The sequence below is a fragment of the Enterococcus sp. DIV0691 genome (assembly GCF_051711145.1).
Classification (GTDB): domain Bacteria; phylum Bacillota; class Bacilli; order Lactobacillales; family Enterococcaceae; genus Enterococcus_B; species Enterococcus_B hirae.
Map to the genome: position 1 here is coordinate 1,418,872 of NZ_JBIOLY010000001.1, position 57,671 is coordinate 1,476,542.

Below are 57,671 nucleotides of genomic sequence, written 5' to 3' on the forward strand. Positions count from 1 at the left end.
TTTTTGAATAGAATGATTCAACGAATGATCGTTCAAAAATATGTGATTACGTCTTGTATGTAGGTGAATAGACTATCTTCAGATAACAAAATTAGAATCACTGACCTTTTTGTTTTATCATTTTGAAATAAAAGTTTTATTTTAGCTGAAGTGTAGATATAGAATGGAAAGCGGATAAAAGCTGTTTGTTTCAGTAATTACTTGAAAAACGCAAAGAAAACTAGTACGACTGTAAATAAACGAACTTTTATACAAGGCCATAAAAGGAGAGGGAATATGACGATGAGGAAAAGCGACAAATTATCACCAGAGGAACGATATTTATCTCTGGCATTTTCTGATGATCAAATCCAAGAACATAAACATTTAACACAGGAGAATGGGTTAAGGTTTCATCAGCAATTTGAGCAGAGAGACGAGAACGACTTTCATGAACAACTACACATGAAACTGCCCAAAAAATCGAAAAATACCGAGAAAAATCAGTTATTATATTATGATCATAAAGAGGAGAAGCTTTATAAGATCATTTCAAGCCAGGAAATTGTTAATAAAAAAAAGTCCTACTTAAATTGTCATGGAAAATTGATTACGAGTAACGTTAAATTTAGTGACGGTTCAACAAAACTAGTCATAGACAATAAACAACAGAATCAAGAAACAACCTTAATTAAATTTGGTCTGGACGAACTGTTTAATAGAAAAAAATCACGGTTTATATGGGTGACAACAGAAAAAGAAAATGAACTAATAAATATAGTTGGTTCTTTAAACGATAAAGACCAGGAACATCACCAAAATGATGGAGAGGTACAACATACTGATCACTCAAAACGTAAACTTCAGGAATGGCTAAGTAAAAATGAACCGGTAGTATATTATCCATTAGATGCTAAAAACAAGAGCGGTTATGACAAAGACGAGCCATTACTATATTTTGGGAACAATAACCTATATAAGGTTGACCATGAAAAGGGGCGGGCGACCTTAATTGCTGAAGGAGTGCAGGAAATTAATCGAAGTTTTGTATGGAACGATGTGGCACTTCTAAAAAATTTACCGAAAGAATGTGGGGAAAATCAAGCCGTAAGAGTCGATGAAAAATGTTTAGAATCGATTCGAAAAGTAGTTGATATAGTTAAAAGAAAACAAATTTTGGAAAACAAACCAGAAAACAATCTTACACAAGGCTCTTTAGCTGCTAAAGCTACTAAAGCTACTAAAGCAAGAAATGCACAAACATCTCCTAGTTTGACTTTGACATCACTAAATTATACTAATATAGACAGATAAAAAACTAATGTTCCTTGATTATAGTATCTCTTTAAAAATTAAGTTGAATTGTTGCACAATAATGATGCAAATGGATTCTTAAAATAGCATGAATGATTGCTATAAATCATAGTCTTATTTAACAGTCTATAACCCCATATAATCGTTCTTACACTTTAAAGGTATATTAATCAACTGATAAAACACTACTTTCTAGGATACATCTATCAATCATTGCTCTAACAAAATATGGATAGATAAATTCACATCAAAATCTATTTTTGGTGTGAATGATTTCTAGATAGCTTTAATTCTAAATGGTTTATGCATGCGTATATATATAACTGATTAGTTGAACAAGAAAAGAATCGTTTTTATACTATCTGGTAAAAAGAAATAGAATAAATAGCAAGAAGAGAGGGTTTGTGGCTTTTTAAAGGAAGGAAATAAAAATTTTATATTTTAGTTTACATAATATATATTATACAAAGTAGATTCAAAGTGAATTAAACCCCCATCAAATCGAAATCAAACTAAAAAGATAAAAAAATGACTCTTTCGAACCATTGCAAAATTTTAAAATTATTTTGTATTATAAAATATCAATTAAATCGTGTTTGACAAGATTTAAACACGATTTAATTTTTTATCTGTCTATAAAGTCCATATCCATAATTTACAAAATTAGAAACAAAAACTCCACAATATTCACATGTGACATTCTCTACAATAAAACAATCATAATCTGGACAACACTTTTTTGATCTTTCCACAAAGAGATACATTTTTCCATACTACAATCACAATCTTTACATTTCAATTTCATACAAGTCACTCCTTACTAAAGATCATATCAACAGCGTTCTTATAATTCTCGATCATTTGTTTGTGTTGTTTTGTCATACGTTTACGTCCGTTAGCAATCAAACCAGCGACATAACAACCTGAATCATTCCAACACTCGTCTAAGACCGCTAATGATACCGATACTTGTTTTTCTACCCACTTTTTAGTTCTATAAAGCGACATTAGGAATTTCAATGAGAGATTTCTTTGATTTTGAACTGTACAATGAAGAATTATTAAACAAAATCCATCTGACAACTTTAATTTAGAGAATAAATCTAATTTGACAGTTTTACCGAAGAAATAATAAAAAGAGTAAAAGAAAAAATAAAGAAAGAGCAACTAGACATACAGATTAGTCGCTCTTTCTTTATTTTTTATTGTTTATGTATGAATTCTATCTTTCTACGAAAGAACCTTCTGATTTTTCTTTGGAAGGGTTTTTATTGATTGCTTTATTTTGTTCGTTTTCGGAAAGTTTCTCGACTTTCCTCATAGCTCTGATTTCGTCAAATTTTTTTGATTGATTTTGTAATTTTTTAATGTTGTCGTCATGATCAGGTTGTATTGGAGCAGGTCCATTTATCCAAACACGTTGCGTTTCATTGAATAGAGAAAAAAATTTTACCCATGCTTTATTTTCTTTAGACAATTCTTCTTTTGGGCTTGAGTTATCTTGGACAGACAGTCCGGCTAGTGCTATTTTAAGAGCGTCATTATATCGAAATTTTTTTTGAGAGGATAATATTTCTGAAACATCTGATCCTGCTTCTTTAATAAAGTTTTCGTAAATTTCTTTTCGATCTCTAAGGTACAGGCCTTTAAAGTCATTTTTGTTTAAATTTTTGTTAACTTCGTTCATTTCTTCAAGCAACATTATTAAACGTTGACTGTGTGGGTCATCTCCAAGCGATTCTATCTTGTTTAAGAAATCTAAGTATGTTTTTTTACTTCTAGAAAAAATATTTCTTGATACTATTGGACGATTCCCACCATTTTGTTGCAAAACTTGATTTATACGATCTTCGATATCTTGTTCGTTAACAGGATTTGTAGTTTGTGATTCTTGTTCGCTAACAGGATTTGTAGGTTGTAATTCTTTCATTTTTTTCTTCCTTTATTTTTATTTGTAATTATAAATAAGAAAAACCAATAATGGTGTTTCTTGTTTTCCCCTGAATTAGAAAAATTAACATAAAATTAAATCCCTGCCGATCTAAATGAAACAAAAAATGTATCGTATTTCTGATATAGCATTTCTCTATTATACACTGTAGGGATCAGTGCACCACTATTATACAAGTAGCGAGTCACTAAAAATTGATTACATTGTATACATTATGCCAAGTAGATCCTTAACATAATAAAAATTCACTCTGTTGTTCGTCCACGTTCTGTCTTTTTTGAGAATCATTTTCATCTATAATTTTTTCATACTCGTGTTTTCCAGAAACATGCCTATCGCAGCTCTATGTAATATCCCCTCATATAAAATCAAATATACATGATCAACGTGATACAGATCCGGCCTACGCCCTTCTTCAAGTGCGTTTAGTTGATTCATACGGCGCTGATGACGTTTAAATTTAAATCATCTCCTTAAATTTTTACATTATTTTTTCAATTGTTTATCTCATCAACCGACCATGCAGGTTACCTATTGATATTATAAGAAGTCTGTGAAACGGGAGAAGCTATATTGGTGTCAGATCCAGTAGTTTTATCAATATTGTGTCTTGTCTCGGGCGTGACATTTGTAATAATGCCTGCTCGTCCATTCAAATGATACAAAGATTTATTTATCATAACGGACTGAGAATTCCCACTGCTCAAGATATTGTCAGTCTCTACCCCATTTGCTGAATTTTGTACACTCTTTCTTTCCGCTGATTTGCGGATAAGTTCATTTAAAAAAGACTTGTAATGGCTGTTAGTTTGCGGATTAGGTTGTGTTTTTTCAGAGTATCTCTCTGTGGTGCCCCATCCCGTATTTTCATCCATGTCTAACTTATTCTTTTTAAGGGACTCCCCTATATTATTTATCGGTTTCTGTTTAACTCTTCCTTCAGGCAAGCCTACTAGCTCTGCATCTATCATCTTCGATTGATCTTTGTCTAAAGTATTTTTCTGCCCATCAGATACGCTTCTTAACTCCTGAGTATTCTGCTTTTCCATATACTATCGCCTTTCATTTATTTAGTAATTTTACCAGTCATCTTTTATTCTTTTTAAGCTGATCACGCTCTAAATCAATCACCTCCTTCATTTTTTTTGTTGTTTCAAATGCATTTCCCGAAAACTTTACCTAATATGCTACCATTTTATTACAATTCACTTTCTACTAGAGAATTATTTTTTCTAAAACAAAAATAAAAAGGACAACGAGCAAAACACTCATTCTCCTTTTTTTCATTCAATTATCTCACGGTGTTTAATACGTTTCTTAAATCATTGACAGACTGTTTAAACATTTCTTCTTCTGGTGTAATTGATAATTCAATGACTTCTCTTCTATATATTATGCTAAGTAGTTTCTTTTTTTCTTATTTATGTATGAAGTCTATCTTTCAGCTCTAGGTGGCAAAACAGGTGGTCTATCCATATTAGGGGTAGAACGCGGCGATGGAACAGGTGGTTTTGAGCCTCCCATAGTGCTATCTTTTATTTGTTCAAATGCCCGAGATGGACTAGTGGGCTGTCTATCCATATTAGGGGTAGAACGCGGCGATGGAACAGGTGGTTTTGAGCCTCCCATAGTGCTATCTTTTATTTGTTCAAATGCCCGAGATGGACTAGTGGGCTGTCTATCCATATTAGGGGTAGAACGCGGCAATGGAGTAGGTGGTTTTGGGACTCCCATAGCGCTATCTTTTATTTGTTCAAACGCCCGAGGTGGTAAAGTTGGAGCTGGCTTCATATTTCGAAGTACACTACTTCGAAACGGCGAAGGTGGAACTGGTGAAGGTGGAGCTGGCTCCATATCCTGATGTAGTGAAGCAGGTGCTCCTTGTGTTGGAAGCAGATGTTCATAAGAATGTGACGATGTTGTTGATGGCTTTATAAGCTCACTCAAAAAAGCTTTAAACTGCTCTGGAGTTTTGTACACAGGCTGAACTCTTTTTCCTGGAGTTACTGAAATCTGGTTGACATCCGCTTTAGGCAAACCTACTAATTTTACATACATCATCTCTGATTGATCTTTTTGTTGTCTATCAGATACGGTTTGCTCTATATGTATAGAGTGAATATCTTGTTGAACTGCAGATTCTTCTAATCCGCTTCTTGACTCCTGAGTATTCTGCTTTTCCATATACTATCTCCTTTCGTTTATTTAGTAATTTTACCAGTCGTCTTTTATTCTTTTTAAGCTGATCACGCTTTTAATCAATTACCTCCTTCATTTTTTTCTTGTTGTTTTAAATGCATTTTCCGAAAACTTTACCTAATACTCTACCATTTTATTACAATTCACTTTCTACTAGAGAATTATTTTTTCTAAAACAAAAATAAAAAGGACAACGAGCAGCAAAACGCTCATTCTCCTTTTTATTTTTTATTTAATTATATCACAGTGTTTAATATGTTTCTTTTTTCTTATTTATGTATGAAGTCTATCTTCCAACTCTAGGTGGCAAAGATGGTGGTCTATCCATATTAGGGGTAGAATGAGGCAATGGAGCAGGTGATTTTGAGCCTCCCTTTATTTGTTCAAATGCCCGAGGTGGACGAGTAGGCGTTCTATTCATATTATGAGTAGAATCTTGTAATATAGTAATTTCTTCTTTAGATTTTCCTCTTATTTGTTCAAAATTCCGAAGAGTTCCTTGTTTAAGTTGTTTATCTAACTCTTGCAATTGTTGTATATAACCCTCCTTGTTTGACGATGCTTCTTTAGTATGTTTTTCTATAGTTTTTATAAATTTTTTTATATTTCGGTATTCTTTTCGTTTAGAAGGATTAAATCTATCCATACCTTTTAGTGGCTCAAGCCTCACTCTCATGGTACTATAAAAATCTTCTTTAGCACTTGCCCCAGCAATTTTTGAACGTAATTCAATTTCTTTTTTTATCAACTCAGCATTATCTTTAGGCATTATAGTACTTATCTCCTTTTTCTAGAATAAAATAATCATAAGTGAAGAAAGAATATTTATTGCATCTAATTTAAAAAAAAATAATCTTATTCTGCTCTAAATCAATCACCTCCTTCATTTTTTTCCTGTTGTTTCAAATGCATTTCCAAAAAAATTTACCTAATATGCTATCATTTTATTACAATTCACTTTCTCCTAGAGAATTATTTTTTCTAAAACAAAAATAAAAAGGACAACGAGCAAAACGCTCATTCTCCTTTTTATTTTCATTCAATTATCTCACGGTGTTTAATACGTTTCTTAATTCATTGACAGATTGTTTAAACATTTGTTCTTCTTCTGGTGTAATTGATAATTCAATAACTTCTCTTACACCCTTTTCATCAACGATGGATGGAACACCTGTAAAGATATCTTTCACTCCATATTGACCAGATAAATAAGCAGAAACTGGTAATACAGCTTGTTCATTGTTTAATACAGCCTTGACAATTCGTGCTGTACTCATACCAATTCCATAATAAGTTGCTTTTTTTCGATCGATGATTTCATAGGCAGCATTTTTAACTTTATCAGCAATGATATCTAAGTCTTTTTCGTCGATTCGATGATCTTTTTCGACAAATTCCATGATTGGTTTTCCGCCAACTGTTGTATGGGACCAAGCTGCTACTTCAGAATCGCCGTGTTCACCTAAAATATAGCCGTGAACGCTACGAGGATCGACAGAAAGTTTCAAGGCAATTTCTTTTCTAAAACGAGTTGTATCTAATGTTGTTCCTGTTCCGATTACTCGAGAAGAAGGTAACCCTGATTCTTTCCACGCAATGCAAGTCAAAATATCTACTGGATTAGAAGCAACAACTAATATTCCGTTGAATCCTGCTCCCATGATTTGTCGAACAATATCCTTCATAATTCCAGCATTTGTTTTCACTAAATCTAAACGAGTTTGTCCTGGTTTTTGGTTGATACCTGCTGTGATTACTACTAGATCGGCATCGCTGCATTCGCTATAATCACCTGACCAAACAGCAACATTCTCTTCACCCCATGCCATACCATCTAAAAGGTCTAAAGCTTCCCCTTCCGCTTTTTCTTGGTTGACATCGATCAAGACTAATTCATTCGCAATTCCTTGATTGATCATGGCATAAGCAATACTTGTTCCCACAAAGCCTGTTCCAACGATCACTACTTTTCTACTGGTTTTTCTCATGTTGATACACGCTCCTTTTCATCTCATATGTTATTTTCATGAAAATTATAGTTCGAATAGAAACATTTTTCAATATAATGATATTTATAGTTACTATAATATTTTTTTATAGTTATGGCAAAAAAACAGATTATTAGTAAACTAACAATCTGTTCAAAGTAAAATAAGATCTATTTCATTCGTTTATATTGGCTTTGCTTAGAAGCACCTTTTGAAGATCCGCTTTTATTTGCTGGCTTATCGGACATTTTTTTACTTAATAACAACATCAAAATAACAAATAGAACGGCTCCACCTAAGAACAAATACATATAATCTGATAAATAAGTCGTGAATAGACTTATGAAATCGGTTTGTCCAAGCACACTCGAATTGATTAACTGTAACCCAAAATTTTCCATATATTACCTCCTAATGTTTAGCTGAGAAAAATTTATTCTCATAAATAAAGCATAATACAAAGAAGGTAAGCGCAGACACCATTTTTTTCTAAAATCGGAAAAATAGTTTTTGGATAAAAAAAGACAGCGTAAAAGCTGTCTTTTTCATAGGATCACTAGCAACTGACAAATCTATTTTTTAGTATCTTTTTTAGATGTCAATTCTTCAAATTTTTCTTTTACTTCTTCCGCTAATTTTTCCACTTCTTTTTCAAAAGCATTCGGTTTCTTTGGTTCTTCCTCTTCAACCGAATTAGAACCAGATAAAGCGACATCCTTGGCTTCGCCAGAGTTTGTGCCAGATAACGATTCTTGTTTGTTTTCTGTTTCACCAGAATTTGTCCCTGCTAATGCTACTTCATCATCGGTTTTAGGCGCCATCGAACCTCTTAAACGTTTGCCTTTTTCGCCGTTATAATTTGTCATGAGAATTCCTCCTTGCAGTTATTTATTTTATAGTACATAAGAACAAAATAACTGTCAAAACATGAGGTGTCCTCCCCATCATATTTTAATGGTTTTGTTTTTTTGTTTCTCATCAATCTTTGCTTAATCCTTCAGAATGATCATAAACAGTGAATGGTTTATTTGTTTGCTTGCGCTTCTTTTTCCTGGATCTCTTTGATCCCTGTTTCTAAAATGTTCATTTGTAGAAGTGTTTCTTCGTCTTTCACTACTTTTTCGGCTCCGTTTATGAGCGTTTCATAGACGCCCTCATAGACCCGACTATAGTCCCCTACTTCAGAAATCACTTTTTCCTCATGATAGTATCCGTTTTGGTCCATATAGGTAAGTGTGCCGTAGTGTTCTGGTAAATCAATACCAAAATCTTGATGGTCTGGGAAATAAAATAGTTTAAGATGCTCTTCTTGTCGATCTTTTGTCTGTTTTACAAACATCCCTTTCTTCCCATAAACCACAAAGCTTGGGCGTTCCTTAATACGAAAATAGCTTGATTTGACAGAGATTTTCATTGTTCCATAATAAAAATCTAAATCGAAATAATCATTCATTCGTCCCGTTCCTAATAATTGGCGCACATCATAGTGGATGTCATCTGGTTCGCCAAAGTAAGAAATTACTTGATCTACTGTGTGACAAGCATGACCATAGAGATAACTATTGACTGTTGAAAATTCCGTTGCCGATTCAGGAACTTCAGGTCTGAAATAATCATAATGCATCTCAATTTCTAAAATATCGCCTAATTTTCCACTTTCTAACACTTTTTGTACGGTCAAGAAATCAGAATCAAAACGACGATTTTGATAACACTGGATAAATAAATCTTTTTGCTTCGCTAGCTCAAATAACTCTTTCGCTTCTGCAGAAGTTTCAGCAAACGGTTTTTCAACCAGGACATTTTTTCCATGCTCTAATGCTAATTTAGCATATTCATAATGAAATTGGCTCGGAGTCGTAATGACAACTAGTTGGATTTCTGGATCGTTCCATAGATCTTCCAATTGATTGGTGTAATGGATATCCTCAAATGTTTCCCAAGTGGGTTCTGAACGTGAAAAGATCGTTTTGATTTTGATCTTATCTTTTAGTTTTCGTGAAAAAGGTAAATGATAGCGGTTGGTACTTTTTCCATTTCCTAGATAGGCAATTGTTAACATACGTTTTCCTCCAATTTTTGTTTTTAACTACTATCAGTATAAATGACCGGTCCCTTTAAAAGTTAATTTGAGCGCAGTTAGAAAAAAATGTTCAAGAAAGTGATCTTTTTAAGTGAATAATCGACAGGTATGTTTAACCTACACAAAAAATAGTAGTCAAAAAGAGGGATATTCAGTAAGATGGATGAGGAAGGTGAGCATATGTTAATCGAAGACCAATTGATACGACAAGAAGCATTTACAACAACAGAAAAAAGAATTGCTGATTATCTCAAAGCAAACAGAGAAACAGCTGTTTATATGACAATCGAGGAATTGGCAAAAGCGACGTATACTTCGCATTCAGCCATTATTCGCTTATGTAAAAAATTGGGTTTTTCTGGTTTTAGAGAATTTCGTTTTGAATTTGGTCGTGAAGTACATCAGATGAAAGCCCAGTTCAATCAAATCATTGATCCAAACTTTCCTTTTACCGATAAAGATGATAGTCAATCGATCGCTAAAAAAATGGCCGATTTGTCGATCCAATCTATCAAAAAAGCACAGCTTCAATTGGAGAAACAGTCAATTGATGCGATTGCCACAGCATTGAATCAAGCGAATCGCATGTTTATTTTTGCCAAAGGGGATTCTCAAATCACAGCACGCAAATTTCAAAATAAACTAATCAAGATCAATAAATTTTTGATATTAGCTGAAGAGTATAGTGATTCTTCTTGGAATGCAGCTAATTTAACGGAAAAGGATTGTGCCATCTTTCTAACTTATAGTGGAAGGATTCACCATTATGAAAAAATTATGATGCATTTAAACCATGTGGGTGCTAAAACTGTATTGATCACTGGAAATGAACATTCAGAAATGGCAAAACAAGCAACGATGAAACTCATCGTTACGCAAGATGAATTAGATTTTGCTAAAGTGGCAACATTTTCCTCACAAATTGCCTTCGACTATGTTTTAAACACTCTTTATTCCGTGATGTATGCACAAAACTATCAAGAAAACATCCAGAATCTCAAACAAAAACAAGACTTGATCCAAAAAGGTTTGTTGAAGGAATATCGCCATTAGAAAACAGTTGTTTATTACCGTATGTCAAAGCCAATAGAGCGCGCTTCATTCTTTTTGTCATGATAAAACTTGAAACTAAAAATCTACAGACCGAGTACTGCAAAGATTGAGGTACTCGGTCTGTAGATTATTTTTGTTCTTTTTGCTGGATACATTGTGCAATCAAAGCACCTAGCAAGTGATAGCCTAACCTCGAAGGATGTAACCCATCGTCTTGCAAGTAAAGTGTTGGGTCCTCAAAAGATTTTTCATAATGATAAAAATCAATAAAACTTACTTTGTTCTCATCTGCTACTTCTTTTGCGATCTGAGTATACTCTACTAAGATCTCAGGAATTGTTTGGGTTTTGATCTTTTCATCAACGTAACTAGGCCCTATCAAAATCACTTGGCTATGTTTAAAAAAGTTGATCAATTGTTCCAAGTTTTTTCGATAGGTTTCTTGGTTATCTCTTTGATTGATTGCATCATTAACGCCAACATTAAGAACAACGTAGTCAGCTGTACGTTCATCTTGGGGAAGTTGAGACAATCGTTCAAGGCTGCTTGTCGTTGAATCTCCTCTTTTTCCTAAATTAATGATCTTAAAATCAGCTTGTCCTAAAGCATTTAAGGTCGTTGATAACGCATGGTCCAATGCATGGACGACCTCCCCTTGGTACAATCCAGCAGCAATGCTATCACCAAATAGTATAATTTTCTTCATCTGTGTCATCCCTTTTCTTTTCTTACAATAAAAATTCTATCACGGAGAATCAAAAAGGAAAAATCGTTGCTCTCAACTATAAGAACTTTCTATCGAAGGTTTTTATTTGGTTATCGATGATGACACAAAGAAGTATCGAAGTGTTTTTCTGAATACGGACACTACTTACCAGTTAAAAAGAAACGGCTAACAAATGAATCGAGTGGATTCAAGATTCACTTCGTTCGGTTTTCAAACCTCTTTGCAGCCATTTTACCTTGTAACGATAATCTTGCAACAACTCATCAGTAGTCCAGTCATTCGCAATGTAATCCGTCAATGAATTGATCACAAGATCCATGACGAAATATAAAAAGCTTATTGCTTCTTCTTCCGAAGTAATGTGAAAACCATTTGCCTTCAGTAACTTAAACCATTCCTTTAATCTTCCTGATTCAGCAGAAGGCTTGGTTCTTTGGTGATTGGTAAAATCATCACTTCTCGTTAAAAAGCGGATGGCCTGCCAATAACTACTTTTTTGTTCCAGTTCACTACACCACGCAAGGTAATTTTCAATTCCTTGAAAAAAGTCTTGCTTGTTTTGACTGATATATTTCAGAATATCTCGATGGATTTGAATCGAATAATACTGGATCGTGTAGGTATAGGCATCTTCCAAGTCTTCGAAGTACTTATAAAAGGCCCCTCTTGACATAGCCATATCTTCGACAATATCTGCAACTTTTACTTGGCTAATATGTCGAGCTGAAAAATTTTCAAGTAAAATTTCAATAAGCCGTTGTTTCTTCTCATTCGGCAGATTAAGAAATGTCGATTTAGGCATCCCATCCCTCCGTTTCTTCGATCAAATCACCATCTTTCATTCGGTAGACACGATCGCTCCATTTGATCATCCGAGCATCATGTGTAACCATGACTGTTGCTTTTTGTTTTTCATGTGCTTCTTTGACAAGTAACTTGACTACTTCAAAGGCATGATCTGTATCTAAGCTAGCGGTAGGCTCATCTGCTAAGATCAAACTAGGGTCATTGAACAACGCACGAGCAATCGCTACACGTTGTCTTTCTCCACCAGATAAATCTCGAGGATAGCTTTCTTTTAGATCATAAATATCTAATGATTTCAATAAGTCATCAATCACTGTTTCGTTTTGTTTCTGATGGCTGACTCGATCAACTAAATAAAATTGTTCTTTGACCTTTAAAAATGGAATCAAATTAGAACTTTGTAAAATAAACCCAATTTCTTTAAAACGTAAATCGGCTCTTTTTTTCTCAGATAAATCGGAAAAAGACTGACCATTAATGGCGATTTCTCCAGAAGTAGGTGTTTGTAGCCCACCGGAAATGGTTAAGAAAGTACTCTTTCCAGAACCAGAGGGACCGATGATGCTGACAAATTCTCCCTGTTTGACATTAAAATTAATTCCTTTTAGTGCAGTCACTTCGGTATGTCCACTACCAAAAGTCTTGACGATATTTTTCATCGTTAAAATATTCTTCATTTTTTACCCTCCTATGGCGGTGATTGGGTCCACTTTTGTGATCGTGCGTATTGAGAAGACGCCGCCTACAACTGCTACAACGAGTAAGACCCCACTATATAGCAACCATTGTGTCCAGAAAATAGCGAATGGCATCGCACTTGGTAAAAACAAGCTAGTTAGATAAGCAGCTAGAACTGCTAAGGCGACACCAATGACTCCAATAACAAATGACTGTGCAATCAACGATTTAGCAATAAATGAATTGCGAATCCCTTGAGCTTTCATTACGCCAAAGATCGCCGTTTTTTGTAAAGTGATGACATACATAAAAATGCCAACTACTGCTGCTACGACAAGAAACAAGAAGTAAACCATTGCATTTAGTGTCATATTTTGTGCAGAATAACCTGGAAGACTTTCAATAAAATCAGGAATCGTCAGTTTTTGTAAATCTTTTGATGCGCCATCTTTATCAATTGCAGCTGATTGTTTGGTCACGATCGCATTGATCGGCTTTTTGTCATCTGAAGCAAACGGTTGGGCTCCATATTTTAATTGTGTCCAAGTTTCTAGATCTGTATAGATGACTGGTGAGACCGTATAATAAGTGGCAGGAAAAATTCCAACGATCGTAAATGCTTGGTCATCGCTACCGATTTTGATTTGATCTCCCAACTTATATTGATCTTGTGCCAGATTTTGGGAGATAATTATTTCATTTTTCTTATCAAACATCCGACCATCTGTGATTTTAGGTAATAAAAAGGCATCGTTAGTCGTACCAAAGACTGTCACATTTTCTTTGTTTTTGCCCTTGATTGCTCCACTGAATAAGCCAATCGGTGCTTTTTCTTTCGCATTTACTTGATCAAGGTCACCTCTTGTCAATTGAGATGCTGCAAACACTTGATTAGCATCTTCGGACAAAACGATTTCTTGAGCACCCCAATCATCAATCGCTTTTTTAAATTCTTCTGCTAATCCACTTGCTAGACCTGATAGCATGAAAACGACATAAGCAATCAAGAACATGATACCGATAATGAGTCCGTATCGTAGTTTTGCGTATTTCATTTCTTTCATTGCTAAAAACATTACTTTCCCTCCTACATTTTCCTTTTTCGATAGTGACATTTTGTCACTGTAGAAAAGTATAGCGCAACAGTGACAAAATGTCACTAAACAAAACTCATAAAACAATTCGTTCATACTACAAGATCATTGTCTTTCTGTTTATTGGTTACAGTTTTTCTTATAGTTGGCGATGTTACTATATATATATGAATCATGAGCAAATAAACGTTGGTATAAATAGATATCAGTAAAAGGAAATAGAAGAAAAACGAAAAATAAGCTACAATAATAAAATAGAACACCAGTTTGAACAAAAAGGAGGTTCTTTTATGGATCAAAAAACACGAAAACACATTCAAGAAAAGTTAAAACAACGCATCGCACAGCTTCCTCCTATTTTCCAAGAATTTTTAAAAGAAAATCAAAAAAAGCTTTCATTAAGCAGTCGTTATGAATATGCAAAAGATTTTCATTTATTCACGGATTATCTTCACGAAGCTTTAGATCAAGAGATCACAGATGAAGTTATTCTTCGTCTTGAAAAACAAGACTATTTAAATTTTTTAGACAAAGTCTATCAGCATACTCGTTCGTTTCAGACCACAGCTGATCAACAAACAAACCAGTTATTTAAAAATAGCTATTATGGTCTTTCGCGAAAACAATATTCGTTAAATCATTTTCTACGCTTTTTGTATCAAAAAGGGTTATTGACTGAAGAAATATCTCTATTAGGAAAAACGCTTCCTGAAACTACTGCTGCAGCGCCTCGATTCATAGACGCTTCTTTGTTTCAAGACTTTGAGCATCTGTTTATTCCTATGAATGGCTTTAACTCTTCACGAGAAGCACGCTTTGAAATAAGGAACCGACCAAGAAATTTAGCGATCGCAGCTATTCTTTTATATTGCGGGTTAAAGATCCATGAAGTCGTTGAATTAAAAAGAAAAGATATTGACTTAAATAAACAAATCATTCATCTTAGCCGTAAAAAAAATCGTCTTAATCAGTCGCCAATTCCCAATGAAGCACTACCATTCATTAAAAACTATTTAGCAATAACTGATACTGGGACAGGACCTGATTCTTTTGCTTTTCGTTCATCTCATGACCAGCAAATCTCTCCACGGACGATTCGCCAAATACTAAGTAAAATCACTGTATATAAAAATATTTCGCCAGAATTATGTCGTAAAACTTACGGGTACTACGTTTCCCTTTATTTTGATGATCTGGATATCGTCAATTTCCTTTATGGTAATCGTTATATCAATGAACATTCATTTGAAGAAGTCCATCAAAAGATGTTAGAGTTCTCTTACAAGGAAATAACAAGTATCAAAAAATGAAATAACGAAATATAATTCATTTTTTCACAAAGAAAGCTGTTTTTTATTTAGGGTTTGTGCTAATATTATAGCTGAATTTGCAAAGTAAATGATTTAATTCACAAGTTTTTCTTACTTTGCTTACCAACTTGTTTATTAAATGAAATCGGAGTGTGACTTATGGAAACAATCGCTTATTCCCCACTAAATCTTTTTTCTAATTTTCAAGAAGCAGCGAATGCTACACCAGATGTACCAATCATCTTTGACCAACCCTTAGCAGCTTTTCCGGAACTTGGTTTTAAAAGCACTTACAAAGATACCTGTCAACTCGTTTTGACTCGTGCCTATCAATTAGCTCATTTGGGTGTCGGACTTGGTGATAAGGTCATGATCTACAAAAGTTCAGCTTTTGATACTTATTTATTAGCTGTAGCAACAGCTTATCTTGGGGCGGTACCAGCAATGATCTCTTATCACTTCCCTACCCCCACTTTAGAAGTCTTTGTCGACCGTTTAGAAGATCCATTTATCCTTTTTGATGATGAAACGGCTGAACGAGTGGCTGGCATTTCAAATGGATCAAAAGAAAAACAAATTGCTGTTTCTAAACTATTGACTCAATCAGCAGAACCAGTGGCACAAAATCAATTGGGGAACGATGAAATTTCTTATATGACCCATACTTCAGGAACAACAGGTATTCCTAAATTGATTTGTCATTCTGCTCATTCAATGGGCTGGCGCACCAAATGGCAAAAAACTGTCTTTACTAAGATCGCAGAGAAAAAACTTGTGGCTTTCCATATCTCTCCTGTTCATTCTCGCTTCAATATTGGTATTTCTTCATTGATGGCGATGGGCTTTCCAATGATGCCGTTAGCGGATGCTCAAGGGGAAAACGTTGTGGCCATGTTAAAAGAAAATCCACCGATTGCACTTGAAACACATCCAAACAACTTTGTTCAGTGGAGCTTTACAGCGAAAGAATATCCAGAAGCTTTTGCTGGTATTCGTTATTACCATTCCACTTTTGATGCGATCAACAACTCTACTATGGAAACATTCTTACGCACTTCTTCTAATCAAGAAGCTGTTTTCTTACAAGTTTATGGCCAAAGCGAATGCGGACCGATGATTTTAAAAGCTCATACATTAGAGAGTTTAAAAACGAGTAATGCGAGAGACATGGGTGTGGGACTTGGCGACTTAACCAAAGCGCGGATCGCAGATGAAAATGGGAACGTCTTACCTGCTAATACAGATGGACACATCCATTTATTATCAAAAGGTCGTGCATTAACTTATTATAAAGAAGATGCTCGTTTCCAAGAAAATGTTTATGGTGCTTGGTGGGACAGCGGTGATTACGGCAGCATGGATGAACAGGGGCATTTGTTCTTAAAGGATCGTCAAGTGGATTTGATCGATACAATCAATAGCAATTTAGCGATCGAAGATTTCTTGTTAGACTCATTAGAATTTCTATCGGAAGTGGTCATCGTTCGTGATAAAAACAATGCACCACAACCATTGATTGCTCTTGCTCCTAATCACGAAATGGATTGGGATCGTTGGTGGAAACAAGTGCATGAGTTACCTCGATTGAATACGCCGATTATCAGAGATTATGAAGATATCCCACGGACTGCGACAATGAAAGTCCGTCGACTACAAATCGAAAAAGAATTAAAAGCATAATAAACAGAACACTGACGTTATTCTCTTACCTAGCAGGTATAACGTCAGTGTTCTCTTTTGTTTAACCATTTTTCAGTTGTTAAAATTGTAGGAATGACAAAAAAAGATTCAATTTATTGATAATAATATCTAATGAAGTTGTTCATTTGAGTATGCATAGCTTATGTTTTCTTCTAGCTGTTAAGTTGCCAACAATACAGTGTACTTGTTTCATTCAGATGGTAGATAAATTTTGGTGATCTAAAGACTACGCAAAATTGGATGACATAAAAATATGCCAATTGGCTGTTTTCTTTTCTAACAACTTTCGTTATACTCTTTTCGTGGAGGGAAAACAATGAGAAAAATACTTACAATTGGTGGTTCTGACCCTTTTGCCGGTGGAGGAATTCAATCCGATTTGAAAACTTTTGAGAATTTTCAACTTTTTGGAATGAGCGCGCTCACCTGTGTAGGCATGTTAGACGAAAACAACGCATTCCTCTTAGAAAATCTACCTGCTAAGTGGTTGGAACAGCAACTTGCTTCGATCCAGAAGATGACAGACTTAGCGGGTATCAAAATTGGCTTATTGCATTCTCTTGAAGCAATCATGATCGTCCGAGATTTTTTAAAAAAGCACCCTCAAATCCCAATCGTTCTTGATCCGGTTTTAGCTTTTAAAGAAACTACTTCATTAGCGAATCAACAGTATATTGAGTGCTTAGTGAAAGAACTCTTCCCCCTTGTTGATCTTGTCACGCCCAATCTTAAAGAAGCGGCTCTCCTTTCTGGAAAGAAAAAAATTTCAAGCATCAATGAAGTGATAGAGACAACCAAATTTATTCATACTTTAGGAAGCAAAGCGGTCGTTGTTAAAGGTGGCTCTGGGATCCATGGCGATGAAGCAATCGATGTTTTGTATAGTCATGACGGGCTAACCACTTTTACAATAGAAAAATTAACACGATCAACGGTGAATGGCGCAGGATGTACCTTTTCTTCTGCTATTACAGCGAATCTCGTCCATGGCTATACGCTCCCACAAGCCATTCAACGAAGTAAAACTTACGTTTATCAATGTATTTTAAACGGTGTTGAAATGAATGATCAAACAGGCAGTGTCTGGTCTGGCGGTAACATCAAAGGAGGGATTTAATCGTTGAATACGAAACGAATAACAATATATGCCATGCTGATCGCTTTAACAGTAGCATTATCTTTAACAATTTTGGTTCCCATACCAGCAACTAACGGCTTTGTCACGCTCTGCGAAGCTGGCATCTACACCACTGCTTTATTATTTGGTCCATTTGGTGGGTTCGTTGTCGGTGCCTCAAGTGGTTTATTCATCGATTTACTGTCAGGTTATCCGCAATGGGCCCTTTTTTCCTTATTGATCCATGGTTTGCAAGGATTGGTCAGTGGCTATTTTGCCGAAAAAACAAGCAAAGGTCGATTTGTCGGTCTTTTTATCGGTAGTTGTCTGATGATTAGTGGCTATTTTTTAGCAGGTTGGTTTTTATATGATTGGCCTGCGGGGGTAGCTTCTATTCCTGGAAATATTTTTCAAAATATTGTAGGGGTTGGATTGGCTTTACCACTCACTCAAGCTCTAAAACGAACGAGAGTACAAAAAGAAAGTAAGTAATGAAAGGAAGAATAAAATGAGCATCACAGAAGAATCTTTAAAACAAGAATTAACCAAAATGGTCAACGAGGTATTAGCAGAAGCAAATTTAAAATCTGGCGATTTATTTGTATTAGGATGTAGTACCAGTGAAGTGGTCGGTGGACAAATTGGTAAAAACTCAAGTGCTCCAGTTGGACAGTGGATTATCCAAACGATTAGAGAAATATTGCAACCTTTAGGAGTCGCTTTAGCTGTTCAAGGATGTGAACACATTAATCGAGCCCTTGTCGTCGAACGCTCCGTAGCAGAGCAAAAACAATTTGAAATTGTTTCTGTTGTACCAGCCTTACACGCTGGTGGCGCTTGTTCAGTAGCAGCGTTTGACCAATTCGATGATCCAGTAGAAGTGGAACATGTGGTAGCGCAAGCTGGGATCGATATCGGTGATACTTCCATTGGTATGCATGTCAAACACGTTCAAGTACCTGTTCGACCAAGCAGTCAAACATTAGGAGCCGCACATGTTACAGCTCTGCGTTCACGTCCAAAATACATTGGTGGTCCGCGAGCTGAGTATGAAGTGATTTAAAAGAATCAATTAACTGATAACCTACCTAATATTTATGTAAATGTTATTCTTTATTATAAAATATTCACTTATTATCTAATTTCTATAAAGGTACAGTCACCCAACTTCATACAGTATGTCAAAAAAGTTTGCCTTGGACTTCATTAGAAAGCTCAAGACAAACTTTTTTTAGTTTCTTTTTTTACTGTTTACAAATAATTTCGCTTCATAAGGATCAAGCTTACTCACTCGTTCAAATACACGTTCTTCTTGATTCGTGAGAAGTAATTCCCAAGGAACATCAACTTCATTCGGTAATGAATATTCCGCTACTTCACTCGTAAGATTGACCATAATCAGATAGTTTTTATCGGTAAATGATCGTTCATAAACATAGAGTTGGTCGTGTTCAGCGAGATATTCTTTGAATGAACCATAGATCAATCCTTGATTTTCACGACGGATGCGGATCATTTGTTTGTAGAAAGATAAGATCGACGAAGGATCGTTTTCTTGTTCTTCTACGTTAAGTGTATGATAGTTGGGATTTACCAGCAGCCAAGGTTCGTTTGTTGAGAATCCGGCATATTTTTCTGATCCCCACTGCATAGGTGTTCGGCTATTGTCTCTTGTTGTATCAGCAACGATATCTATAGCTTCCTCAGGAGATTTTCCTTCTTCTAGCAATTGGTTATAAAGACGTCTTGAATCGACGGCATCGATTTGTTCGATGGCAGTAAACGGCATATTCGTCATACCGATTTCTTGTCCTTGATAAATAAATGGTGTGCCTTGCAGGAAAAAGTACATCATTGCGACTGCTTTTGCTGATTTTTGCCAATAATGTTCAGGATCACCAAAAACAGAAACTGAACGAGGTGTATCATGATTTTCCATATAAAGTGCATTCCAACCCTTACCGTCTAAAGCGGTTTGCCAGGCACTTAACGCTCTTTTTAAATTGATAACATCAAGTTTTCCTTCTTTTTCGTGCTTCCAAATCGAGATATGGTCAAATTCAAAGATCATGTCAAAATACCCATCAGCGCCGACCCATTCTGGACCTTCTTCAGCCGACACCCCGCTAGCTTCGCCAACAGTCATAATGTCATAGTCATCAAAAACATCTTTTAATTCATTTAAATGTTCGTCGATCCCGGAAACATTTTGAAAAGGAGAAAAGGGGTTTTCAGTTGCTTTAACAGAATATTCATCTTTTTTCACATGGGAAATCGCATCTAAACGAAACCCATCGATCCCTTTATCTAACCACCAGCGAATCATAGAAAAAAGTTCATTTTTTAACTTGTCGCTTTCCCAATTTAAATCAGGCTGCTCTTTAGCAAAGACATGCAGATAATATTGTTTCGTTTGTTCATCATATGCCCAAGCTGAGCCACCAAAAATCGATTGCCAGTCATTCGGAGCATTTTCAGGTGTTCCATCTACCCAAATATAGTAATCTCGGTAAGGATTATCCAGTGATTTCTTTGATTCAATAAACCATTCGTGTTGATCAGAGGTATGATTGATCACAAGATCCATAATGATTTTGATCCCTTGTTGATGTGCTTCTGCCAGTAATTGATCAAATTCGGCCATTGTTCCAAATTTTTCTAAAATATTTTGGTAGTCACTAATATCGTAACCGTTATCAATAAAAGGCGAAGAATAAACTGGATTGATCCAAATAAAATCAATCCCTAATTGTTTTAAATAAGGAAGCTTTTCACGAATCCCATTGAGATCCCCAATGCCGTCTCCATTACTATCCATAAAACTGGCAGGATAAATCTGGTATCCGACCGCTTCTTTCCACCAAGCTTTTGTTTGAGTCATTGTCTTCTTCCCTTCTCTTTTTCTCTATTATAAAACAATGCCACTATTTTTTGTTGATGTTACCGATAACATCGTTTTCTCTTTAACAGTTTCCTTTTTTGTTTCGTTATCTGGTTTGCAGAATGTGAGGATTTAACAGTCGAAACGATCAAAAAGAGTCTGATAGATAAACTAAATGGAGTTTAACCATTCGCTACAATGCGTTCATGCCCTCTTCCCGTTGTTCCAGCAGTCGCTCTAACAAAAAAACAAGCCGAAAATCCAAAAATAGGAACTATTTTCGAATTCTTCGGCTTGTTCTCAGAGCTAGGAACTTCTGTCACAATCTCTCTTAGTCGATGAATGGACTTATACGTGACTCCAGCTATTTTCAGCTATTTACAAATAGCGAGCAATCAATTGGATCAATTGCTGTGGTAACTCGTTGATGTCTGTCATATCAATGAAACGATTTTCCCCATATATCTCTTTGATTTCTTTTTGATCCTGTCCAATCGCAGCAGCCACAAAGATGACGCCTTGACGGTCATATTCAGACAGAACGCTTTGGATATCTTCCCTTGCCTTCTTCCCAGTATAGTCTGGCAAAGCTTTAGGCTGGCCATCACTAATCGAGATCAGCAATTTAGTCGTGGCAACTTCTTGGCTTAGTTTGTTAGCAATTAGTCTCAAACTGGCACCATCACGATTGTTTTGTCGTGGTTTCATCGTCACTAACTTCTCATCTAACCATTGGAAATCATCACTAAATTCTTTATAAGAAAAAATTGAGGTCTTTTCTCTCGTTGAGACATCTGCTGTATCTCCATAAATCATTAAAGGAATATTTACACGTTTAGCAAATTCTGCGATGGCGATCGCTGCTTTTTTTGCTGCTTCGATTCGTTCATCTCGAATCATTGAACCAGATTCATCAATCCTTAAAGCCACTGCCAATGAAGGTTGTTCGTGGGGTGGATTTTTCTTATCAAAATAACCTAGGTCATTATAGGCCACACGACTCGCATTGAACCGTTGTCCTTCATATTTTCCTTTTTGATAAGTCGTTGATTCATCATTTTCCAACAAATCTAAAATTTGACGGCTTAATGTTTCAACGATCGGTAAAACTTGTTGTCTGATTTGTTCTGCTTCTTGTGCTTTGAGTTCAAATTTTGGTCGATGAACGATCAGTCCTTCTTTTTCGTGCATCGTCCCCTTCATTATTTGTCGTGCTTCTTTCGTTAACTCACGTTTGATTTCTTTGGCGTAAGCCTCCATATCAGAGGCAGACATTTTTTCTGAATTATCTTCTGCTTGTTGCTCCTGTTGCCCCTGACCTGAAACTTCTTGACTTCGTTCTTGTTCAAATGAGAAAGACTCTGCCTTTTTTTCCTCTTCAATCTCAGCATTCTCCACTGGTGGAGTTTCTTCTTCGATCTCAGGCGACTCATTTTCCATTAAAGACAACGTTTCTTCTGCTAGTTGATCAATATTACGTTCATCAGCTTCTTCATCGTTAAGGATTCTGCCTCGATTTCTTGAAGCTTCTTCTGAAAGACGTCCCCACTTTATTTGCCGTAATAATTCACGAAGTTCTTCAAGAAGCCCACTTTGTTCTAATGCTTGGGTTAATATCTCCAATTCTTCTGGAACAGTGGTCAATTTATAGAGAACTTTAGGATAAATCGATTGGAAAAGATCTTGCCCTTGTTTCCAAGTATTTGCCCAATAAAAGTAAGAACGCATACCAGCCACTCCCTTGATGGCATTCGCTTTGGCAGTATCATCTAATAAACGAATGATCTCCGCTAATTTCAAGAGCAGTTCAGGTTGTTGAATCTTTGTCTTACCTAAGGCTCGCTCAGCCATCACTTCAAGTGAAGGTAAATCCATCTTCTCAGCATGTTGCATCCGATCTCTCAAAGATTCATTCAACGGACGATTACCTTGGTAGTTCCGATTGGTTGTGATGATGATGACGCAATCTGGATGACGGACGACGACACCTGTGGGTAAATTCAATAATCCATTTGGCTCAAGAGCGGAATTTAAAGCAACTAATACGGAAGCATCACGGATCACCGTTGGCTCCTGGATTTCTAACAAATACCCCTTTTCAATCGCACGAACAATTTCAGAGGGATAATATTTATAGCGAACGCTACTATTTTCATTTTGTTCCATCCGCTTGATGAAATCAGCCAGTTTGGATTTAGCCATTTCTGTACTAAGATTATAGTGATTTTTTATTAACCGTAAGACAGCCTCTAATGTCTCTGTTTGGTTGATTGCATCAATCAATTCTTGATCTTCATCTACGTCAGACTCAACAATAGGCAATAGCGCACCAAAGACATCTGATTTATCCATATCCGCAAAACAAGTTATTTTCGTATAAGGAAGTTGTAAATCAGCCGAAAGAGCTTTAGCCAGTTGCGTTTTTCCTGACCCAGCATCCCCTTCAAGCAAGATGTTACTGATCTTCATTTCAGGATCATTCCAGTTTTCAAAGATTTCAGCTGCGATTCTTTGTTCTTCTTGACTGGTTCGATGACTCGTTGGCTTTTGCCAAATCATTTGTTTTTCAACACTTGAAAATTGACGGTCTTTTGTCAGTGAGAAATCTTCCAATGTACCTCACTCCTTTTTTCCTTAATACCCTAAATCATCTAATAGACGTTTCAAAATTCGGAAACGTTCTCCGATCAATTCGCCATCTTTTTGTAACGTGTCATAATAGAGCATAATATCTTCATCGATCTTAGGATTTTTGGTATCCACTTCAACTGTCATTCGATTCCCTTGAAGTCCAATAATATCGACAACTGGATTTTCAGGATCATAAAATTTTTCATAGCGATACGCATCTTGAAAATACAAACTTCCTTGCGCAGCTAAAATTGCTAGATCTAAGATCCGAGTGATTGGTAGTTCTTCCGATTGGCGTGACCATTTTTCACCCGTATGGCGCCATACCTTGCCTGAAATATCAACTTTTCCACGATCATTCCATTGTGCTAACCCTAAAGATAGTCCTTTAGCATCCGTATGCAAAGCATTTCTTCCATCAACTTGATCATAGTCTTCAACGACAATAACAGGTTTGTGTTTTAAATTTGTTGGGATTTCCATCTAAATCCATCCTTTCTCTTTTAGTAAATTACTAACCTAGTGATTTACTCATTTACTAAACTTTTAAGGATTATACGCCTTATATAGAAAAAATGCAAAAAAAGCATCGTATCCCAATGAATGAGAGACGATGCTTGCATTGAATTGAATAATCCAAATTATTGCGCAGAAATGGCAAGCCCGATTGCTTTTTCTCCTAAGTGACTACCAATCACTGGACCAAAATGACCAATCTCAATGTCAGCATGCGGGTATTGCTTTTGTAATTTTTCTTTTTCTTGTATGGCAACTTCCAAATTATTTGCATGAATCACATAAAGCTTAACAGGTGGTGCAATTTCCTCATTTCGCATGCCGATGACTTTTTCGGCACGAGCGAAAGCTTTTTTACTTGAACGGATTTTTTCAAATAAAACGATTTTTCCTTCTGAAAAAGTCAAAATCGGTTTGATTTTAAGCAATCCACCTATCAATGCAGCCCCATTAGTCAAGCGTCCACCGCGTACTAAGTTGTTCAAGTCATCCACGATGAGATAAGCATACGTATTATCTCGGATACGATCGATATGTGCGATAATTTCTTCAAGAGATTGACCTTTTTGATTTAAATCTAGAGCAGCTTCTACCATGTGACCCATTGGCATACTCGTGATCTTAGAATCATAAGGAACGATTTTTACACCGTCAATGTCGTTTTTCATAGCATGTAATGTGTTGACAAAGCCGGAGATCCCAGAGGATAAATGGATACTTAAGATGGTATCGTATCCTTTTCTTTTCAGTTCTTCGTAAAGCGCCAGTACTTCTCCAACTGCAGGTTGTGAAGTGGTCGGGAAGTCTTTGCTTTTATTTAGAAGCCCATAGTATTCGTCAGCTTCTATGTCTATTCCTTCATTGTAGATTTTCCCATCCAAAATGACAGGGATCGGAATAACGAACAAATCAGGATGATTTTGGATTCGTTCAGGCAAATAAGCCGTACTGTCAGTAACTACTGCAAGTTTCATTTATTTAATTTCCTCATTTCAAAGAATTTTACCAGTCTATTTAACTATATCATAAGAAAGATGACATTTGAACCTCTCACTCAAAAAGTGAGAGAAACAATCACGTCCCTCTCACTTTCTGTAGCTTTAAAAAATTATCATGAACTGGATGTTGTTCCTAATTTTTGGTTGAGTGATGCCGATGCTGGAAGTTTTTAAGTAATTGAAGCCCATTTCTGCCAAATTGAGCAAAGAGAAATGTCAGCCCACCTATTCCACCAAGGCCAACACAATAAACAACAGCATGGGCTTTCGACGTCATCGTCAATTGGAGGTTCAATAGGATAAATACAATCGAACAAAGAACCAGCATCAACAAGGTTGAGCGGAATGTTTTAAGAAAGAAAAATCTGATTTTAGCTAGAGGTGCGATTCGATACTCTTTACACATATAGAAATAACCTCTGATAAACACGATCGCAAAAGCCATTGTGTTTGAAAAACTCATACCATAACCGCCAAATAGTGCTAATCCAATCACTTGAAAGACAATTTTCAAAATAATCGCTTCAACGGTCAGCCGAATCGCAATCATATGATGGCTAAGTGATTGTAACATCGTCGAAAGAATCGTGAACAATGAAAAGAATAATGAAGCGAGTAAGGCAAATTGGAAATAGCCGACACTATCAGGATCATATCCAAAAAATAAGGTATACAATGGACCCGCCAATAATGACATCCCCGCAAGAGAAGGAAGTAAAATCAAGACAGCAATTGAAAAACTATCTCCTACTGTCTTTTCAATTTGCAAACGATCTTTTTTTCTCAAAGTACTTAAAATCGGCAAACTGCTGATTGCGACTGTACCAACCATAGAAATCAAGATCAATGTCAACTTGTTGGGATTAACTGACGCTCGACTAAATAAAAATTCTAATTGTTGATTCGTGATTTCAGGTCTGAAAAAATGCAACAACGGCTTCATCGTCACTTGGTCAATCATTTGCACGATGGTAATAACAGATCCCACAAAGATGAAAGGTAAAGTTTCACGAATGATCGATACCGACTCTGCCCGATTTTCATGCTTGAAATAGCGACTAGAGATCAAGAAATCTTTTAATTTGAAATAATCATTTTTTATTCCAACGAAATACATATGGATAATTGCTGCTAACCCACCAAAGAAGGATGCCACTGTACTGATCAGAACAGCTTCTAAAATCGTTCCATCGGTCAAGACGCGTAAGTAAAACGTTCCTGCTAAAATGACCAGGACACGAACCGCTTGTTCAATGATTAGTGAGGTCCCATAAGGTCTCAGATTGTTTTTCCCTTGAAAATAACCTCTCATTGCACTAAGAACTGGAATGGCGATCAATGACGGACACAAACTACGAATTGCTAAGATCCCATTATTTACATTTGCAATTGGGCTGATTCCTGCAAGCATCGGGGCAAAAAGATACATCAGCACAGCAGAAATGATTCCAATGACAAACATGATATTGATGGTACTGCGAAAAATCGTTCGACAGCCCTGTTCATCATTTTCTTTCGTTGCTACAGCGACTTTTTTAGCAATCGCATTAGGAAACCCAACTGTTCCCAGCATCAGGAACAAGCCATAAGGTAAATAACCTACATTGTATAAAGTGGTCGCTAACATTCCTTCTTGATTGTTCCCCATCATACTTAGCCATGGGATCAAGTAAACAACACCTAATACCTTACAAAGCAAATTAGCAAAGGTTAACCAAAATGTTCCTTGCATCAATTTTTTATTCATTAAATTTTCCTCAACTATCTATATTTAAATCAATACCTTTCCCATTATAGCAAAAATTCAAAGAAGGACAAATCATCCTTAAAATTTTAATAAAAAAGGCAAAAAAAAAAAGCCATTCTCTAAAACTAAGAGAAGGCAAAATTTTGGAACTGTTTAAAACATCGACAGCAAAAATACCGAAGCAAGTCCAGTTACTACTGATAATGCCATAGAATGAGTTTTATACGCCACGCCAACTACGAGAACCATAGCTAAGATTTTGATATTCCAAGCAATGGCTAAATGTTCATGGGTAATAAAGACATCCTTGAATGCTAAAGCTGCGAATAGCGCCACTGGCACATATTTCATCCATTCACTAAACCATGAAGGGACTTTCCGATGGGTAAAATAGAGCATCGGGAATAGTCGTGGCACATAAGCCACCACGAATAAACTAAGTACTAAAAGAATAAGATACGTCTTAGTCATGATGTTGACTCTCCTGTTCTGGGAAGTTGAATAGTGGTTCATTGACATGTTTGCCACGGTTTTTTAATCGTTTTAATTTTTTTGCCTTCTCTTTTTTGAAAGCTTTCTCTAAAGCAAACCCTGCAAAAGAAGCGATCACCGTCGCAGCAATTAAACCTAATGTATTTTGGAACATGACCATGAAAGTAACGCCTAATACACCAGAAAACAATCCTGTAAAAATGAGCAGCTTATTTTTCATTTGCATGACAAACATGAAGATAAACATCGCAGTCAGTGCAAAGTGAACGAGATCAGCATCTACATGGATAACAGAACCAAACATGTTTCCAATCATGTTACTACCTGTCCAAGAAGCCATCGAAAACCAATTTACATATAAAGCTTTACGCTTATTCCATGTAGGATCAGTTGAATATTTAAGATAATTAACCGCATAATTTTCATCATTTAACGATTGTGAAAATACCGCTAAGAATAGTCTCTTTTCTTTCTTCATAAAACCTGAAAGACTCGACCCTAACAATGTGTAACGTAATTCCAAGAAAAATACCATCAAAAGTGTCGTTGCAAAAGATGCTTGAGTTGTTAGCATCGAAGCAACTAAAAATTGCGCTCCACCAGAAAATACTAATATGGACAACAGACCGGTTAAGATTGGATCAAAACCCACTTTTTGCAATAAGACACCACAAGCTAACCCAACTGGTATATAACTTAAGCAAAGTGGCATTACTGCGTGCAAAGCCTGAAGCCATGGCGCACTTTTCTTTTTATTCATCAAAATGTCTCCTTCAATTACAACAAATAAACAGCGGACTCATTGTAACATAAAAAAACGAAATTGTAGCCGTTTTATCTAAAAACAATATTATATTTTTCTCATTTTAAGCTTGAATATTGAAATTTTAAATCATAAACAAGTTATTTTTATGCAACATAAAAGCATTGTTTTGCTGAAGAATCAGCATGGTCATCTTCGATAATCAGGGTCATATTTATCAGTTTCAATATAAATATAAACTTTTTTATCATTTAAAGACTGCCGAATCGTTTCTTCAATGTTATTGATGATTGCATACGATTCATTCTCTGGGTGATCAAAGATATCAATTTTAGCAGCTACCAATACCTCAGTTGGGCTCAGATGAACGGTCTTTACATCGATCAAACGAGAGACTTCCGGACGCTCAAAGGCTTGCTTGATTTTAATCAAGTCACTCGTTGTCACACTTTCACCAACAATCAAACTATAAAATTCTTTTGCTAAGAAAATGGCAGCTCCCATCAACAATAATCCGATCAATAGGCCGCTAATCGCATCAAACGCCGCAATTCCTGTTACCATCGTCAAGACTGTTCCTAATAAAGCAAGAATGAGTCCGATCACAGCACAAAAATCTTCAGTAAAAATGATCAAAATTTCACTGTGACGACTTTCTCTCAAAAATTTCATCAATGATAACTTTTCGGTATTCAACTCATGGATTTCTTTCATAGCGATACGTAATGACGTTCCTTCAATGGCTAATCCAAAGATTAAAATAATGATAACGATCAATGAGTTATCAACTTCATGCGCAGGATGGGTCAATTTTTCAAAAGCTTCCATGACTCCCAAAGCTCCCCCACCAAAAAAGAGCATGGTTGCCACAATTGTGCTAAAAAAATATTTTGCTCTTCCTTCGCCAAATTGGTGTAATTCGCTTTGCCCTCTATTCGCTCGTTTATCCCCAAAAAGCAAAAGGATTTGATTGCTGCAATCGACGATACTATGAATACTTTCATTCAGCATTGCCGCACTTCCACTAATGGCATAACCGACAAATTTACTGATTGCAACTAAAATATTCGCACCTAATGCAGCAATCACAGAGAACATCCCGCTCTTTTTAAAATTTTCCATCTTATTTCCTTCTTTCTTTTCTTCTCAACAGTTTCTCAGTTAACTATCTCTCGGAAGAACCGTGTGATCTATTGCCTGCAGACGGAACAAAAAACATGCGACAATCTCTCTAAGGATTGCCACACGTTTATATCCTGTCTAAGCCTTTCGAACCATCAAAGGAACCAAAAATTCGTAATTGATAAAGAAATCAATCACTGATCGATGGTACTCCCCAGAAGAAACTTCAAGCATTGTTTGGTTTTTCTGATTTTTGGAAATGATCATGGATTGTCCTTTATCTAATAGAACTTGGTATTTTTCTTCTCCAATTTTTTCAAAATCATATTGAGGATTTTTCATCGCTACGATAAAGATGTCATCTAGTACCTGGTCAGTCAATTCAAATTGACTTTGAAGATTCAGATGTAACGGTTGGGTGTTATCTAGTAAGGTTTGCTTGACTAAGAAACCTAAGTGACGTGCATGAGCTAATATTTGGTTGAACTTATGATTGAAAATAGTCAGTTGACCAGCAGAGAATACCCGTTCAACAGACCAATAACGAATCAAAGATAACACACGGTCATCCTGAACCGTGATTTCCATCGTTTCTGGTGAAACTTCCAATAAGTTGAGTGATTCCACTTGGTATCGTTGATCAATCGTCGGAAGAACAAAAGAAAATACTAATTGATTGGAATCATTCAAACGATAGTTGATCGAAAAATGTCGTGTTTCCCAAGTATCATAAGTGGTATTAGAGAATTTCAAACCAATATCATTTAAAGGTTTTAGCAACTCATAAGTAAAGTATTCAATCAAACTTGTCTTACCAATCGGGGAAATAGGTTCTGCTTTTAAGATATAGCGTTCAAAAGCATCTAATAATTGTGAAAAGTCCGATTCAAGTAGATATTTCCGTAAGCGTAAATCCGCTAATTCTGCCTCTGCTGTTTCAATCAAAAGAACAATGTCTTGATGGTCTTTTTCTTTTGTTTCTAAATAGACTTGATTTTCCCTCGCTTCATGTGGATGACTGGATTCAATTGCCTCTAATTGTTCAGAAGTGACCTGTTCATTTTCATCAAGCAAATCATCTTCAGAAGCAGAGTGATTGCTGGAGTTTTCAGGATCTGTTTCTATTGCTTCTTCCGCCACAGTCGTTTCTGCTAACGATTGTGCTTCCAGCTCTTCATTTTTTTCTAACTCTTCATGCTCATTCATTCCTCTACCCCTCCCTCTTGCATCGATACTTCTGGGTTTTTATGTGGGTCAATATTTCCTAAGTAATTCATTAGGAAATGATGGATGGTTTGACTGAACCCTTCTATCCCACCGAAGTAGCGATTGATTTGTCGTTGTTCTTTTTCAACGATCGCTGCACGTAATTGATTCGCTTTTGCTTCGTTAAGCAAAGCAGCTTTTTGATTTTGGATTTTTTCAGGTGCTTCAAGATAAGGCATCCAGCCTAATTTTTCATTCGATAATGCTTGTTTTTGTTTTTTTAGTTCTTGGATTTCTTCATCAATTTTTTTCCGATTTAAAAATCCTTTAGTGTCATCCAGATCAGATATTTGGCGATCCACTTCTTTTAATTCTTCATCCAGACGATCGATCTCGGCTTTTGCAGTGATGACTTTAGCATCAAGTTCGTTAATTTGTTGACTGTAGTCATCCGGTTCCTGGTTTGCATAGGTGCCCCACTCTTCGTCAATTTGGGGCAAGACGAAAATTTCCGGTAGACTAGCATCGATGCCAATTGTTGGCCTTTCGTGATAATACGTACCGATCTTGTAATAACTCATCGTAGGAGAAATCTTTTCGACTAGCTCCATAAATGGAAATTCTTGAATAAAGCGATCATGGATTTTCCGCATTAATAGCTGATCGATTTCATGGTTTTCATTCGAACTTTTTTTCAATTCCTCATTTAAATGACCATTATACAGTTGATAGATTTCTGGAATGTTTTCTTCACGAACAGCTCTTTCAAATGCTTGTAAATCCTCTAACAGTTGAGATAGATTCGTACTAGCTTTTTCTTTGATATCAAAAAAAGTAGTGTCATCTTCTTGCTGAATGATGATTTCTTCGTTATTTTCTTGTGGTGTTTCTTTCATTTTGATTACCTCCTCACAGTTATCCACTTTCTTGGACAGAAGCACAATAGGTTGAGTTTACTTACTATTGAATTGATAATTTAATAGTACCATTTTATAGAAAAAAATGTTACAAAGGGCTTCCTCCTCTATGTATCTTTTAATCAATATTCATTGATTATCCACCGTTTTGATAAGGTCTGATTATTGTACTTTTACTATTGAATAATCTTACGTATCGAGAGTAAAACAAAAGAGTGGAAAGAGGATTGAAGCGACCTCCAAAAGTTAGATTCTAACTTTTGGGGGTTACTACAGATCCCCCCACTCTTTTTCACTCAGTAATTTTTTTATTTTTGAGGCAGATCTCTGGTTGTGAAGTGAATGCGCTGATTTTCATCACGAGATAATAGTGTTTCTTCATTCAAATAAGTAAACTTCATCTCTTCTAAATCAGTATTTTCGAGCATTTTTTCATAACCGGTAAAAATCGAACGGATATATTGTTTATATGCGTTTTTCTTTTTCTGTCTTTTTTTCATGTGACACCTTCCTTATCAAAACTATCATACCAATGAATTTAAGATGAAACAAGCCAGATTTGAGATTTTATCTGTTGTTTTAATCCGGTGTTAGTTACTAGTTGACGAAAATCAAAAAAAATGAAAAAATGCTTTAGTACTTAAGGAGGGAATCTCGTGAAAAAAATCGGTTTTGATTCAGAGAAATATATCGAAGAACAATCAGCATATATCCTTGAACGAGTGAATCACTATGACAAATTATATTTAGAATTTGGAGGCAAATTGGTCGATGATAAGCATGCCAAACGTGTTTTGCCTGGCTTTGAAGAAGATGCAAAAATCAAATTGTTACAAAAATTAAAAGACCAAGCAGAAATCTTGATTTGCGTCTACGCTGGAGACATTGAACGTAATAAAATTCGTGGGGATTATGGTATCACTTATGACATGGATATTTTACGCTTGATCGATGAAATGCGTGGCTACGGATTATCTATCAATAGTGTCGTCATTACTCGTTACAATGGTCAGCCAGCTACGAATGTCTTCGTCAATAAATTAGAAAGACGTAATATCAAAGTCTACAAACATTCAGAAATTGAAGATTATCCAATTAATGTTGAAAAAATCGTTTCTGAAAACGGCTTTGGCAAAAATGAATATATTGAGACCAGTAAGCCAATCGTTGTTGTTACTGCTCCTGGACCTGGTAGTGGCAAACTAGCAACATGTTTGAATCAGCTTTATCATGAAAGCCAAAAAGGACAATCAGCAGGTTATTCAAAATTTGAGACCTTCCCTGTTTGGAATGTCCCATTGAAACATCCACTAAACATTGCCTATGAAGCTGCCACTGTGGATTTAAAAGATGTCAATATGATCGATTCCTTCCATTATGATGCCTATGGCAAGGTTGCTGTAAACTATAATCGAGATGTTGAAACCTTTCCAGTAATCAAACGGATCATTGAAAAAATCACTGGTAAAGAATCAATCTATCAATCCCCTACAGATATGGGTGTGAATCGTGTGGGATTCGGAATCGTTGATGATGAAGTTGTGCAAGAAGCTTCTCGACAAGAAATCATCCGCCGCTATTTCCAAACAGAATGTGATTTCAAAAAAGGATTGATCGATGAGGAAGCAGTAAATCGAATTAAATTGATCATGGAAGAAGTAGGTCTTCAACCTGAAGACCGTCAAGTGGTATTGCCTGCTCATGAGTATGCAAAAACTGTTCAAAATGACAGCAACGATCCTTCTGCGGTGATCGCGATCCAATTACCTGATGAAGTGATCATTACAGGACGCACCAGTTCTTTAATGAATGCTTCTGCTGCCGTCATTTTAAATGCGATCAAACATTTGGCACATATCTCAGATAATATTCCATTGTTATCGCCACTTGTTCTAGAACGGATTCAAGGGATGAAGTCTGCCGCACTGCATTCTTCCGTTGATACATTGAGCCTAAATGAAGTACTGATTGCTCTTTCAATCAGTGCGGTAACCAACCCTATCGCTCAAGTAGCTTATGACAAACTTGCTGAATTAGATGGTGCTCAAGCTCACTCGACAGTCATCGTCAATAAAAATGATGAACAAACGTTGAAACAATTAGGTATTGATATCACAAGTGCTCCCTTCTATCCATCGGAAAATTTATTTTATCAATAAGCATTGTTTCTTTATAAACAAATAGCTGAATAAACTCTTAAAAGATTTTATTTAAATTGCACCTGAAAAAGTGCAACTGATAATCTTTTAAGAGTTTTATTTTGTTGTATCCGTTTCAATTGAAATGTATGCGTTTCAGTCTAAAAAAGCGATGATAATCTTAGCAAAAAATTAGTATTTTAACGATAAAACGTGTAAAATTAAACGGAATTTTGATTAGGAGTGATAGTTTGAGTCAGATTTTAGGAATTATTGGATTACTTTTTATTTTTAGCCTTGCTTTTTTGATTAGTACCAACAAGAAAGCCATCAAAGTAAAACCTTTACTATTGATGATCGTGTTGCAATTTATTTTTGGTTTTATTTTGTTACGAACGACTTTTGGTACAGCAGTCGTTTCCATGTTAGCGAAAGTATTCGATCATTTACTGGCGTTTGCAGGTGAAGGAGTCAATTTCGTTTTTGCTGGGGTAGCCAATAAAGGCAGTGCGCCGTTTTTCTTAAATGTTTTGATGCCGATTGTTTTTATTTCTGCAATCATCGGGATTTTGCGTTATATCAAGATCTTGCCATTATTCATGAAGGCAGTTGGATTGGGTTTAAGTAAAATCAATGGTATGGGGAAATTAGAATCTTACAACGGTGTTGCTTCAGCAATACTAGGTCAATCTGAAGTTTTTATTTCAATAAAAAAAGAATTGCCTTTCTTATCTGAAAAACGTTTATTTACCATGAGCGTTTCTGCCATGTCGACTGTTTCGATGTCGATCGTGGGTTCTTATATGGCGTTGATCGATTCTAAATATGTAATTACTGCGCTGGTATTGAACTTATTCGGTGGGTATATCTTGGCCTCCATCGTTAACCCCTATGAATTAGAAGAAAAAGAAGATGAGTTGATCATTGAAGAAAACAAAGAACAAACTTTCTTCCAAATGCTTGGAGAATATATTCTTGACGGCTTTCATGTAGCGATTACAGTAGCTGCTATGTTGATTGGATTCGTTGCTCTTATTGCTATGATCAATGCCATTTTTAGTGGAATCTTTGGGATCTCTTTCCAAGAAATTCTTGGTTACATCTTTGCTCCACTAGCATTTATCAGCGGGATTCCTTGGAAAGAAGCTGTGGATGCGGGTAGTATCATGGCGACGAAACTTGTGACAAATGAATTTGTTGCGATGACAGAACTAGCTACTGGGAATCTGCATTTTACTGAACGTACAACAGCTATTTTATCTGTCTTTTTAGTATCTTTTGCTAACTTCTCTTCCATTGGAATCATTTCGGGTGCTATGAAAGGTCTAAATGAAGAAAAAGGAAACTTAGTTGCGAAACATGGATTAAAAATCTTGTTGACTGCCACATTAGTCAGCTTTTTAAGTGCGATCGTCACTGGTTTACTAGTCTAAATGATTAAATTTAATTGAACTGTATATTTAAAACACTCTCTTTGCTCTTTAGACGATTTTCTAAAGACTCAAGAGAGTGTTTTTTATAAGTCAAAATTTATTGTCGTCCACCTGGAATATCTATGCGAAAAGAACAATTGCTAAAAGAAACTTTCTCGTGTATCGTTTAATAAAAGAAATAAAGGTTTAAAGGAGATTCATGATGAACAAATGTTATGTATTTATTGGTCCTTCTGGTTCAGGAAAAACTTCCATTGCTAATGCTCTTTTTGAACTAAAAGAAAAAATTGTCACTTCGACGACTCGTCCTCCTCGAAAAGGTGAAACCGATCAAAAAGATTACTATTTTCTCTCTGAAGACAAATTTGAACAGTTGATCACTGAACAGGCATTTGTGGAATGGGATGAATATGCGGGACATAAATATGGTTCAACTAAGAGGGAGATTGCTCAAAAGTTGAAAAATGGTGATTGTTATACAATTTTAACAGCTGCTGGTTTTTGGGCACTCTTCCATGCATTTGGGAAACAGATCCAACCAGTATTTGTGACTATCGCTAAAAACAAATTGAAGCAGCGTTTAGAACAACGTGGAGATGCTCCGGATCAAATCAAAAAAAGGCTCGCTCTTTTTGAGCAAGACACGAAGGAATTAGATGAGTTAAAAAAACTACCAAACCTCATTGTTTTAGCAAATAATGAAGGGTTAGAAGCCACCAAAAACCAATTTAAGCGACAAATAAAAATGCTCAAAGAATGATCTTATTTTGATAAACAGGATTGATTAGCAAAAAAATCTCTCACTAGCTTCAAAACATAAACTAGTGAGGGGAATCAAACCAATTTTTGTCGTTCTGTATGTCCAATACCACAAATCAGCGAATGTAATTCTTCTACTTTAGAATACATGCGTAACCAATTAGTCGGCTGGTCTAATAATAAACTGAGCAGTTCTAAATGATGGACCAATGTCCATTTTTTCAATACACCTAAACCAGGAAATTTTTTTTGTTGTTTCAAAGAAAGCAGGGCTAATATACCCGTTGTAATCAACAGTTGATCTTGGTTCCTCAATACCCACTGTTGCATTTTTTCAACAGCTTCAAAAAACTTTAGTGCTTGATCCTTAGCTGAATCGTTCGTATCAGAAATAAAATGTTTTACTCTGAGATTACCATATGCATCAACATAGGTCAGATGAAGTGCCAATGCCCGACTAGGAAAGCCTTTATCAAAATAGCGACTTCCTTCAATCGTAAAATCTGAAAAGCCATGATTCCCCTCTTCTTTAAAAAACAAATAGTCGTCGCTAAAAAAATCATCTATTTTTTCGCTATAATCTTCTACGTGTTTTCTTGGTTTAAAGGCTTCTTTTATGATGATTTTGTTTTCTGGTAACCAGATATGGAACCGACTATGGTCTGGTAACAAAAAATGAGTATCCATTTTTGAAAGTTCTTTCCATATTTTTGGATCACGCGGCTGATGTTGTCCATCAAAAATGATCAATTTAGGTGGTTGCTCTATGATCTGTTGGTAATTATCGGACGTGCTGATCATTGCATGTTGAATGGAACTATTTTCTTTTTCTTCCCATAAATGTAAATGTTCATCAAAAAGTTTGAACTGACCCACTTGGGGATTATCGATGATGATCAGCGGGTGATTTGCTTTTTGGAATAACTCGACAACGTTTTTAAAGGTAGCTGAATCACGAACTGGTTCAATGATGGGAACAACCTTTTTGGATAGTAGATTCTGTTGAATCATTTCTTTTAATGCTAAAAGATCAAACTGTTTCCCTCTCAAATAAGGATAGTACATGCTTATTCACTCCAATGGCTCTGTTGGCAAGCGTCTAACTTGCTGCTTTTGTCGCAGATTCTCATAGTCTTGCTGTAAAGCGCTGATTTCTGCTTGTAAATCTTGGATCGCTTGATTTTCTGTTTCTTCAATAAAGCGTTCATAGTAACGCTCTTTGGCAAATGGATCTTGAGAATCTGAACGTTTTTTTAATTCTTTATACAACTGATCAGTTGGAAAATATTTGACGCCTCGTTCCATCTGTTTGGCTTTTCTTACTTCTCTAAATAATGAAGCCATAAAACGGTTGAGCAGCGCCTCTTCTGCCACTGCTAACGGTTGCTTCATTGCTTTTTTAGCAATAATGAATGTACCAGAAGCTGGCATCTCTTCTGCTATCCCGTAAGGTCGATAAACTAAAACACCGATACCAGTGGGGATTTCAGCTTTGACTTCATCAAAAAGTGTTTGAGGTAATACAAAATAATTGTAATTCCCGACAAACGATAACTTTGCAGTGGAACGAAAGTCCGCTTTTGATACTTTCAACTCATAGCAACGCCACTCTCTTGTACCATCAAACTTTGTGAGACAACTTAACGTATCCACGATACCATGGTCGTCAGGCATGGTCACCTCTTCTACGACAATGCCCCCTTGTTCGATACAGTATTGATAAAGAGAAGTTTCCATCTCGATCGTTAAAGGAGTTTTCAATCCCTCCACCTCCGAACATATTTTCGCCTACCCATTCTACCTTAGATCCAACAAAAAATCTATCGTTAATTATTATTTGAATCGTTTACTTAAAAATATTTAGAATTAGTTTTTGTTCAATTTGATCCTACTAAATGAACGGGACAAAACATCGTCACGAGGTAGCTGACAGCCAGAAAAAAACAGTCGAGTCTAAATTTTTCTTAGTCCCAACTGCTTTTCTTCAACTGACTATTATTGATAACATGGCGGTAAATAGAATTTTTGATGATTTTCAAAGATTTCGCCAATTTGAAAGAGCAAGTCTTCTCGTCCTCTGGCAGCCATGAATTGGATACCCAAAGGCAGACCTTCCTCACTAATATGTGTGGGTAAACTGATTGCTGGTTGTCCCGTCAAATTTGCCAGTTGGGTGTAAGGCGTGATCTTTAAACTTTCCTCAAACATTTCAGAAATTACTGCTAAACTTTCTTGTTCGTTGCATTCGTTGATTCCAGCCATTTTTGCCCGAATTTCATCGCTTTGAAGATCAGTGGAAATTTCTGGAGCAGTAAATGCTGTTGTCGGCGAAAGAAAAAGATCAACAGTTTGAAATAGTTCTTCCATTGTGATTGCTGCATAATCCCAAACATGAAGCGACTGGATATAGTTCGCTGCAGAAACCTTCTTGCCGTATTCTAGTAGTACCCAAGAAATCGGTTCAAGTTCATTTTGAGCAACCGACCGTCCTAACCCAGATTCAATCGAGTGAATCATACTAGCTGTTTCTGCTCCATTCATTTGATAATAAGACTGAATCAAGGCTCTTCCATCAAGAGGGTAATTGATTTCAATGATTTCATGGCCTTCTTGTGCTAAAAATGTCACCGCATTGGTCACTGATTGTCGTGCTTCATCGCTGATTTTTGTGTGGATCGGTGATTCTGTGCAAACAGCGATTTTCAACCGTTTTTTTGGTGGATGCTCTTGCCATTCCGCTGGCGAAACTTGATAAGGCGCTCCTGAATGGATACTTCGCAGTCCTGCAAATAAAGCTTTGGTGTCTCTCATAGAAATGGTCAAACCAAAATCAATCGCTGCTCCTTGCCAACCTCGCCAAGCATGAGGACCAACTGGCATCGTTCCTCGTGAAGGTTTTAAGCCAATCAGACCACAAAAGGAAGCAGGTATGCGAATTGATCCTCCACCGTCACTAGCACCAGCGATCGGTAAAATGCCAGAAGCAACAACGGCTGCTGCCCCACCACTTGAACCACCTGGCGAATGCGCAAGATTCCAAGGATTTTTAGCTGAACCATAAAGTTGTGGGTCGGTGATATTCTTAAAACCAAACTCTGGTGCATTCGTCTGCCCCAGTGGGATAAGACCAATTTTTTCAACTTGCGAAACAAAATTTGAATTTCTAGATGAGCGATGAGTTTGAAAAAGCTTTGAGCCTGATGTAGCTAACCAACCTTGCTTTTCCTGTCCTAACATTTTCAACGGGAAAGGTAAGCCGCTTAAAGGCTGTTCATCCTTTAGAATTGGTGCCTCATCTTTAATCGGTTGATCTGTTTCAAAAGTAACGAACGCATTTAATTCTGGATTTAATTTTGCTACTTTTTGGCTAACCTCTTTGACTAATTCCTTGTAACTGAACTGCTTCTTTTTTAGACCCTTCACGATCTCCATGCCATCTTTCAAGTAAATCCCTCCTTTTATTTGTCATACCTTTGTGCCATTTTCTCATATTTCTATTCAACAAACAAAAAGAATGATTACGCTTCATGTTAGAAACGGTGGTGCTATTATCGGTAATTATATACACCTATTGAATCCTAATAGCTAAGGTACTATTCATGGCAAACCAACGAATAGACTAAAAGCTAATCACCAGTTATTATTCTAAAACCACCGGATCGCATAAAAATAAGCCAAAGATTTCCAAAATAAGAGAAACTATGTTTGGATTCTTTGGCTTATTTTTTATTGTTGTCTTTTATTTCATCACTTAGAGAATCGTTAACGATTAGATCGTTTTTAGTTTCCCTCTAAATTCATCGATGGTTCGATACCCTTTTTCTGTCATGATCTGTTCGAGTTCTTTCGTGATCCGATCAAAAATTTTTGGTCCTTCTTTGTGAAGTTCGGTACCGATTTGTAGCATAGTTGCTCCACATAATAAATGTTCAAAAGCATCCTGTCCATTCCGAATGCCTCCAGTACCAATAATTTTGATCTCTGGTTTCAAGCGAGTATAAAAAGCACGGACGTTCGCTAAAGCGGTTGGTTTCACATATTCTCCACCAAGTCCACCGAAACCCTCTTTAGGTTTGATCACGACCGCTTCTTTTTGAGGATCGATATACAAACCATTGCCGATACTATTAATAGAATTTACATAAGTTAAAGGAAATTGATTCAAAATTTCAGCCATTTGATCAAAATGCGCCAAATCAAAATATGGGGGCAATTTGATTCCTAATGGTTTGGTGAAACGGGCAAAAACTTGTTGCAATAAATCTTCCGTCGCCTCAAAATCATAGGCTAACTGTGGTTTGCCAGGAACATTGGGACAAGAAAGATTCAATTCAGTGATTCCTTGAAAGTCACTCTTTTCAATCATTGTCAACATTTCCAAATTTTCTGCTGCACTCATGCCTGCAATAGAGAAAAAGAGCGGTTGTGTCTGCTGTTTTTCATAGTTCAATGCATAATCTAAGTAATAATCAAACCCTCGATTGGGTAATCCCATGGAATTAATACTTCCAAGAGGCACATCGAAATAACGGGGTTCTGGATTTCCAGCACGTTCATTCAATGTACAACTCTTTGTGATAAAAGCACCAGCATTGGATTGTTCTAATTCAACTAGTTCTGTCGTTGTCATGCAATGAACACCAGAGGCATTCATAAAAGGGTTAGCAAAAGTATGATTAAAAAAAGTCGTTTCTAAGGTCAAGTCATTCTCTCCTTTGATGAATCATTTTTTCTAGTTTATCATCAAGTCAAGCAAAAGCAAATAGGATCAAGACAATTAATCATCATTTTCAGTTGCTAAAACTTCTCCCGTTTGACTATTAAGTTTCACTTGAGTACTCTTATTGCCGTTTTTCACTTTCACTTCCCAGTAGGTGGTACCAAGTTCTTTACTAAGATCCCAGTCAGTGGCTGTTCCCCCACCCACTTGTTTTTCAGCGATCTTTGCTGCTTCTTCAATACTTAGAAGTTTACTTGTGTCCAGAGCATCTTCTTGTTTCTTCTGACCATTTTGTTCATCTTGATCTAAACGCTCAGGATTTTGTTTTTGGATTTCTTCGTTTGCTGCATTGATCTTCATTTCGTATTCATTTTGATCATCAACACCATCAATTTTATAGAAGAAATTTCCCCAACTACTATCTAATTCTAAACTGGTAATCGCTGCATTTGGATATTCTTTTTGAAACAACTCAATCGCTTTTTGTGCAGATACTTTGATCTCTTTTGTTGCATTCGTCCCAGAATTCATTGTTTGATTTGATGCTTCGGTTGAAGAAGTTGTTTGTTGTCCAGTACTTGTTGATGTAGTCGCTGGCGCTGTCGTTGATTCTGGTGTAGCCTGATTCGATTGACAACCTGCTAATAATAGTAATGAGAATAGACCACAAAAAATAACATTAGTTTTCATAAAATTTATTTCCTTTCTTGAATAAAAATCACTTTAATTTAAGTATACACAAGTAAAGTTGTTCTGTCATTTTTGAACAAATCAATCATTAAATAGCAAAAAAAGACAAGACTAAAAAAGTAATCAGTCTTGTCTGAAAAATCAAAATAAGAAAAAAATTGTCTCCGCTTCTACGAACAAGCAAAACGTGTTTTAAGTAAAAACGCAGTGCTTCCTTTCAATTGCTAATATGTAATACCTTTATTGGCTGCTATTCTCAGTTTCAGAAATGTCAGGTACGATCCAGTAATTATCTTTATTATGACTATTGATATATGTACGGAATTTTTCTGATTGGTAGGCTTTCTTAATCGCTTTTGCCCAATCCGTTTTTTCATTTTCTTTTGTCACAGCAGCTACGATTTGTAATTCAGGCACCATTTTTTCTAGCTCGATCAAATGAAGTTGTTCTCGAATTCCTGCATATTCAACTGTGCTTCCAGGTATGACTTCAAAATCAAGGTCATCCAACACGTGTGGTAAAGTGTTCGTGTCCATCTCTTTGATATTTAACTGATAGGGGTTATTTGTGATTGCTTTTGCAGTCAAGTCGGTACTTTTCACTTGTTTATCCACTTGAATAAAACCAGCTTTAGCAAGAACTGCATAGGCTCGTGCTGCATTACTCGGATCTTGGGGAATCCCAATCATCATTCCTTTTTTCACCTCTTCTTTACTTGTATATTTGGAAGAGTACAAATTACACGGAACAGAGGGTGTAGCAACTAAAGGAACTAAATCAGTCCCATTCTCCTTATTGAAAACATTCATATAAGCGGAGTGTTGAGCAACATTTACATCAATCTTTCCTTCACCTAAGGCAGTATTTGATTGGATAAATTGAGAAAATTCAATTCGTTTAATCGTATATCCTTCCGATTCTAATATAGGTGCAATCGCATCATCAAATAAATCGTTATACGGTCCTCCAGTTACCCCCATGACAATTTCATTTTTTTTCTGAGCGTGTGATGATTGATCTTTTGAATGACAACCACCCCCAATGAGAACCAATACGAACAGACAGACTATAGTCACTATTTTTTTCATGAAGTTTACTCCTTAATATTTAATTTTATGATAAAGATAATTTCCCAGAAATTGGATACTGTTTATTAAAACAATTAAGATAACTACCGTTACAACAATCATCCCACTATTAAATCGTTGATATCCTTGGGAAATAGCTAAATCCCCGATTCCTCCTCCACCAACAGTTCCCGCCATAGAAGAGGCATTAATTAGTCCAATCATTGAATTAGTAATGGCTAATATAATCGCCGGTCGAGCTTCAGGTAGAATAAAGTAAAGAATGATTTCCAATCGGTTTGCCCCTAAAGTTTTGGCACATTCGATAATTGTAGGAGGGATTTCTAGAATGGCTTGCTCGATTAAACGGCCCATAAAGGGAACAATATATAACGTTAACGGGACAATAGCAGCAGTTGTTCCAATGGAAGTTCCAACAACTAAGCGAGTAAAAGGCAAAATAGCCACCAATAAAATGATAAATGGCACTGAACGCAAGATGTTGATAAGCGTCTGTAACACCGTGTACATAAGAGAATTAGCTAAAACACCTTGTTTTCTGGTCTCTGCTAATAGTATGCCTAAAGGAACTCCTAAGCCGATAGCGAACACCAAAGAAATACTGACCATATAAATCGATTCATAAGTTGCTTTGAGAATGATCTCTGATGAAAGTATTTCAAACATCAACGGTCACCTTCTCATAACTAATTAGTTGGTCAATAAATTCATTATCAGGAATTTTATTCGTTAGAAAATACATCGCAAAAAAACGTTCTCCGCTAATATGTATGGTTTTGATATCATAGACCGTCCCCTCCATTTTACTTTCTTGAAAACGAGCATAATTTGTGGCATTCATCAGGAAGTAAAGGACATAATTAAAGGAAATCGATTCTTTTTTTGGATACTTAGGATAAATCATATCGGCTAAAAATTCACGAACTAAATTGCTTTGAGGGCTTAAAAACATTTTTTTGGTTGTTGCCTGTTCAATAACTTTTCCTGAATCAATGACAGCCACTTCATCACAAATTTCTTTTATCGCCTCCATTTCATGGGTGACCAAAATGATGGTGGTTCCTAGTTCCTCATTCACTTTTTTTAACAAATTTAAAATACTTTTTTTAGCGGTTGGATCAAGAGCGCTAGTAATTTCGTCGCATAATAAAAGCGAAGGCTCCGTTACTAACGCTCTAGCAATCCCCACTCGTTGTTTCTGCCCACCAGATAAATGGGAGGGATATGTACTTTTTTTCTCTATCATCGATACATAACGTAAAACGTTTTCAATTCTTTTGTCGTATTCCTGCTTATTGACTTTGCTAAATCTCAGAGCAAGTCGAATGTTATCAGCGACAGTTTTTGACTGCAATAAGGCATAATGTTGAAATATTGTGCTGCTTTTCACATCTTTTGATAGAGATATCTTACCTTTTGTTGGTTGATCTAATCCGTTTATTAAACGAATCATTGTACTTTTTCCTGCACCACTTCGTCCAATGATACCAAAGATTTTACCTTTTGGTATAAATAAATTGAGATCATTTAGGATCATAGTACCTCCAAAAGACTTTGAAACGTGTTCAAATGAAATCAAGCTCTCATTCCTTTCCGGCGCATTCATATAAAAACTTTAACTATGTGGGAATTAATAGAAAGACGATAAGAATCCTTAATAATTAAGTCTTTTTATGTAGTAGATGCGCACATCTATATTTTAATTTCTTCTTTTCGAATTAAATATAGCATGGAAAAATAGCCATGTCGAGACTAATATGTGATTTTAATCACATGAGCATTGATAAAAAGCGAGAAGCAGAATGTTCCTTTCTTACACTTGATGAAAACAGTGATCAAGCAATGAACTACCCCGAAAAATAATCAAATGCAGTGGAAATGCAGTGGCGACAAAAAAATAAAGCTAAAAACATCAACAGAACAGCTCTGTATCTATGTTTTTAGCTTTGTATGTATTCAATTGGCGGGAATGTGTAGGAATCGAACCTACCCAAGAAGCTCTTAACTCCTCATACTGGTTTTGAAGACCAGAGGGAACACCAGAACCCATCCACTCCCCTAATAAAAACATTCTAACATTTTTCGTTTGTTCAATCAATATCAAATGCTAGAATGTTTGCAGTTATAAAAGACTGGACTAGCTTTAATTTCTGTTAGACGTTCTCTTTTTATTTTACTAGGATACGTTGCGGTAAACGTTTCATAAACCAAGCAACGAGTAAACAAGAAAGCATCTTATCCACAATATTTCCTGCAACAGTTGCCCAATAAGTTGCAGTGATCATTTCTTTACCGGAAGCCTTGAAAGCAAAAATGAGGATGTCCGTTCCTGAACCGGTAAAACCACCAAATAAAGCTAAACGGATCGGCACACCGATCATTGGACAAACAACGGCTAATAGTCCCCCTGCTATTAGCGCTTTTTTATAAGAAAATCCATTCTTCGCTAGTAAAGAACAGATAATTGCTACAACAATATTTACGAATACAAAAGGAACAGCCAACGGCCCACTGATGATCCCCATTAATAAATTAGTGGCAATCCCAGTCATTACCCCATAACTCATACCAAAATTGGTTGAAATATAAATCGTTCCCATCGTATCTAAAAATAATAAGGGGATTTTCATTAGTGAAACAGCCTCACCTAAAACAACATTTAAAACAACGGCCATTGCACATAAAGTCAATATTTTCATTTTATTATTCATCGTTTACTTTTCCTTCTAAAAATAGTTTTAATTTCTGATATAAATCGCCTTGTGATTCTTCTGTATACCAAGTTGGAACTTCAAAATAAGGATTAACAATCCCATGATTCTTACATAATTCAAAATACTCTTCCATTAGTACGCCTCGCTGTGCTGAGATGGAACAATTAGGACTTTCATTGATCCCGATGATTCCCAAATAGCGATAATCATTCGCTTGATACTCTTTGATTTGTTGAATGACTGGTTGCAACATACTTTGACATTTTTGACGATAGCCTGGTATAGCAACATATTCTTGATAAGTCATTGGTGGTCTCTCTTTTCCTAAGGTCAAAAATTCAGGACAAGGCAATTGTAGCAACGCAACGCCTTGATTTAATAAAGAAATGGCCAAAGGAAAAGCACCACGAGCCCGTTCCCATCCAGGTATCACCGCATGTTGATTCAAGATGCAGTGTGAAACAACCACAAATTCTCTCTTTAATTTCATGTTATTTCCTCACAAAAAATCTTTTCTAAACTGACGAACACCTGATGAAGTTCTTCTTCAAAAATTGTGCGCATATCTAAATAGTTTCGCTCATTTTTTACCCGACTAATCACTGGAACAATTCCTTTTCTTAGTCTTCGTTGCAGCTCTTCCGCATGCCATCGCTTACTTTTTACTGTTACTGCATAGGTAGGTAATAAGCTTTCTGGATACGTTCCACCACCAACCGTACTATAATCTTTTTCGATAGCGACTTCGAGTTGATCGATTTTTTTTAACTTTTCAGCTAATATTTGGGCTCGATTCAAACAATTTTCGATCTTATCCGATAGCATTTGCAAAGTAGGCAAGGATCGAATGGCTTCTTCTTCATCAAGATAAAGTTCTAAAGTTGCTTCTAGTGCACTTAGAGTCATTTTATCGACTCTTAATGCACGCAGTAGCTGATTTTCTTTCATCCTCTGAATATACGTTTTTTTACCTACGATAATTCCGGCTTGTGGTCCGCCTAATAATTTATCTCCACTAAAGGAGACCACATCACACCCTTGCTCGATTACTTCTCGAACAGTCGGTTCATACGGTAAGCCAAAGCGTCGCATGTCAATGAGTAGACCGCTACCCAGATCATTGATTAACGGGACTTGATGTTTTTGTGCTAAGAGAGCTAACTCTGATAAGTGAGGAGTTTCTGTAAATCCAATGATTCGATAATTACTGGTATGGACTTTTAAAATCGCTCCAGTTTCAGAAGTCAAAGCCTGTTGGTAATCTCTAATATGCGTTTTATTGGTTGTTCCAACTTCTCTAATTTTTCCACCTGTTGCGGTAATTACCTCTGGAATACGAAAAGACCCTCCTATTTCAACAAGTTCCCCTCGAGAAACCAATACTTCTTTATCAGTAGCCAAAGTATCAAGAATTAACATAACAGCTGCTGCGTTATTATTCACCACTAAGACGTCTTCTGCTCCAGTAAGTTTTTTTAGAATATGCGTTAAATGATTGTATCTAGTACCTCTGTTGCCACTAGTTAAATCCATTTCTAAATTTGAATAGGAAAAACTTATTGTCTTTAATTGTTCCTCAATTTTCTTACTAAGTAAGGAACGTCCTAGATTTGTATGCAGAATCGTACCGGTCCCATTAATTACTTTTTGTAACGAATATGTTCGTTGTTTCACTTTTTCAATCACTCGAATACAGAGTTCTTCAATCGCTGGAGGTAACACTTCTTCTTTTAAAACAGTTTTTCTAGTTTGTTCTAAAACACTTTGTACCTGTTGTTTGACTACTCCGTAAGAATACTTCTTTTCTAATATTTGCAATTCAGGAGTTTTTAATAAACGATCCACTGAAGGCAAATCTGCTAATCGTCGTTGTATTTCTCTAGCCATCGTTTACCTGCTTTCTATCGTTTTGCAATTATTCTCAACGCCTTTATGGTTTTTTCTATTTCTTCTTCTGTTGTAAAACGGGATAAGGATACTCGAACAGTTCCAGTATTTTTAGTTCCTAAATCTTGATGTATTAGCGGTGAACAATGGTAGCCTGAACGTGTGGCAATGCCAAACTCTTCCCACAGAATGTCACTGATTAAAGCTGATTCTGCAGATCTGATATTCAACGAAAAAACGTCTATATGCTCTTTCGTGAAATCTCCATAAAACGTTAATTCTGAAATCTTCGTCGCTTCTTGGTAGAAGTAGTTTCCCAATGATGGTGTCTCTTGGGACATTAGCCAACCTACACTGGCTGCTAATCCAGCAATTCCTGGCACATTTGCTGTCCCAGCCTCCAACATTGCTGGCAATTCATCCGGCTGCTCCTTAGAGAAGGACTTCATACCATCACCACCAGTTATTATCGGTGTAAGTTTCAGTTTTTTGTGAATACAGATGCCCCCAGTTCCTTGTGGTCCATGTAACGCTTTGTGTCCAGTGAAACAAGCCGCTGCGACCTTCCCATCACTTAAGTCAATTGGTAGATGACCAGCTATTTGAGAAATATCTAAGATTAAATACAGCTGATGTTTGTGGCAAAAACGTTTTATCCATTCAATATCTAAAAGATTCCCTGTCACATTACTTGCATGATTGCAGACCACTACTTTGGTTTTTGCGTTTAATTTTTCAGTAAATTCTTCATAATTCAACTGTCCAGTGATCGGATGACTACTGATAATGTCGTAGGAAACGCCTAGTTTTTCTAATTGATAGAGTGGTCGCAGCACGGAATTGTGTTCCCAACTTGTGGTCAATACATGATCACCAGCTTGAACGAACCCTTTTAATACTGCATTAAGAGCAATAGTCACGCTTCCAGAAAAAATAATTTCATATAAATCCCCGGTATGAAAAAAATTTTTTAATGTATCTCTTGCCATTTCTATTAATTGATATGCACGAATGGAATAGCTATGAGCGCCACGAGCTGGGTTGCCATACCTCTCACTTTCAAGCACATCTAGGATTGTTTGTTTCATACAAACCGGCTTTTGGACTGTCGTAGCTGCATTATCTAAATAAATAGTCATACTAGTCTCCTTCTTGTTTCCCTAAAATCCGATAATTTTCTACTCGTTTCGTGATGCCGAGTTTATCGATTGATTCTAGAATAAGCATGGAAGCTTTTCGGCTCGAGTTTGTCATATCACGAAAATCAGCCAGTGTCATTTTCTTGTTTTTCTTGATATAAGTCCGGATTTGTTGAATAGCTTGTTGGTAAATCTTTCCTGACAGAACATATTCGTGGGTTAAAAAAACAGCACTGTTGTCATCTAAAGCTTCCAATACTTCTTCAGCATTTTTGTCTAAAAGGGCTAACTCTTCTTTTTTTATCGGCATATAACCACTGTTTTTTAGGTAACGTTCAATTTTTTGTTTGGCGACTTGTTGATAGCTATTAAATTGTACTTGAAAATCATAAACAGATAATCGTTTCTGTTGTTCTTTGATTACGTTGAATTTTTTTAATAATTGAATCAAGACGAAAACTTCTTTTTCGGTCAAGCCATTTCGTATTTTAGAACGAAATTCTTCTAAAGGCATACCATCCCGTAGACGATATTTTTTGTGATACTCTTCTAAGATCTTTTGTGCTTTTCCTGCTAATTGTTGGTATCTTTCATAAAGTAAAAACCCACAAGAGGTAAAGAAGATTTGACTTTTATCCTGTAGTTCTTCTAATGAATGGCTTAGTTGATCAAGGGTGACACCCAGATAGGTCAACAATTCTTTTTCTACTGTAAATGGCTGTTTCTTATTTAACATAAAATCAATTATCATACTGTTTAGATTGCCATTTTCTTTCGCTTTTAAGCTTTCTAAAATCGCCTGCTTGAATCGTCGATGTTTTTTTGGAACGGCGTTTAAGACTTCGCCTCCAGCAATCGTATGCATGGGTGAATAAGAGCGTAGAATAAAACGATCTTTTTCTTTTACAGAAACTTTTTCTTCTAATCTTAACTGCAAAAAGCCTTCTTCGTTTGGCCCAATCCAATCTAATCCTAATGGAACAGTACGAGCCATTATTTCTTTTGTTCCGATCAACACTCTAACCCGATCCCATAGATTAATTCCCCCATCCGTCCCTGCCAAGCAAGTTACCTTAACATCCAACATCCAGCTTTCCTCTAAAGAATCCGCGGTTGATAGAACATCCCCGCGCGTGACTTCTTCACGGGTAATGTTTGCTAAATTGATAGCAGTTCGTTGTCCAGCATATGCTTTTTGAACGTTATTTTCATGTACCTGCAGATTTCTTATCCGAACTTTTCGCTTATTCGGGTAGAGATAGCAGTTTTCTCCAACGGTTAGTTCCCCTTCCAGCAAAGTGCCTGTAACTACTGTACCGAAGCCTTTTACACTGAAAACCCGATCGATATTTAACCTTGGTGTTCCACTACTTACTTGTTCTGATGTTTGCTCCGTGTAGGCTTCGATTTTTTTTAGTAATTGTTTGATCCCTTTTCCGCTAATGGCATCGGTTTCAATTATTTCCGCTTTTTCTAAAGGCGTGTGAAGTAATTGATCACGTATATCTTCGATGACTAGTTCTTTCAATTCAGCATCAATCGTATCAATTTTAGTTAATACAATTAAAAAATGGTGGATTCCTAATAAATTCAAAATATCAATATGCTCTTTTGTTTGAGGCATAATTCCTTCACTAGCATCAATGACTAATAAAATAAGATTAAGACCAGGTAGTCCAGCAACCATATTTTTAATAAATTTTTCATGGCCAGGAACATCTACGAAACCCACACGTTGTTGATTTGGTAAATTTAAGTAAGCAAATCCTAGATTAATCGACATGCCCCTTTTTTTTTCTTCTTTTGTTGTGTCAGTATCTATTCCAGTCAGCGCTTTGATCAATGTTGTTTTTCCATGATCAACATGCCCAGCTGTTCCAATTACAATATTTGCCATTTCTTTTACCCCTTATAATAAGTAATACGTTACATCCAATCCAACTTGAAGCGCTTTATAAAAACCTTCTGATGACACATTATTTTTAGCTAAAATATGACGTATCTGATTTTCAGCTTCTAGCGGAAATTTTAAAGAAAAACCACAGCTAAGATATATTTTTTCGGGTGTAGGAATGATTCTTACAGATAGTTTAGCTGATTGGCACATCAGCTCAGCTCTCATTGCTTCACGTGTCGAATGAAATAATACCACTCCATATGACTTCATTGTTTACTCCTTAAGGTTTGATGATTTTTTTAGATTGTCGCATCATTTCAACAATATGATACATATTGGTCACTTCACCGACTTTACATTTTTCACTGAGATTATAATAGTTAAGACAGGCTCCACAAGCATAAATTTCTATCCCATTTTCCGCAAGAATCTGTAAATCCTCCAAGGAATCCGAGTTGTCGCTTACTAAATGGACCCCACCATTGTAGAAAATGATTTTTTCGGGCAAATCAGGTTGTTCGGTTAAAGAATAAATAAACATTTTTAATAATTGTTTCCCTAATTCTTTCGACCCTTGCCCCATCGTATTCGTGTCGACAACAACTATATAATTGTCTTCAATATCATTTTCTCTTGTAAGTTCTTGTTCATAAATAGAAGCTACCTCTCCTTTTTTCTTGGAGATACGTACAGTAAACGATTGTGCATCATTTTGCTCTACTTGATAATCATAACCTAGTTGTCCCGCCATTTTTTTTAGGTTTTGTGCAGCAATCTCATTATCGACAGTTGTTTCTACTGTATCGTTTTCTTCCAAAGCCTTCTTTGTTTCAATCACTGGAAGGGGACATACTTTTCCCAATGCGTTAATTTTAACCATTTTGATTCTCCTTTCCATGTGTAGTTAATCATGGGATCAGTTTGTTAGACTAATCGAACAATTTTTTTCTTAATAAACCATGATTTCTGCTGTCTTTTTTTTCGTAACAACGCCAAAATCTTTGGCTAAGATATTGGCTGATTTCAGCTCTTCTTCTAATTTTTTTGCTTCTTTAGCCGGGATACTTACCAATAATCCTCCAGATGTCTGTGGATCATATAGCAACTCTTCGATTCCTAAGTCATCGACATAAAAGGCCATCTTTTTTTCCATAAAATTACGGTTTCGTTGTCCTCCAGCAGTAAAAAGAAAGGCTTTTGCTCCTTCATAAGCTTCTTCAAAATATGGCAGTTTTTCTGAATAGATTTCAGCTGAAAAATTGTCATGTAACATTTCATGAAGATGTCCTGCTAACCCAAATCCTGTTACGTCGGTACAACTAGTGATTGGATATTTTCTGATGATAGCCATCGCATATTTATTTAAGGTTTCCATACTTTTTGTTGCTTTGGCAAACCCTTCTTTGGTTATTGCCCCAGCGCTATAACCAATGGTAATAATGCTTACACCTAGAGGTTTTGTTAAGATTAAGTGATCTCCTTCTTGACAAGTATTATTTTTGTAAATATTGTTTGGATGAATTGTGCCAGTTACAGAAAGTCCATATTTGACTGAACGGTCATGGATTGAGTGCCCACCTGCTAAGATTCCACCTGCTTCTTGAACTTTTTCAGCCCCACCTCTTAAAATCTCTTTTAAAACCTGTAGTTCTTTTTCTTCAGGAAAAGCAACAATATTTAAGGCAGATAATACATCCCCTCCCATCGCATAAACATCACTCATCGCATTGGCAGCAGCAATTTTGCCAAATAAATAAGGATCTGTCACCATAGTAGGAAAAAAGTCTAACGTTTGAATAACTGCTAATTCATCGGTCAATTTAATAACGGCTGCGTCATCTGTTGCATCAAAGCCCACTAACAATTTTTCATCTTGGGATTTAGGGAGGTCTGCTAGAATATTCCCTAGATTTCCAGGACCAATCTTAGCGTTACATCCACCACAAATAATTAATTGTTCGATTTCTTTTTTCATTGGCATCCACTTCCTTTTCATATAGTGTAATAATTGATGACTTTTCCTCTGCCGCTTACTGCTTCATTTTCTATAGTTACACCAACAATCAGAAAATAGCGGGCAAATCATTAAAATAACTATGCTAGTTTGGTGTACTAAAAATGAAGAAGTGGCTGTACAGTTCTTTCCACTCCTTCACATTTTGCTACTAGATTAAGCTTTTCTATTTTTTAGAAAACATTCCTTTTCGCATATATGTAATTCCTGAGTAAATAATTACAGCAATGATTACCCAAGTCAGCATATTCAAATCTAAGCTTGTGACGAATTTAACAGCAATAATTACCCCAATCACTCCACCAATCGTAATTGCCAAACTAACTTTACGCGCATAATCACCAGATTTAATAAAGTTACCTGAAGCAACGGGCATCAATCCTGCACAAGAAGCCATCATAATGGGAAAAGCAACAAGTGGACTTAATCCCAACATGTATACTAATGCCATACATGGTGCATATAAACCTACGCCAATCGTCATTAATGCACCTAAAAGGAAATTACCGATGACGCCGATGATTAGCTTAAGACCTGTTAAAGCAGTTGCTTCATTTCCAGAGCCTAAGAGATCCAGCATTCCAGCTTGTTTTAGCCCCATTAAAATTGCTGTCACAATCAAAGCAAGTCCCATAAAAAACTGCACCTTTTTTTCAGGTAGCTTACTGACTGTTTTCGAACCCACAAACGAACCCACAATTGCTGCTGCAACTAATGAAAACAGAGTAATGGGTGATACTTTAACAACAGTAATGAAAATAAAAGCTTCAATGATTACCGGAATAGAGTGTGCCACATTGAGCGTTCCTGGTAATTGTCGATCGTTATCTAATTGCTTGGTAAATTCTAGTAACATGGTTGTTGGCGCAAAACTACCAATCCCTAATGTATCTAAAAAATCGGTAATTAACCCAATCGTTCCAGAAATAAGATAATTTCCTCCACCCCAATTTCCTTTATTTGCAAGTAAGTCGAGAACAAAAAAGAATAAGAAATAGAGTAATAAAACGCTTAATAAACCCAACAGTAGTTGTACCATGATACCTCCTTAATAGTAAGCAGAGTTTTACTAACCCATCATTTTTTGTGTAACCATCTGTAAATGGCTAGGACTAGATAATTTAATTCACATTTTGGATGGTTATACCGTGTATTTTAATCAAGTAAAAATCCATTTTTTAATGAGTCTTTAGGATCGACAAGGAATTGATTAAATCCTGTAATATAAGCAGATCCTGTCACTTTGGGAATAATCGCTTGATAATTTCCTACACGTGTTTCCTTTGTAATTTCTCCCTTAAACATCGTTCCTAAAATACTTTCATAGACAAAACTTTCACCAATTTTTAACTCATTTTTTGCATACAAAGTTGCTAATTTAGCACTCGTTCCCGTTCCGCAAGGTGAACGATCAACTTGTCCATCCCCGAATACCACGACATTTTGATAAGTAGCTTCAGGACTTTTAGCAGGACCATAAAATTCGACTAAGTCAACGGTTTTAATATGTTTTAATCGGGGATGTTGGATCTCGATATTTTGATTAATCGCTTCGCGGATTTTTAGACCTGCTTCAGTAAATCTTGACGCATTCTTCGGCTCAATTGTTAAACCAACTTCTTCGGCTTTTAATATGGCAAAAAAACTTCCGCCAAAAGAAATATCCACATGAACTGTCCCAATATCGGGCACACTCACTGCCACATTTTCTTTATATAGAAAGGATTCCACGTTTTCAAAAGAGACTGATTCCGCAGAGTAATCTTCATCCAGACAAACCTCTCCACAAACAATCCCCGCAGGTGTATCTTGCGTTACTTTAACCACACGGGTGCCTTCTCCTACATCTACCCAGCCCAATTCTACAGCTGCTGTCATTGCCGCAATGGTGTTGTGACCACACATATTTAAATAGCCGCCAGAATCCATGAAAATAATCCCGTAGTCTGCCTCATCATGAACCGGTTCACAAATAAAAGCCCCGAACATATTTTTATGCCCTCGTGGTTCATGCATTAGCATTTTACGTAAATCATCTGCTTGTGTTTCCAGGTATATTTTTTTATCCGCCATCGTTTTTCCATGAAATTTAGGAATGCCTCCTACAATTAACCGAGCGGCTTCACCAGCTGTATGGGTATCTACTACTGATATCATTTTTGATACTTTCATACTAACCTCCACGTTACTTCAATTTTTGATTATCTTTACGCATCTTTAGTTTTATAAAAGCGAGCGCTTTAACTGCATCATAGAAAGTGATCGTATTTTCTCCAACCACTTCCGTTTCAATCCCTGCTTGTGATTTATTAAAATCCAGCACATATTTTGTATAATCATTTTCTACGACAAACTTGGCTTGTTTCCCAATAAATTTGAGCCCAATAACACTGATGCCACGACAACCTATTTCTTCTAGGGTATTGGCAAAATCGATGTCTGAATTTCCCCAACCATCTGTTGATAAAACAACGCCATCTGTAGCCATCGCTTCTAGCCAAGTAGCTGTTCGTTGTCCGACTAGATGCTTCATTTCATTGCTTTGAGGCGTGCCAATAATAATAACACCTTGGAAATCAATGTCAGGATCTTTGCTTAAAACATCCAGTAAAGGATCTTTAAAAAGGTGCATCGAAGTTTCTTTAGTTGATGGTCCTATTCCCATAAAAATCCCCTTTTCTAACAATTAAACCATTGAACGAATGGCACCATCACGATACTCATTGGCAGATAAAAAGATGGGCATATTATTCATATCGATAATCGAATGACCACCCTTAAACCCACTAGGTTCATCTGGAAATAATAACATATCGTACATCGCACCTTGGCCAGCTACCTGCTTGACCAACGTCACTTTTGGCTTTCCCGGATTTCTTTTTTCTTCATAGATATGTGTTTCCGTTGCTTCCTTACCATCTAGCAACTTTAATTGTTCTCGGATTTCCTGCAGATAATTGTCAACTATCCGAAACAATTTTAAACATAACTCACGATCGAAAGGTGTTCCTTTCTTGACAAGTAAGTCAATCAAAATAATGTAATCCTCTGCGTTAGGTGTGCCCGGTCGATTTAAAAATAAATGATCACGCAATACACCATCAGAAGAACCAAACTCATGGAGCTGTTCACCCTCATCGATTGTGCCGGTCATTATGACCGACACTCCTGTTAATGTATGGGTGATACCCGTCCCCAAAACGCCTAATACTTTAGCAGAAATTGGTAAAATATCCATGATAGTATTTGTGTTGAGGTCTAACTGATGGGGCTCTAACAATCGGATCGTCAAGGATTTGACATCCTCACACAGACAATCAAATTCAGTTTTTATCTGTAGTTGATTGTGATCAAGCTTAAATTGATTTCCTATGGAAACTTTTTCCATATGGAAAACTTTCATTTTTAATGTTTCTCCTTGCATGCTGATCCCTCTTTACACATGAGCAATATATTCATAAGGTAATGGCACAATTTTCCCTGGTGTTTCGATTGAAACTAGGCTTTCTAAAGTATCTTTTAAAATACCCGTTTGCATGTCAATATTATGTGGTTCTCCGGCATTAGCGCCCATCGGTACACGTGGTGCTACAGCTCTAGGTGAACCATTTTGCCGTACTACTGGTGGTAATGCGGCGATTAAAATAGTAGGAATCCCTGCTTCCTCAATTGCTCTCTGCACGATCACGGCAGTTCTATGACAGGTCCCTCAACCAGCAGTTAAAACAACCGCGTCAACTTCTTCTTCTACGAGTTTTTGTGCGATTTCTGGTCCCGTCTGTTCATTAAAGGCATCTTGGTCACCGCCGCCTCCCATAAAGCCATAATGTACAGGGGCAGCTTCTTTAATAAAGCCGTCTTTTACTAATTCATGTAATCGGTCAATCGGAAACATTGCATTGACATCCCGATTAACGTCTGCGTTGTCATATCCACCATGTGAGACCATTAAATCTTCACTTGGTACTCCATCTGGAATCTCACGATACGTTGTGTCTCCTGCCAAATTAAAACGTGTATCACTTTTTAAGTGGACACCAGCTGCCGTTGCTAAAGCAATCCGCATCTCTTTCAGCTCTTTTTTAACGGGCGTAAAGACGGATTTGGGTGTGATTGGTACAAAAATTTCTGACTGTAATCCTTCGAATACTGTTAAACTCATCTACTCATTTTCCTCTCTCATTTTTATTTTCTTCTGTTGATTTTTTAAACGTCGACGTTCATGTTCTGTGATTGCTTCAACGTAATGAGTATTGGCTGCTTCTTCCAAAACCTCTGGATAACTCATCAAAAATCCAACTTCTTGTCCTATTTTTAAATCGTACTCTGAAATAATCATGCGCCGCGGTATTTTTAATTGACCTAGTCGTCCTTTGATATCAATAGTTACGCTCGCATCTCGAACTTCAACAAGTATCCCTTCAAACATTTGTTCAGTAGAGACATACTTTAATTTTTCGATTCTATCCATTTTGCACCTTATTTTATTCTTTTTCATAAATTTCTTGACGTTTTTTACTTTTCGGCAAAGATTGCTCATTTTCTTCCAGGTCTATTTTTCTTCCTGTTGTTTTTTCGATAATCTCAATGTTGTTTTGTTTGACATTCGGATTCCATTTACGTTCAGCTGGTTTAATTGTTCCTCCACCCATTAACGTTTTTAACATAGCTAAATCACGAATGGCGTCTTCTCTACACAAGGTATTATTTGATAAAATTTCATTTTCAATCCCTTGTTTTGATTTATTATTATCAACCATTGCGCCCATTTCAGAATTACCAACAACTAAGGCTCCTTGAACAGCACTATAAGAGTCGCCAACCACTTTGATTCCACGTTTTCCAATTTCTTCCATGTGAGAAGCGAAATCAATATGATTATTTCCGAAACCTTCAGTGGTTACAATGGCACCATCAATGTCCATGGCTTCGACAGTCATTCCTAAACGTTTTGAAACATAATATTTTTCAGTATTCGCTTGTGGAGAGCCGACGAACATAACACCGACTAAATCAATTTCTTCATCTGCCATTGCTTCTTTAACAAGCGGTTCCCGCCAATAATGGCGTGAAGTTTCTTTCGAAGCCGGTCCAATACAAGTTAACGCATGGATTCCTCCATCTAATACTTCTGTTGGTGCCAATAGGATTGGCAAATTGCCAAGGTCAACATTTGGTTTTGCGCCAAATGTTCCAACTGGCTCGATGGGCATAATCAAATTATCATGCATCGCACCTTGCCCCATTATTTCTTTGATGATCAAAACTTTCTTATTGCCAATTCGACGTTTCTGTATAATTTCTTCTGAATGTATCACCAATGATTCATCCGCTTTTTTGAGGGCTTCACGAATTTCTTGAGTGATGTAATCAGAAGCTTTGTGAGCGGCTAGCGGACCCGGACGTTCCATATTCGCGTGTTCTTTGATTGTCACTTGGGTTTTAATAAAGATTTCTCCTTTATCTGGTGCTCCAGGACGTCCCCACATAATGTTACGATCTAATTCCCCTTCAGAAGAACCAAATTCACCGATTTGAACTCCATTAGCATCCGTCCCTGTAACAACCATGACGACACCATCCAGTACTCGGGTAATTCCATGCCCAAGATCGCCTTCAACTTTTGCGGCAATTGGCTGAACGTCCATAATCGTTTCACTATATTCAGTGTATTTATCTGGTGTAATGATTTCTAAAGTCATATCTTCAACGAGCTGTTCCAGTTCAACTGCTTCAGCACAAATTTCTGTCATTTTTCGTAAAATTAAAGTTGTTCCTTCGATTTTTGTTTCTTCCCCAAAAATCACCTGATCAATTTTTAGATGATCATGTCGTACAGAACGAATCACTTTTTCTTTCACCTGATTTGAGTTTTCCAAAACCGGCGCTGGTATTACTGGCGTTACTTGCTCAGGAA

The 57,671-nt window shown here is 36.4% G+C and carries 57 protein-coding genes and 1 tRNA gene (1 of these 58 running past the window's edge); 10 read left to right on the top strand and 48 right to left on the bottom strand.

The window, feature by feature from the left end; genetic code table 11:
- Positions 1-276: 276 nt before the first annotated feature.
- Complete coding sequence (locus IGJ11_RS06375; protein ID WP_207432202.1) at positions 277-1,293, top strand: hypothetical protein; 1,017 nt, start codon at positions 277-279, stop codon at positions 1,291-1,293.
- Positions 1,294-2,103: 810 nt separating this feature from the next.
- Here the strand turns inward: IGJ11_RS06375 and IGJ11_RS06380 are convergent.
- The 9 genes from IGJ11_RS06380 to IGJ11_RS06420 form a co-directional block, all read right to left on the bottom strand.
- Complete coding sequence (locus tag IGJ11_RS06380) at positions 2,104-2,301, bottom strand: hypothetical protein (RefSeq protein ID WP_155727568.1); 198 nt, start codon at positions 2,299-2,301, stop codon at positions 2,104-2,106.
- Between the two features lie 214 nt (positions 2,302-2,515).
- Entirely contained in the window at positions 2,516-3,223 is a 708-nt protein-coding gene (locus IGJ11_RS06385; protein ID WP_251849134.1) for a hypothetical protein, read from the bottom strand.
- A 548-nt stretch (positions 3,224-3,771) separates the two neighbouring features.
- On the bottom strand, positions 3,772-4,293 hold the full coding sequence (locus IGJ11_RS06390) for a hypothetical protein (RefSeq protein WP_207432198.1): 522 nt from the start codon (positions 4,291-4,293) through the stop codon (positions 3,772-3,774).
- Between the two features lie 385 nt (positions 4,294-4,678).
- Complete coding sequence (locus IGJ11_RS06395; protein WP_438772455.1) at positions 4,679-5,428, bottom strand: hypothetical protein; 750 nt, start codon at positions 5,426-5,428, stop codon at positions 4,679-4,681.
- A 301-nt stretch (positions 5,429-5,729) separates the two neighbouring features.
- On the bottom strand, positions 5,730-6,212 hold the full coding sequence (locus IGJ11_RS06400; protein WP_207432196.1) for a hypothetical protein: 483 nt from the start codon (positions 6,210-6,212) through the stop codon (positions 5,730-5,732).
- Positions 6,213-6,486: 274 nt separating this feature from the next.
- Positions 6,487-7,431, bottom strand: coding sequence for an L-lactate dehydrogenase (locus IGJ11_RS06405; protein ID WP_010719177.1), 945 nt, complete (start codon positions 7,429-7,431; stop codon positions 6,487-6,489).
- A gap of 170 nt (positions 7,432-7,601) precedes the next feature.
- Positions 7,602-7,832, bottom strand: a complete 231-nt coding sequence (locus IGJ11_RS06410) for a hypothetical protein (RefSeq protein ID WP_010719176.1) — start codon at positions 7,830-7,832, stop codon at positions 7,602-7,604.
- A gap of 171 nt (positions 7,833-8,003) precedes the next feature.
- Complete coding sequence (locus IGJ11_RS06415) at positions 8,004-8,297, bottom strand: hypothetical protein (RefSeq protein ID WP_034697939.1); 294 nt, start codon at positions 8,295-8,297, stop codon at positions 8,004-8,006.
- A 158-nt stretch (positions 8,298-8,455) separates the two neighbouring features.
- Positions 8,456-9,493: a Gfo/Idh/MocA family oxidoreductase gene (locus IGJ11_RS06420; RefSeq protein ID WP_178286267.1), complete on the bottom strand. Its 1,038-nt coding sequence runs from the start codon at positions 9,491-9,493 to the stop codon at positions 8,456-8,458.
- Positions 9,494-9,694: 201 nt separating this feature from the next.
- Here IGJ11_RS06420 and IGJ11_RS06425 point away from each other — a divergent pair, with 201 nt between their 5' ends.
- Complete coding sequence (locus IGJ11_RS06425) at positions 9,695-10,567, top strand: MurR/RpiR family transcriptional regulator (protein WP_096709126.1); 873 nt, start codon at positions 9,695-9,697, stop codon at positions 10,565-10,567.
- 127 nt (positions 10,568-10,694) lie between these two features.
- Here IGJ11_RS06425 and IGJ11_RS06430 read toward each other — a convergent pair whose 3' ends face one another.
- The 4 genes from IGJ11_RS06430 to IGJ11_RS06445 all read right to left on the bottom strand — a co-directional run bounded on the left by IGJ11_RS06430 (position 10,695) and on the right by IGJ11_RS06445 (position 13,855).
- Positions 10,695-11,273: an SGNH/GDSL hydrolase family protein gene (locus IGJ11_RS06430; RefSeq protein ID WP_063627108.1), complete on the bottom strand. Its 579-nt coding sequence runs from the start codon at positions 11,271-11,273 to the stop codon at positions 10,695-10,697.
- A gap of 208 nt (positions 11,274-11,481) precedes the next feature.
- The gene (locus IGJ11_RS06435) at positions 11,482-12,096 is read right to left on the bottom strand and encodes a TetR/AcrR family transcriptional regulator (protein ID WP_010719171.1); all 615 of its coding nucleotides are present in this window, start codon (positions 12,094-12,096) and stop codon (positions 11,482-11,484) included.
- Positions 12,089-12,778: an ABC transporter ATP-binding protein gene (locus tag IGJ11_RS06440; protein ID WP_010737568.1), complete on the bottom strand. Its 690-nt coding sequence runs from the start codon at positions 12,776-12,778 to the stop codon at positions 12,089-12,091. Before IGJ11_RS06440 ends, IGJ11_RS06435 begins: the two co-directional genes overlap by 8 nt.
- A gap of 3 nt (positions 12,779-12,781) precedes the next feature.
- Complete coding sequence (locus IGJ11_RS06445; RefSeq protein ID WP_034697946.1) at positions 12,782-13,855, bottom strand: ABC transporter permease; 1,074 nt, start codon at positions 13,853-13,855, stop codon at positions 12,782-12,784.
- A 308-nt stretch (positions 13,856-14,163) separates the two neighbouring features.
- Here IGJ11_RS06445 and IGJ11_RS06450 point away from each other — a divergent pair, with 308 nt between their 5' ends.
- The 5 genes from IGJ11_RS06450 to IGJ11_RS06470 all read left to right on the top strand — a co-directional run bounded on the left by IGJ11_RS06450 (position 14,164) and on the right by IGJ11_RS06470 (position 19,064).
- On the top strand, positions 14,164-15,183 hold the full coding sequence (locus IGJ11_RS06450) for a tyrosine-type recombinase/integrase (RefSeq protein WP_207414065.1): 1,020 nt from the start codon (positions 14,164-14,166) through the stop codon (positions 15,181-15,183).
- Between the two features lie 159 nt (positions 15,184-15,342).
- On the top strand, positions 15,343-16,863 hold the full coding sequence (locus IGJ11_RS06455) for an AMP-binding protein (protein WP_207432194.1): 1,521 nt from the start codon (positions 15,343-15,345) through the stop codon (positions 16,861-16,863).
- 337 nt (positions 16,864-17,200) lie between these two features.
- Complete coding sequence (locus IGJ11_RS06460; RefSeq protein ID WP_207432193.1) at positions 17,201-18,001, top strand: hydroxymethylpyrimidine/phosphomethylpyrimidine kinase; 801 nt, start codon at positions 17,201-17,203, stop codon at positions 17,999-18,001.
- 3 nt (positions 18,002-18,004) lie between these two features.
- A complete protein-coding gene (locus tag IGJ11_RS06465; RefSeq protein WP_178286263.1) occupies positions 18,005-18,493 on the top strand; it encodes an ECF transporter S component in 489 nt (162 codons plus the stop codon).
- 16 nt (positions 18,494-18,509) lie between these two features.
- The gene (locus tag IGJ11_RS06470) at positions 18,510-19,064 is read left to right on the top strand and encodes a TIGR01440 family protein (protein ID WP_034697955.1); all 555 of its coding nucleotides are present in this window, start codon (positions 18,510-18,512) and stop codon (positions 19,062-19,064) included.
- A gap of 168 nt (positions 19,065-19,232) precedes the next feature.
- Here the strand turns inward: IGJ11_RS06470 and IGJ11_RS06475 are convergent, their stop codons facing one another.
- The 11 genes from IGJ11_RS06475 to IGJ11_RS06525 form a co-directional block, all read right to left on the bottom strand.
- Positions 19,233-20,882, bottom strand: coding sequence for a glycoside hydrolase family 13 protein (locus tag IGJ11_RS06475; protein ID WP_207432191.1), 1,650 nt, complete (start codon positions 20,880-20,882; stop codon positions 19,233-19,235).
- Between the two features lie 378 nt (positions 20,883-21,260).
- Positions 21,261-23,495: an AAA family ATPase gene (locus tag IGJ11_RS06480; protein WP_207432189.1), complete on the bottom strand. Its 2,235-nt coding sequence runs from the start codon at positions 23,493-23,495 to the stop codon at positions 21,261-21,263.
- A gap of 21 nt (positions 23,496-23,516) precedes the next feature.
- Positions 23,517-23,996, bottom strand: coding sequence for a DUF6530 family protein (locus tag IGJ11_RS06485; RefSeq protein WP_010719161.1), 480 nt, complete (start codon positions 23,994-23,996; stop codon positions 23,517-23,519).
- Between the two features lie 158 nt (positions 23,997-24,154).
- Entirely contained in the window at positions 24,155-25,003 is an 849-nt protein-coding gene (locus tag IGJ11_RS06490) for a DegV family protein (RefSeq protein WP_010719160.1), read from the bottom strand.
- A gap of 157 nt (positions 25,004-25,160) precedes the next feature.
- Positions 25,161-26,774, bottom strand: coding sequence for a polysaccharide biosynthesis protein (locus tag IGJ11_RS06495; protein ID WP_010737578.1), 1,614 nt, complete (start codon positions 26,772-26,774; stop codon positions 25,161-25,163).
- A 153-nt stretch (positions 26,775-26,927) separates the two neighbouring features.
- Entirely contained in the window at positions 26,928-27,245 is a 318-nt protein-coding gene (locus IGJ11_RS06500) for an AzlD domain-containing protein (RefSeq protein WP_010737579.1), read from the bottom strand.
- Positions 27,238-28,026 carry an AzlC family ABC transporter permease gene (locus tag IGJ11_RS06505; protein WP_010719157.1) on the bottom strand — a complete coding sequence of 263 codons (789 nt, stop codon included), beginning with the start codon at positions 28,024-28,026 and terminating at the stop codon, positions 27,238-27,240. The genes IGJ11_RS06500 and IGJ11_RS06505 overlap by 8 nt, the downstream gene beginning before the upstream one ends.
- A gap of 192 nt (positions 28,027-28,218) precedes the next feature.
- Positions 28,219-29,151 carry a cation diffusion facilitator family transporter gene (locus IGJ11_RS06510; RefSeq protein ID WP_126343921.1) on the bottom strand — a complete coding sequence of 311 codons (933 nt, stop codon included), beginning with the start codon at positions 29,149-29,151 and terminating at the stop codon, positions 28,219-28,221.
- Positions 29,152-29,289: 138 nt separating this feature from the next.
- Positions 29,290-30,357 (bottom strand): hypothetical protein, encoded by a 1,068-nt coding sequence (locus IGJ11_RS06515; RefSeq protein WP_034697961.1) that lies wholly within the window; start codon positions 30,355-30,357, stop codon positions 29,290-29,292.
- The gene (locus tag IGJ11_RS06520) at positions 30,354-31,253 is read right to left on the bottom strand and encodes a viral A-type inclusion protein (protein WP_207432181.1); all 900 of its coding nucleotides are present in this window, start codon (positions 31,251-31,253) and stop codon (positions 30,354-30,356) included. Before IGJ11_RS06520 ends, IGJ11_RS06515 begins: the two co-directional genes overlap by 4 nt.
- A 329-nt stretch (positions 31,254-31,582) precedes the next feature.
- The gene (locus IGJ11_RS06525; protein ID WP_010719153.1) at positions 31,583-31,774 is read right to left on the bottom strand and encodes a hypothetical protein; all 192 of its coding nucleotides are present in this window, start codon (positions 31,772-31,774) and stop codon (positions 31,583-31,585) included.
- A gap of 156 nt (positions 31,775-31,930) precedes the next feature.
- On the opposite strand from IGJ11_RS06525, the gene IGJ11_RS06530 reads away from it, so the two are divergent.
- The 3 genes from IGJ11_RS06530 to IGJ11_RS06540 all read left to right on the top strand — a co-directional run bounded on the left by IGJ11_RS06530 (position 31,931) and on the right by IGJ11_RS06540 (position 35,605).
- Positions 31,931-33,433, top strand: a complete 1,503-nt coding sequence (locus tag IGJ11_RS06530; RefSeq protein WP_010737583.1) for a DUF1846 domain-containing protein — start codon at positions 31,931-31,933, stop codon at positions 33,431-33,433.
- 230 nt (positions 33,434-33,663) lie between these two features.
- Positions 33,664-34,845: a NupC/NupG family nucleoside CNT transporter gene (locus tag IGJ11_RS06535; protein ID WP_010719151.1), complete on the top strand. Its 1,182-nt coding sequence runs from the start codon at positions 33,664-33,666 to the stop codon at positions 34,843-34,845.
- 202 nt (positions 34,846-35,047) lie between these two features.
- Positions 35,048-35,605: a guanylate kinase gene (locus IGJ11_RS06540; protein WP_081127600.1), complete on the top strand. Its 558-nt coding sequence runs from the start codon at positions 35,048-35,050 to the stop codon at positions 35,603-35,605.
- A gap of 74 nt (positions 35,606-35,679) precedes the next feature.
- Here the strand turns inward: IGJ11_RS06540 and IGJ11_RS06545 are convergent, their stop codons facing one another.
- The 24 genes from IGJ11_RS06545 to prdA form a co-directional block, all read right to left on the bottom strand.
- On the bottom strand, positions 35,680-36,669 hold the full coding sequence (locus IGJ11_RS06545; RefSeq protein ID WP_207432179.1) for a sce7725 family protein: 990 nt from the start codon (positions 36,667-36,669) through the stop codon (positions 35,680-35,682).
- A gap of 6 nt (positions 36,670-36,675) precedes the next feature.
- The gene (locus IGJ11_RS06550) at positions 36,676-37,365 is read right to left on the bottom strand and encodes a hypothetical protein (protein WP_010719148.1); all 690 of its coding nucleotides are present in this window, start codon (positions 37,363-37,365) and stop codon (positions 36,676-36,678) included.
- 234 nt (positions 37,366-37,599) lie between these two features.
- A complete protein-coding gene (locus tag IGJ11_RS06555; RefSeq protein WP_207432177.1) occupies positions 37,600-39,048 on the bottom strand; it encodes an amidase in 1,449 nt (482 codons plus the stop codon).
- 325 nt (positions 39,049-39,373) lie between these two features.
- Positions 39,374-40,306 (bottom strand): dihydroorotate oxidase, encoded by a 933-nt coding sequence (locus IGJ11_RS06560; protein ID WP_010719146.1) that lies wholly within the window; start codon positions 40,304-40,306, stop codon positions 39,374-39,376.
- 75 nt (positions 40,307-40,381) lie between these two features.
- Complete coding sequence (locus IGJ11_RS06565; protein WP_207432175.1) at positions 40,382-41,014, bottom strand: PepSY domain-containing protein; 633 nt, start codon at positions 41,012-41,014, stop codon at positions 40,382-40,384.
- A 240-nt stretch (positions 41,015-41,254) separates the two neighbouring features.
- A complete protein-coding gene (locus IGJ11_RS06570) occupies positions 41,255-42,103 on the bottom strand; it encodes a MetQ/NlpA family ABC transporter substrate-binding protein (RefSeq protein WP_207432166.1) in 849 nt (282 codons plus the stop codon).
- A 12-nt stretch (positions 42,104-42,115) separates the two neighbouring features.
- A complete protein-coding gene (locus IGJ11_RS06575; protein WP_010719143.1) occupies positions 42,116-42,769 on the bottom strand; it encodes a methionine ABC transporter permease in 654 nt (217 codons plus the stop codon).
- Complete coding sequence (locus IGJ11_RS06580; protein ID WP_051641753.1) at positions 42,762-43,640, bottom strand: methionine ABC transporter ATP-binding protein; 879 nt, start codon at positions 43,638-43,640, stop codon at positions 42,762-42,764. Before IGJ11_RS06580 ends, IGJ11_RS06575 begins: the two co-directional genes overlap by 8 nt.
- A gap of 424 nt (positions 43,641-44,064) precedes the next feature.
- Positions 44,065-44,161: transfer RNA gene (locus tag IGJ11_RS06585), tRNA-Sec, on the bottom strand.
- Between the two features lie 110 nt (positions 44,162-44,271).
- Complete coding sequence (locus IGJ11_RS06590) at positions 44,272-44,814, bottom strand: CD3073 family putative ECF transporter S component (protein ID WP_438772457.1); 543 nt, start codon at positions 44,812-44,814, stop codon at positions 44,272-44,274.
- Positions 44,807-45,307 (bottom strand): CD3072 family TudS-related putative desulfidase, encoded by a 501-nt coding sequence (locus IGJ11_RS06595; RefSeq protein WP_034697986.1) that lies wholly within the window; start codon positions 45,305-45,307, stop codon positions 44,807-44,809. Before IGJ11_RS06595 ends, IGJ11_RS06590 begins: the two co-directional genes overlap by 8 nt.
- Positions 45,304-46,704: an L-seryl-tRNA(Sec) selenium transferase gene (selA, locus tag IGJ11_RS06600; RefSeq protein WP_207432164.1), complete on the bottom strand. Its 1,401-nt coding sequence runs from the start codon at positions 46,702-46,704 to the stop codon at positions 45,304-45,306. The genes IGJ11_RS06595 and selA overlap by 4 nt, the downstream gene beginning before the upstream one ends.
- A 14-nt stretch (positions 46,705-46,718) precedes the next feature.
- Positions 46,719-47,843: an aminotransferase class V-fold PLP-dependent enzyme gene (locus IGJ11_RS06605; protein ID WP_438772458.1), complete on the bottom strand. Its 1,125-nt coding sequence runs from the start codon at positions 47,841-47,843 to the stop codon at positions 46,719-46,721.
- 1 nt (position 47,844) lies between these two features.
- Positions 47,845-49,740 carry a selenocysteine-specific translation elongation factor gene (gene selB / locus IGJ11_RS06610; RefSeq protein WP_251849139.1) on the bottom strand — a complete coding sequence of 632 codons (1,896 nt, stop codon included), beginning with the start codon at positions 49,738-49,740 and terminating at the stop codon, positions 47,845-47,847.
- Positions 49,741-49,752: 12 nt separating this feature from the next.
- Positions 49,753-50,010: a DUF3343 domain-containing protein gene (locus tag IGJ11_RS06615; RefSeq protein ID WP_010737598.1), complete on the bottom strand. Its 258-nt coding sequence runs from the start codon at positions 50,008-50,010 to the stop codon at positions 49,753-49,755.
- Between the two features lie 10 nt (positions 50,011-50,020).
- Complete coding sequence (gene yedF, locus IGJ11_RS06620; protein ID WP_034697998.1) at positions 50,021-50,620, bottom strand: sulfurtransferase-like selenium metabolism protein YedF; 600 nt, start codon at positions 50,618-50,620, stop codon at positions 50,021-50,023.
- A gap of 69 nt (positions 50,621-50,689) precedes the next feature.
- Positions 50,690-51,721, bottom strand: a complete 1,032-nt coding sequence (gene selD / locus IGJ11_RS06625; protein WP_080704582.1) for a selenide, water dikinase SelD — start codon at positions 51,719-51,721, stop codon at positions 50,690-50,692.
- 199 nt (positions 51,722-51,920) lie between these two features.
- On the bottom strand, positions 51,921-52,793 hold the full coding sequence (locus IGJ11_RS06630) for a sulfite exporter TauE/SafE family protein (RefSeq protein ID WP_010737601.1): 873 nt from the start codon (positions 52,791-52,793) through the stop codon (positions 51,921-51,923).
- A 116-nt stretch (positions 52,794-52,909) separates the two neighbouring features.
- The gene (locus IGJ11_RS06635) at positions 52,910-53,926 is read right to left on the bottom strand and encodes a proline racemase family protein (RefSeq protein WP_088762853.1); all 1,017 of its coding nucleotides are present in this window, start codon (positions 53,924-53,926) and stop codon (positions 52,910-52,912) included.
- A 13-nt stretch (positions 53,927-53,939) separates the two neighbouring features.
- Positions 53,940-54,419, bottom strand: coding sequence for a glycine/sarcosine/betaine reductase component B subunit (locus tag IGJ11_RS06640; protein ID WP_063627132.1), 480 nt, complete (start codon positions 54,417-54,419; stop codon positions 53,940-53,942).
- A gap of 21 nt (positions 54,420-54,440) precedes the next feature.
- On the bottom strand, positions 54,441-55,178 hold the full coding sequence (gene prdD / locus IGJ11_RS06645) for a proline reductase cluster protein PrdD (protein WP_063627133.1): 738 nt from the start codon (positions 55,176-55,178) through the stop codon (positions 54,441-54,443).
- A 12-nt stretch (positions 55,179-55,190) separates the two neighbouring features.
- Positions 55,191-55,916: a D-proline reductase (dithiol) protein PrdB gene (prdB, locus tag IGJ11_RS06650; RefSeq protein WP_080292465.1), complete on the bottom strand. Its 726-nt coding sequence runs from the start codon at positions 55,914-55,916 to the stop codon at positions 55,191-55,193.
- On the bottom strand, positions 55,917-56,225 hold the full coding sequence (locus tag IGJ11_RS06655; protein ID WP_010719135.1) for a CBO2463/CBO2479 domain-containing protein: 309 nt from the start codon (positions 56,223-56,225) through the stop codon (positions 55,917-55,919).
- A 13-nt stretch (positions 56,226-56,238) separates the two neighbouring features.
- On the bottom strand, positions 56,239-57,671 hold the 3' portion of the coding sequence (gene prdA, locus IGJ11_RS06660) for a D-proline reductase (dithiol) proprotein PrdA (protein ID WP_161652419.1). 463 nt of this gene lie beyond the right edge of the window; 1,433 of the gene's 1,896 nt are visible here — the last part of the coding sequence; its start codon lies beyond the right edge, outside the window; the stop codon is at positions 56,239-56,241.

What these genes read in the sequence shown, in the direction of transcription:
- IGJ11_RS06375 (WP_207432202.1), top strand. Translation starts at nt 277, where the DNA reads ATGACGATGAGGAAAAGCGACAAATTATCACCAGAGGAACGATATTTA.
- IGJ11_RS06380 (WP_155727568.1), bottom strand. Translation starts at nt 2,301, where the DNA reads ATGTCGCTTTATAGAACTAAAAAGTGGGTAGAAAAACAAGTATCGGTA.
- IGJ11_RS06385 (WP_251849134.1), bottom strand. Translation starts at nt 3,223, where the DNA reads ATGAAAGAATTACAACCTACAAATCCTGTTAGCGAACAAGAATCACAA.
- IGJ11_RS06390 (WP_207432198.1), bottom strand. Translation starts at nt 4,293, where the DNA reads ATGGAAAAGCAGAATACTCAGGAGTTAAGAAGCGTATCTGATGGGCAG.
- IGJ11_RS06395 (WP_438772455.1), bottom strand. Translation starts at nt 5,428, where the DNA reads ATGGAAAAGCAGAATACTCAGGAGTCAAGAAGCGGATTAGAAGAATCT.
- IGJ11_RS06400 (WP_207432196.1), bottom strand. Translation starts at nt 6,212, where the DNA reads ATGCCTAAAGATAATGCTGAGTTGATAAAAAAAGAAATTGAATTACGT.
- IGJ11_RS06405 (WP_010719177.1), bottom strand. Translation starts at nt 7,431, where the DNA reads ATGAGAAAAACCAGTAGAAAAGTAGTGATCGTTGGAACAGGCTTTGTG.
- IGJ11_RS06410 (WP_010719176.1), bottom strand. Translation starts at nt 7,832, where the DNA reads ATGGAAAATTTTGGGTTACAGTTAATCAATTCGAGTGTGCTTGGACAA.
- IGJ11_RS06415 (WP_034697939.1), bottom strand. Translation starts at nt 8,297, where the DNA reads ATGACAAATTATAACGGCGAAAAAGGCAAACGTTTAAGAGGTTCGATG.
- IGJ11_RS06420 (WP_178286267.1), bottom strand. Translation starts at nt 9,493, where the DNA reads ATGTTAACAATTGCCTATCTAGGAAATGGAAAAAGTACCAACCGCTAT.
- IGJ11_RS06425 (WP_096709126.1), top strand. Translation starts at nt 9,695, where the DNA reads ATGTTAATCGAAGACCAATTGATACGACAAGAAGCATTTACAACAACA.
- IGJ11_RS06430 (WP_063627108.1), bottom strand. Translation starts at nt 11,273, where the DNA reads ATGAAGAAAATTATACTATTTGGTGATAGCATTGCTGCTGGATTGTAC.
- IGJ11_RS06435 (WP_010719171.1), bottom strand. Translation starts at nt 12,096, where the DNA reads ATGCCTAAATCGACATTTCTTAATCTGCCGAATGAGAAGAAACAACGG.
- IGJ11_RS06440 (WP_010737568.1), bottom strand. Translation starts at nt 12,778, where the DNA reads ATGAAGAATATTTTAACGATGAAAAATATCGTCAAGACTTTTGGTAGT.
- IGJ11_RS06445 (WP_034697946.1), bottom strand. Translation starts at nt 13,855, where the DNA reads ATGTTTTTAGCAATGAAAGAAATGAAATACGCAAAACTACGATACGGA.
- IGJ11_RS06450 (WP_207414065.1), top strand. Translation starts at nt 14,164, where the DNA reads ATGGATCAAAAAACACGAAAACACATTCAAGAAAAGTTAAAACAACGC.
- IGJ11_RS06455 (WP_207432194.1), top strand. Translation starts at nt 15,343, where the DNA reads ATGGAAACAATCGCTTATTCCCCACTAAATCTTTTTTCTAATTTTCAA.
- IGJ11_RS06460 (WP_207432193.1), top strand. Translation starts at nt 17,201, where the DNA reads ATGAGAAAAATACTTACAATTGGTGGTTCTGACCCTTTTGCCGGTGGA.
- IGJ11_RS06470 (WP_034697955.1), top strand. Translation starts at nt 18,510, where the DNA reads ATGAGCATCACAGAAGAATCTTTAAAACAAGAATTAACCAAAATGGTC.
- IGJ11_RS06475 (WP_207432191.1), bottom strand. Translation starts at nt 20,882, where the DNA reads ATGACTCAAACAAAAGCTTGGTGGAAAGAAGCGGTCGGATACCAGATT.
- IGJ11_RS06485 (WP_010719161.1), bottom strand. Translation starts at nt 23,996, where the DNA reads ATGGAAATCCCAACAAATTTAAAACACAAACCTGTTATTGTCGTTGAA.
- IGJ11_RS06490 (WP_010719160.1), bottom strand. Translation starts at nt 25,003, where the DNA reads ATGAAACTTGCAGTAGTTACTGACAGTACGGCTTATTTGCCTGAACGA.
- IGJ11_RS06495 (WP_010737578.1), bottom strand. Translation starts at nt 26,774, where the DNA reads ATGAATAAAAAATTGATGCAAGGAACATTTTGGTTAACCTTTGCTAAT.
- IGJ11_RS06500 (WP_010737579.1), bottom strand. Translation starts at nt 27,245, where the DNA reads ATGACTAAGACGTATCTTATTCTTTTAGTACTTAGTTTATTCGTGGTG.
- IGJ11_RS06505 (WP_010719157.1), bottom strand. Translation starts at nt 28,026, where the DNA reads ATGAATAAAAAGAAAAGTGCGCCATGGCTTCAGGCTTTGCACGCAGTA.
- IGJ11_RS06510 (WP_126343921.1), bottom strand. Translation starts at nt 29,151, where the DNA reads ATGGAAAATTTTAAAAAGAGCGGGATGTTCTCTGTGATTGCTGCATTA.
- IGJ11_RS06515 (WP_034697961.1), bottom strand. Translation starts at nt 30,357, where the DNA reads ATGAATGAGCATGAAGAGTTAGAAAAAAATGAAGAGCTGGAAGCACAA.
- IGJ11_RS06520 (WP_207432181.1), bottom strand. Translation starts at nt 31,253, where the DNA reads ATGAAAGAAACACCACAAGAAAATAACGAAGAAATCATCATTCAGCAA.
- IGJ11_RS06525 (WP_010719153.1), bottom strand. Translation starts at nt 31,774, where the DNA reads ATGAAAAAAAGACAGAAAAAGAAAAACGCATATAAACAATATATCCGT.
- IGJ11_RS06540 (WP_081127600.1), top strand. Translation starts at nt 35,048, where the DNA reads ATGAACAAATGTTATGTATTTATTGGTCCTTCTGGTTCAGGAAAAACT.
- IGJ11_RS06545 (WP_207432179.1), bottom strand. Translation starts at nt 36,669, where the DNA reads ATGTACTATCCTTATTTGAGAGGGAAACAGTTTGATCTTTTAGCATTA.
- IGJ11_RS06565 (WP_207432175.1), bottom strand. Translation starts at nt 41,014, where the DNA reads ATGAAAACTAATGTTATTTTTTGTGGTCTATTCTCATTACTATTATTA.
- IGJ11_RS06570 (WP_207432166.1), bottom strand. Translation starts at nt 42,103, where the DNA reads ATGAAAAAAATAGTGACTATAGTCTGTCTGTTCGTATTGGTTCTCATT.
- IGJ11_RS06575 (WP_010719143.1), bottom strand. Translation starts at nt 42,769, where the DNA reads ATGTTTGAAATACTTTCATCAGAGATCATTCTCAAAGCAACTTATGAA.
- IGJ11_RS06580 (WP_051641753.1), bottom strand. Translation starts at nt 43,640, where the DNA reads ATGATCCTAAATGATCTCAATTTATTTATACCAAAAGGTAAAATCTTT.
- IGJ11_RS06590 (WP_438772457.1), bottom strand. Translation starts at nt 44,814, where the DNA reads ATGAATAATAAAATGAAAATATTGACTTTATGTGCAATGGCCGTTGTT.
- IGJ11_RS06595 (WP_034697986.1), bottom strand. Translation starts at nt 45,307, where the DNA reads ATGAAATTAAAGAGAGAATTTGTGGTTGTTTCACACTGCATCTTGAAT.
- selA (WP_207432164.1), bottom strand. Translation starts at nt 46,704, where the DNA reads ATGGCTAGAGAAATACAACGACGATTAGCAGATTTGCCTTCAGTGGAT.
- IGJ11_RS06605 (WP_438772458.1), bottom strand. Translation starts at nt 47,843, where the DNA reads ATGACTATTTATTTAGATAATGCAGCTACGACAGTCCAAAAGCCGGTT.
- selB (WP_251849139.1), bottom strand. Translation starts at nt 49,740, where the DNA reads ATGGCAAATATTGTAATTGGAACAGCTGGGCATGTTGATCATGGAAAA.
- IGJ11_RS06615 (WP_010737598.1), bottom strand. Translation starts at nt 50,010, where the DNA reads ATGAAGTCATATGGAGTGGTATTATTTCATTCGACACGTGAAGCAATG.
- yedF (WP_034697998.1), bottom strand. Translation starts at nt 50,620, where the DNA reads ATGGTTAAAATTAACGCATTGGGAAAAGTATGTCCCCTTCCAGTGATT.
- selD (WP_080704582.1), bottom strand. Translation starts at nt 51,721, where the DNA reads ATGCCAATGAAAAAAGAAATCGAACAATTAATTATTTGTGGTGGATGT.
- IGJ11_RS06630 (WP_010737601.1), bottom strand. Translation starts at nt 52,793, where the DNA reads ATGGTACAACTACTGTTGGGTTTATTAAGCGTTTTATTACTCTATTTC.
- IGJ11_RS06635 (WP_088762853.1), bottom strand. Translation starts at nt 53,926, where the DNA reads ATGAAAGTATCAAAAATGATATCAGTAGTAGATACCCATACAGCTGGT.
- IGJ11_RS06640 (WP_063627132.1), bottom strand. Translation starts at nt 54,419, where the DNA reads ATGGGAATAGGACCATCAACTAAAGAAACTTCGATGCACCTTTTTAAA.
- prdD (WP_063627133.1), bottom strand. Translation starts at nt 55,178, where the DNA reads ATGCAAGGAGAAACATTAAAAATGAAAGTTTTCCATATGGAAAAAGTT.
- IGJ11_RS06655 (WP_010719135.1), bottom strand. Translation starts at nt 56,225, where the DNA reads ATGGATAGAATCGAAAAATTAAAGTATGTCTCTACTGAACAAATGTTT.